Below are 54673 nucleotides of genomic sequence, written 5' to 3'. Positions count from 1 at the left end.
TTGCGCTCATCGGCGTCTTTACATAAGTGCAATGTTTCCTCGAATTGGTCAACCAGCAATAACAATTTCGTTTCCCCCAACGCCTTTTTCACGTACAACCGCAGACTGCGTGTGCCTCTGTTCATATCATCCATCAACGTGGAGGTTGCCGTGACCGATCCTGATTCACGGGTCAGACTTCGCAGCGAGACCTCCAACGGGTGCGCAGGGTGTGGTGACGTAGACTACCCACGGCCTGTTTTCCTTTGTCCACGCGGGAATGAGTCCCGCCCGCGCCACGGACGATTTTCCGCTGCCCGATGCGCCCACGATGGCAGGGAAGCGATTCTTTTGCACGCGCCAACAGTTCACGGGTCAATGCCCTTAAGCGCCCGTAAAAACAAGTCCGCGTCTTGGGTATCGAAATAGTGTAGCCCCATATGGGCGGCTCGCCTTCCGCAGGTTTTTCACTTGTAGTTTCAGGCTTGATCAGATCCAATGCTTCCTGACGTAAGTTCAACTTTGTTTCCACTCCCAATGATGACCACCGAACGGTTCACGTCTCCACCTATGGAAATTTCCCCGCTAGCAAGCGCCTGCTTGAGTAGCTCGATTTCTTTCTTCGTAGCTTTGCCTTGCAATAGGTTTTGAAGCGCTTGGTCTTGTCCATGGGATGCTCCGGGGGAGTGACAATTTCCGTGCCGCTGATCTTCCAACTTTGCTTATCTAACCCATTCTGTGGATAGTGTATTCCAAATTGAAGCGCGTTACAAGATAAGAGCTACCTCAATATCTCCACTCGTTCTGCCCTCAAATAAAACTCACGACGGGAAGAGTTCATTTTGCCGCGATTTGACTTGCCGCCAATTCGCTGGGAAAAGAAAAGGCCTCAGAGTTTTCTCCGAGACCTTTGTTGATTTTGTGGCTGCTGTTGGCTTTGGTTCAATCTGCAATTGGGACTACGCTACAGGGTGAGATAAGTGTATTACTTTTTGGTTCCTTTCTTTTCTTGATACAACTGTGCAGCCTGAAGAAATTCCCGTGCCTGGTTGATAAGACTTGCAGCAAGCTGAGCGCTGATATCAGCATCCACATCGTAGTCGCTCAAGATGCGAGTATCGAAGGCGCCCCTCAGCCAATGATGGAATTTTGGGTCGAGTTCTTTTGTCTTGGCAAAATTTTTCCCATATGCAGCAATAACCTGACCATGCTGGCTGAATTCCAAATCAATTTCGTATAGCAGAGCTTCGGCAACATAAAACATCGCATAATAAGCGCGCCCTGCCGCAATCTCTGGCTTGTCCATGTTGAGCAAACCTTCCGCGCCTTCAATGGTATCCACCGCTTTCGCAAATAGTTTGCGGGAATGTTCTTTCATGCAGGCAGCCCTTCCCGGCGGATGCTGTGTAGAACGGGCTTATCGGCTTCTTTCCATTGGATTTCTTTGATTAGGATACAACTCACTGTAACATCGTACTCAGGGAAATATCACTCACGTACGCGCTGGAACGCTGCCATTCCTTCCAATAATCTTTGAAGTCCTTTAGCAAAATCATTTACATCCACATCCGAACCCGCGCGGTAATCGCCGCGCGCGTATGAGCCATAGAGGTATACGCCCTTTAACTTGTCGCCATAAATGCGAACAAGCGCTGCCTTCAACTCTTTCATCAATTTCCTGATACGCAGAGGAACTTTACGATTCATGAATATATTTTACATCAAATACAAACCGATGTGTCTGAGTAATGAAACTGTCACTGGCATGTTACAAGACGCAATTTACCTCAACATCTCCACCCGTTCGGCCCTCAAATAAAACTCACCGCGGGAAGAGTCCATTTCCATGATCCCTGTTACCAGGATCGGGGAGGTGGAGTTCAGTAGATCCTTTGCGGTGCGATATACATTGGGGAAGGCAATCACATCCAGGATGCCGGTCAAGTCTTCCAGAGTCAGAAATAGCATGGGCTCTCCTTTTGCGGTGCGGCTGTGGTGTGATGTTTGACGAATGCCTGCGACCGTCACACGTCGTCCCAGTTTCCCGATTGCGTCCACCATCGGGATGGATCCGCTTTTTGAAACTCGATCAGCCAGCAGTTCGAGCGGATGCGCTTCCAAACTCGCGCCTAACAATTCCAGTTGCGCATCCACTTTTTGTTCCAGGGGCCAGTCCTTTTCGTTGTCATCCCATCCAAACAAACTCATCTGCCCGGCCTGCCAGCCACCTTCCAATCGTTGCAGCATGGCGGGGATGGATCCAAACCCTTCCAGACCACCAACGCGTACCAAGTTAATTGCCTCCTGCCTGCGCGGATCGACACGTGAGAGAAAATCATCCAGGGATTCAAAAGGCGCGAATTGCATGATGCGCTGGATGGTGCGCCTCGTCAACTCCTTGACTTGTTCCAGCCCCATGTACAACGTTTCATTTCGGACCTGAAAACTGGTGCCGGAAAAATTGACATGCGGCGGGCGGACGACGAGACCCATCCTTCGGGCTTCGCTGAGGTAGACACGCTGGCTGTAATACCCGCCCCAATTGGCCAGCACCGCCGCCATGAATTCAGCGGGGAAATGTTCCTTGCACCATGCAGAACGCCATCCAATCTGTGCATAAGATGCAGCATGAGCTTTTGGAAAACCATAGCCTGCGAATGCCGCCATCATCTCCCAGACTCGTTCTCCTGTTTCAATAGGGACACCACTCTTTTCCTGTGCTTGTGTTACAAACTTGCGCTGCAATTCCTGCATCTTCCTGCCAGGATCAAAGTGACTCATTGCGCGACGCAGCAAATCTGCTTCGGACAAATCGAAGCCAGCCAGTTCATGCGCAATGCGCAGCACCTGCTCCTGATAAAGGATCACACCAAAGGTTTCATCCAGCAATGGCGCAAGTGCGGGATGCAAATGCCTGACCTGTTCCTCACCTTTGAATCGGCGCACAAAAGCATCTTTCAGCCCGCCGCTGAGCGGACCGGGACGATATAACGCCAGTGCGGCCATAATGTCATCTTCGCTTTTGGCGTGGATCTCGCGCAGGGTCGCCCGCATCCCCGGGCTTTCGATCTGAAAACAGCCAATCGTGTCACCGCTCTCCACCCGTTTGGAGGTGGCAGGGTCATCGGATGGAGTGGAATCAAGCACTGCCAGTCGATTGGCAAATTGTTCGGGTTGACTCTCTTGAATGAATTCTGCTACGTCGCCGAGAACGGTCAGCCCACGGATGCCGAGCAGGTCGATCTTGACCAGTCCCAACGCCTCGACGGATTCCAAATCCAATTGGGTGATGATCACACCCTTGCTGCCTGAGCGCATGACGGGCACGAGATCGGTCAAGGCGGCGGGCGCGACGATCACGCCGCCAGGGTGGACCGACAAATGGCGCGGTATTTTCAAAATGGCTTCGGCTTCATCGAAGATGACTCCCTTCGATGGATATGCAGCACGCAACTCCTCAAAGGGCGAGGGCGAGTCTTTTCCTTCTTCAGTTTCCTCGAAACGTGCCCACCACGAATGCGGAAGCTGGTTCGCCAGTTCGCGGATTTGGTTCGGGGAGCAGACCGTGGGCTTTTGCCACATCCGCCAGCGCCGAGCGGGGTCGGTAGCGGTTGATTGTTCCCACCATCGCAACGCGCTCTGCGCCATAGGCGTCGAAGACATGTTCGATGACTGAATCCCTGCGGCGCGAGCAAAGGTCGGTATCAATATCGGGCGGGGTGGTTCGTGCGGGATTGAGGAAGCGTTCGAAATACAAATTCAGTCGCAGCGGATCGGGACTGGTGATGCCGAGGCAATGCGCCACAAGCGAGGACGCCGCCGATCCACGCGAAGAAAAGGGCACGCCCGTTTCCCTGGCGAAGTTCAGGATGTCTTCGACGATCAGGAAGATCGGTTCGAAGCCCATACGGGCAATGGTGTCCAGTTCATGATTCAGACGTTCTTGAATAATGGGTGTGACCTCACCATACAAAGCCCGCGCACCAGAAAATGCCTTCTCGCGCAGATGTTCTGCGGCGGTGACGCCCTTCGGCAATGAGACGGTGGGCATGCGTGGGACGTTGAGTGGAAAATCGAAACGGCAGCGCTCCGCGATTTCATGTGTGGCAGACAGCGCCTCAGGGAAGTTTACGAAGCGGTGTTCCATTTCTTGCGGACTGGGAAAGTGCATACCCGAATGGACGGGTATTTTTTCCACTGTTTGGTTCAAGCGGATGGCGGTAAGTGTGCGCTGCAAAACGGCTTGTTCGGGATGGAGATAGTAGATGGGATGAACAGCGACGGGATTCGCAAATCTAGGGATGACTTGGGCAGGGTCGCTCAAAGCAAAATACAGGCGATCCCCGAAAATATCAATCAACGGTTTGGGATTCCCCGATAATGCAATCAGGTCTTTGGAATGGGAGGCGAGTAATTCAAGAGAGCAGGGAGTATTCAGCGCAATGGCACTGCTCAAGCGGCAGAGATTTGACCAACCCTCAAAACTCGTTGCCAGCAGTTGAAGTGGACGTTCCTCGAAGTCAATCTCCAGACCGAGAATGGGTTGAATGCCCGCATCCCTGCAAGCTGTAACGAACTCTATCGAACCTGTGAGCAGGTTGTGGTCGGTGAGTCCCAGCGCAGACATGCCATATGATTGTGCCGCTTGGATGAGTTCGACAGGTGTGGCAAGTCCCTCCTGCAAGGAATAGGAGGAGTGGCAGGTGAGGTGGAGGACCATCAGGATGAATTGTAGTCGGTTTGGCGGGATGTCCTCAGTTTTGCAGGCGAGTTGATTGTCTGATGTAAATGTCAATCTTCAGAACGCATCTATATCAATACTGATTTATAAATCAGGTATAATGGAGGATATGATGAACACAGTCTTACCCCGCAAGGTGATTGAGATTGTCCTCCATGACGCCATGCAGCGCGATATGACCACTGCGCGCCGAGTCGTTCTTCTGCAAATCCTGTGGAATGAACGTTATCTGACCCGTGCTCAGTTAATTGCCAGAGTAGAGTACAGATTGGGCAAGGGCTGTTTTGGCATATCTGCCTGGGAGGATACCTTTTATCGCGATATACGGATGGTCAAGCAGGCGTTCCATGCGGAAAACCATGTGCTGGAATACAGCCGAAACAAGGAAAGCCTTGGATATTATCTAAAAGGACAGCCCACTTTATCTCCTACATTCAAGCAAATGATAAAGTCCAGCGCTGGAGAAGTGGATCCGCGCCAGATGGATATTTATCAACTTCTGTCACCTGCGGATCGTTTTCGACAAGGCTGCGCCATTAGTGACATGGCTCGGAAAGTGGTGGCGTACCGCATCCAACAGGAAAACGCCAACCTTACCTTACAAGAAGCCAATCGAATGGCACTTCAGAGAGCGTATCATGAAAAGTGAAAACAGACCGTTGGATATCACCGAATTTCTCAAGTTACTCCTGGACTGTCTAAAAACCACCCAGGTTGAATATATGATAGGCGGCGCGGTTGCGGAATGGGCGTGGGGTGAACCGCGTGCCACACAGGATCTTGATATTGTGATTGACCTTCCAGTTAAATCCACCGGCAAGTTTTCAAAGGAACTTGAGAAGAGAGACATGCTGGTACCCGCTGATATTATTCTTGACGCCATGATTGAGGATCGGGCGGATATTCCCCTGAATGCCATCCACATGTACAGTGGCTTGAAGGCGGATCTGTACTTGATGAGAGAAGGCGATGTACTTAGGCAGAGCGCATTCAAGCGCCGTGTCCTGGTGGATTATGGTCCACCGATTGGAGAAGTGTATGTTCATTCCCCCGAAGACTTGATCTTGTATAAACTGCTTCATTTTGAATTGAATGGAAAACCAAAGCATGCGCGGGATATAGCAGCGATCTTGTACGCAAGAAAAAGCAAGATGAAGAATATATTGATGAATGGGTTGTTAGGTTGGGGTTGGGTTCGATTTGGAATGAGTTGCTGAATGACGCAGGATGATGAGAGGCTAATGCGTTCCAAGTTGTGAAGTCATGACAGGATTTATTAACCGTCTCATAGCATTGGCGTGGACTCTGACTCAATTGGCAGGTTGGGAAAAGTCGTCTAATATGGCGGTAGGCAATGCATCGCCACTGTAAGATGGATAACTTTTACATCTTGAAAAGTTGAATGGCTGGAAAATTTGTTCACCGGCAATGGAGTGCACCGCAAGTACCAACGTTATTAAATTGGTTGGCTGCGTTTGATAAAACATAAAATAAACTTTGGTAATTCTATTACCTTCTTACTTGATCGACCAAAGAACAGGAGACTGAAATGGACGCCCCGAAATCACAAATTCAGTTCGATAGTCCCCGGGACCTGAGATCGTATCAATTGACACAGACTTACATGCCCTCGACTGTATTGAAGAAGGAGACTGAACATCTTCATAAGAGAAAACGGCCTTGTTCGACTTGTCATATATCACAATGGCAAGACTGTCATATTGTTTTCTGCCAACCTCCACCCATGCAACACAAATGTCATTATCCTCCCCTGCCGAATAGAATGTAACAGTATCCGCAGAACACATCTGGGTCTCAAAGCTTTTGCAAGACACCATTTTTACATCCTCAAGGTGATAAGTCGGCTCAAGTCTGAGTTGAAAAATATAAGTGGCTAAAAAGCTGACCACAATACACAACAAACAAAAGATGAATATTGCGATTATCCATACCAGCCTGTTCTTTTTAGGTTTATACATGTCAGGTCCTTTTGGTGTAAGGGCATGATCTCTAAGAGAGTGTCTGAAAACTCAACCATAAAGTCTTAAAGACACGAAAACAAGAAGTTCTTTTTCTCTGTGAGTCTTGGCGCCTTTGTATCTTCGTGGTGAAAAGCGGGCTTTTCAGACACTTTTCAAGATCATGGGGAGTAGTTTCTTTCCAATTTCCACTTTATCGTCTCACTATACTGTCCGGAGCGAAACTCGGTGGAATAATCTCCAGCAGGCAAAGACTCATCAACAACAACGTACTTGCATTCACTTACTTCGCTGGCACCTCCCTCCTCGACGATCTTATCCACATAAGAAAAAACCTTTTTTTGATTTTGATCATATATAAATATGTTCAAATCTTCAGACGCAGGGCGATTCACCTCGGTCCATACAATACACACATTCTGTTCGTTGGAAGGCGAAAGAGAAGTTTTTTGGGAAAGCGAACAAATCTGCGAATCTGGCTTGCAGAGCGTCATGCGTGGTTCTTCTATCTGATAGATTGCCGACAGGTTACAAGCCAGCACACCAAAGAGTAACGGAATCGCAAGAATAAGCAGGTTGACAGTTTGATTTTTAGTTTTCATTTTACACACCTAAACCCCAGATCGTTTGAAACATTCCCAAGGTCATAGTATGTCCGATAGGTGGAACGGGCATCTATCGAACTATTGGCAAACGACCCACCACGCAATACCTTGTAGTTCCCACTCTCTGGACCAGTGGGGTTCCGAGCAGGAGAGGCGGTATAGTAGTCGGCTTTGTACCAGTCTGATACCCATTCCCATACATTTCCAGACATATCTGCAACACCATATTCGCCATCAGACAATGGGGAAAAACTGCCAACCTTCATCACGCTTCCATTGTTGCCAATATCGGCGTTGGCTCTTGTAGCGTCCCATGTATCGCCCCATGGATATGTAAGTCCCGCAGATGGCTCAATACTGCTTCCACGCGCAGCCTTTTCCCATTGCGCTTCGCTGGGAAGGCTTCCACCATTCCATTCACAGAACGCAAGACCATCTTTCCAGGCCACGTGTGTGACGGGATATGACGCAAATTCATCAGTGGCATAAAGGTTATTAGCAGGGCGATTACATAATCCCGCCTTTACACACTGGTTATATTGCTGATTAGTGATTTCATACTTGCCAATCGAATATGCATCCAAATAAACCTTATGGACGGGCTGTTCATTGCGGACATCACAACTTGGGCAAGCCTGTTGTACGGCCAGTATTTCCTTGTCGCTGCTGCCCATCAGAAAATCACCGGCGGGAATTTCAACCCACACGATATCCAATGGGCGATAGATCAAACGTGAAAGCTGGCCGGTTAGTCCCATCGTGGTTATCACTGAAATTGAGATCAGCGCCAAAATGATAATGGAGGCTACCACAGCCCGTCGAAGATATTTCTCCTTTTGCTCTTTTACTCGCAAAAATTCACAGGCGTTCAAGTAATTTTGCTCTGAGGTGTTCAAGCGGCTGGACGCTTTTTTATTTATTGCTAATGCCATTTCCAAACGTGCGCCACGATGGTTGAGAAGTGATGCATCCCTGCCTGAGTTCTCCCATTCACGCGCATCTTCACTTACACCTTCACGCAGGCGTAAATAATCACGGTCTTCGTTAAGCCAAACAATCAATCTGCTCCAGTGGCGGATAAGCGCTTCGTGCGCGATTTCGATTTCGGTTTTGTCGTCATAGACCGTCTTCACAATCAGCCGTGCGTTAGCCAATTTATCGAGAAGCAATGTGATCGAAGCTATATCGTGTTCCGAGGGGATTAGGCCGCTCAGCGGGATGCGTCGGCGCGTGTCGCGTCTTTCATCGCTGTCGTCAAGACGGGTAAGGCGCAAGAAAATATCACGCAGTTGTTCCTGTTCTGCTTTGATGCATTCCCCATAGACTTTCTCGGCGGTGTTGGTAATCGCCTGCTTGACTCCGCCAAAGGCGCGGTATTCTGACGCACGCAGGTTGCGTCCATGACGGCGATTCCACAATTCCCACAACGCATGTTGGAGCAGGGGCATCGCACCAGGCTCACCTGCCACATCGTCGAGGATCTGCTGGCTGAGGTCTGCTTCAAAGCATAAGCCCACTACACCCGCCTGCCCCTCCATCGCGCGGCGCAGTTCGTCCAAGTCCATAGGCGGGACGTTTTCAAGATGATTCTGTACCTCGTCATTCAAAGTGCGATATTTTGCCACTTCACCTAAAAAGTCAGAACGCAGGGTGATAATTACTTTGTTATGTCCGATGGTTTCAAATAACCTGGCTATGAACTCCTTACGCAAAACATCATCTCTTGTGAGCGTGAACAACTCCTCGAATTGATCCACCACCACGAGGGTATTTTCTTTCATCGTTTCCAATGCTTCCAGCGGATTTGTCCCTGGGCGAAAGATAACATGGTCTGAACCGAGTGCGGGGATCAAACCAGCCATCACCAAAGATGACTTGCCGCTTCCCGATGCGCCAAGTACGGCAAGGAAAGGATGGGAGTTTATCTTGCCAACGAGTTTCTTGGTTAATGCCTCACGTCCAAAGAAGAACTCGCTGTCTTCGGGGCGGAAGGATTCCAGTCCGCGGAACGGGGAGCGTGGGTCGTATTCGGGTGGTTCTTCGCCGAGACACAATGCATTGAACGAAATGTCCAGCGCTTCCATGCACAGGCTGTTCACCTGAGCCAGTGCTTCGACGCGTTCCCTGTGGGCATGGTCACTTAGGGATTTGGGGTTGGTTTTGAGCGAGGGGCGCAGACGGCGAGTCTGTTCTTGGAATTGGGTTAACAGGATGGGGGCGCGGATTGGGAGTTCGGCTTCGAGGCGGTTTAGTCCCGCAGCGATTTCGTCCCCTGTCAGGTCACGATCCAAATCTCCAAGCAGCGAGCGCCCGCCTAGTCTATCCAAGGCGGCAGGCGAAAGCTCCACCGTGTTGCCGCTGCCGATGATGATGACCGACTGGTTGACATTCCCGCCGATGGAAATCTCCCCGCTGGCAAGTCCGCCTTTTAGCAGGTTGATTTCCTCTTCTGTTGCCGTCCCATTGAGAAGGTTTTGAAGCGCCTGGGTTTTGTCCATTATTATGGCTCCGCTGATTACCCAATTCTGTTTTATACCAGTGTATGCCAATTTAAGGGGGTGGGCAAGGGATGAAATCATTGCGACAAATAACATCCTGTCACCCCAGCCACCTCATGATTGATGCGCCGAACAACATGGGTTTCGTCAGGTGTAATCTCCCGTCCGCACTTCTTGCGCTAGTAGGGTGACGATATTCCGTCTATTGGATGCCCACTGCGCCAGCCCAACGGATCAGGCGTGTCGACAACCGAGTCGCAATGAAGATTTGGGAAACGATCAAATACAACGGCCACCAGGAAATAAATTCTGACAATAAAAGGGGACGAAAGATGATGTGTGTCAATAATAAAGTCAACAGAGAGAGGACATATAAACCCATTAAAGCCAGCGGACGATGAAAGACCAGTCCGATGGCTTTCCATAGCGTTTGAAAAGTATTACGTGTATTGCCTGAGACTGCGAGTAAGCGCGTATATTCAAGGATTGCCAGCCAGGGGACCATGATAAAAACAAAGATGGGGATGGTGATCCAATTGGCCCAGCTTCCAATTGACGAGAAGGCAAATCCGATTCCGATGAGCAGTAATATCACCAGCACTTGTGTAACGATCCCCAACAGCATGTTGATCAGCAGAAATGTCCCGAACCAATGCCAGCAGCCCCACAGGAATCGTCGCCACGAAAACTCCTGCGGCGCCTCAACATAGGTGAGCAAAGTCCCACCAGCGAGGAAGCTGGATGGAAGCCAGGATAACAAGGGGATGACAAATAATGTGCCAACGATTACCAGCACACTTTGTCCCAGCCAGTCAGGCGGAAGCGTTTCCGACAAACCTTGCAAGGCAGGGTTTGTTGTTGTGGACATGATCAGTTCCGTGACCAGCCACGTGTCAATACCATCGGCGGCTGTCTGGATCGTGGTGTATTGGGCAGGCTTGAGCAGAAAGAACGCGGGAATCAGCAAGAGAAGCAGTGCGCTTAACAAGTTGAATACATAAGCACTGAACAGGAGTTGCGGGTAACGTGCGAAGCGTGCCAACCCCGTTAGGAAGGCTTGCAGTCCATTTACTCTTGTATTTTCTTCCATGATCACAACCCTCCTTGTCCGAGCATCAAGTTTTGAATCTGATACAGGATGCGCACGTTAACTGCCAGCCAGGAGAGAACATCCATGCGGCGTGACATGCCATTATCAGACCATTGCAAGTCAACGAGTATTTCCCGATTCGGGTCGATGACTGCCTGACGAATGGACGGGCGATCTGGATATTCAAAGGTGGCATTTGCTTCGACACCATCCCACTGTTCGAGCACAGTACTACCGTCGTCAAATGTGACTTGGATTTCGGTCGGGATGACCAGCTGTCCCTGGCGTTGAACCGTGATGCTGTGTTCATCCACTTTTGTAACGGCGTAGTTCAAAACCTTATCACCATAGACCATGTCCTCGAAGAACCAGTCGAGTTTTTGACCCGCAACTTCCTCGGCAACAGCGCGGAAGTCTTCAGTCGTCGGATGTGCGAACTTATATCGCTCAAAGAACGTGCTCATGATCTTGAGCATGGTTTCTTCGCCAAGTACGTTTTCGAGTGTGCCCAGCGAAAGCATTGGCTTTGAGTAGGTGGCAATACCATATTCAAGCTCGCCAAAGTCCCACGCTTTGCCATACATGGAGACACTTGGACTGCTTAGGTAGTCCATGCGGCGCAGCTCCGTGTAATCCATCCTGATCCCGCCAAGTTGAATGGCGTTGTTGGGTCCGTAGACTTCGTTCATCAGCCGCATGGTGGAATAATCTGTGAAGCCTTCATCGAGCCAGGGCTCTTCTGCCTCATTGAAGGCGACCACGGCATACCACCATTCATGTCCAATTTCGTGAACCGTGACCACTTCAAGCAGGCGGTCAAACTGCCCATTCATAATTCCCAGCCCGGTAAAGTCTTCCAATCCAGCGGCGATCAGCATGGGATATTCCATCCCTCCCGCGCCGCCAGCGCCATCTGGAACGTCAACAATTGTCAGCCGCGGATAGGGATATGCTCCATACCAATCCCCAAAGTTGGTGATTGACGCTTCCGCTGCGTACAAAACCCGATCAACGGTGAATTCATGTTCGGGCAGGTAAACGTAAACAACCTCGATCCCGTCCACGTTGCGGGTGACCTGTTTGAAGTTGGGCGAGGCAGACCAGGCGAAATCGATCACGCCTTTTGCCTGATACTGCACGGTTTGTGTGCCATCGCCGTTGGCTTCGGTTGAGATGGGCAGTCCAGTCGCGGCAGTGACGTATTTTTCGGGCAGGGTGATGCGAACATCGTAATTTCCAAAGTCAGCAAAGAACTCCGAGTTGGCATGGAAGGGATAGGCATTCCAGCCGTCCTCCTGCCAGACGCCCAATTTAGGGAACCACTGACCCACCATGAAGAAATCTTCGTAGAAGCCAGTACGGGCAAAGACTTGCGGCAGTTGCGATTCGAATTCGATATCCAGGGTGAACGTCTCGCCGGGAGCAATTGGGGTGGGGAGTTGTGCGTGGGCAAGTGTCTCATCTTCGATCAGTTCAAGGGAAAGCGGTGTTCCATCCGCGAGGTGAATGTCTGTGATCTTGATCGAGCCGGGATATTCTGCACTCAAAGAAAAACCACGATGATTGGGACCAGCTTCCTGCATGAATACGCTGCTGTGGTCGTCTCGAAAAGCGTTCAGGTATAAATGGAGGACCGCATCCGTAATGGGGGTTTTACTGGTGTTGACGTAGGTGATGCGCTCCTGCCCGGTCAGGGTTTTGTTTTCATCGTCCAGTGTGACTTGGATATCATACGAGGCGACAGGCGCCACATCCGGCCATTTTGGCGCAGGCTGCGTGGCAGATTCTGGTTGCCGCACAGGTGCGCCACATGCAGAGAGACATAAGGTCAGCAGGGAAATGATGATGATCGAGCGGAGCATAGTGTATCCTCCATATTCCATAACTTGATTATATGTGATTTGAAATGTTTGGGTATCGGTGTATTTCACAAACTGTCTGGTGGCGCGATTTGCATCATCCCCGTGCATGTGCAACATCGCGGCAGGCTCTTTTTACCGTTTGTTGATAATAACCCCGGGACAAAGGTGATTTTGCTTGTTGTGATAACCAGATCAAGGATCCAACTATTTGGGAATAGATCTTGTAATATAACAAACCAGCCGCCTTGCGGCGGCTGGGGCAGGGTGAGGGGGGCACCCTGCAATTCGAATTATAGCCATCTGAACTAATAAGTCAAGTGCTTGTTTTTGTAGTTTCTGTAACAAAGGCGGTAGGCGAAATTAGGGAAAGGGAAAGACAAAAAGGTTTATAGGCGGGGATTAAATTTAGCAATTGTAGGTACCAGCCAACATCAGACCAGATTGCGTGCTTTGCCAGGATTTGTGACCTCGCCTGGTTCTGGCACGCATTTTCATTCGCCCAATGGCGTGTTCAGCAGCATGATTTGTCCAAGGCGCTTGGAGTTCAGATTGAAAAGTGCAGTATATACACCAATCGCAGCTCAAGCGCACAAGCAAATCGCGAAATTGTTCCATAGCCGAACGTGCCTGGTCGGGTCTTTAATTGCGGCCCGACAATTGTTTCCAGAGCACTTGCAAGCGCTGACTACCTTATGGATGCAGGACATCGAGGAGTTGTCGAACTTCCTACACAACTCAATAGATTATCGGTGACGATGACACTGATCCCGTTTTCTTGCACCAAAGGTCTTAGCCCGCGAATAATTGCTTGTGGATCATACTCATTGATATATCCAACCGTGATTGGTTCGCCTGCTTCCAAATCTATAGCCACCTACACAGGTTGTTTCTCGCCCTCAGCCGAGGACATAAGCACCGTCCAACCCTGGAACGCGCACAGATTTCCATTGTTTTCTTCTCTTGACCTTCTCTGCTTGCACATCCCGCCAGATCGTCATGAAACTGACCATTCTGGATAATATCGAAACGTTTGCTTGCAGCGACAACAGTGATAGCGATACACTTTTACATTCCGTACTTGTACATCTTTGACTGGTTTGCTCACTTGTTCCCACCGCTGAAATGTATTCCGCATGAGTTCCTTGTAGACTGGCTTCGACATCCATATCTTGCAAGAAGCTCATCTCTCTTTTCAAGTCAATACCCACCACTTTTGTTACGAAAACATAGGCGTAAAATCATGTGCATATTATTGAGAATACATCGTAGGTTCTATACAACCTGACCAATTTATGAAACAGCAAATTCAATTAAGTAGCTAAATAAAGAAGGGCGTTTCTGAGTTTCTCAGAAACGCCCTTCAATACAATTACCATTACTATGGCAGGCTGAAAGCCCTAACCAGGAAGACTGCCATTTCGGCACGTGTCACGTTTGAATTCGGACAGTAATTACCACCGCCACACCCACTTGTAATCCCTTCCGCAGCAAGTTGTTCAATCCAATCAACTGCGAAGGATCCCAGTGGAACATCACTAAAAATGGTTCCAGTTGCCGCCGGGGGAATATAAGCACTTCCATGTTCGCCACGCAGAAGGAAGATTGCCATTTGCGCACGAGTGATGGTTGCATCAGGGCAATAATTTCCATTGCCACAGCCCGCTGTTACACCTTCAAGAGCCAGTTGTTCGATCCAATCCGCCGCAAAAGAGCCGAGCGGAACGTCAGCAAAAACTGTTCCAGTGGCAGGTGGAGGGGTATAGGCACTACCATGAATACCACGCAAAATGAAGATAGCCATCTGTGCGCGTGTCACTGTGTCTTCCGGGCAATAGGTTAATGGAGAAGAGCCACACCCACCAGTAATACTGGCATTGTATAAGCTTTCAATATATGGCCATGCCCAATAACTGGATGGGACATCGTAAAAAGTATAGGTGCCGGTCAGATGGAACGGCACAATTGTATAATCTTGAATAAAGTTGGACGCCGTATCATATACCAGCACCTGAATATCATACGTGCCGGTCGGCCCCTCGTAAGGCATATTGAAATTCACCGTAACCGGAGCACTGGCATTCCCCGCTACTTCTTTGGAGACCAAGGACTGATCAATAACCACGCCATCCAGAATTACGCCCTTTGGATCACGAAGGTTAACTTCAATCTGGACATTTTGGCTGGACAGGATGGTATCAACAGCAATATCAACCTGCAGGGGGGCGCCAGATTGATATTCCACCTGGTCCAGGGTTGTGGCAGTTATGTTTGCAGTACCGCCAGTTTCTCCATTGAGTAAGAGCTGTCCCCAATCTGTCTGAACCGCCCATACATCAACATTAAGGACATCGATATTAATCTTTACAAGATTATCGCCAGCTTTGACCCAACTGGGGTCAAGTGTAAGAAATGTTGTAGACCAGATGCCGTTTGCGCCGGTAAGCGAACCTGCATAGTTTCCGTTGAAATAAACCTCGTCCACTTCACCATCGGTTTCATCAACATCCCATTGTTTGAGTAGTAATCCTGCGCTTGCAACACTGGTACCACTCGGCACATTTATAGTAAATTCGATGGGCTGTATTGACGATGTATTAAAAAGATATGTATCCATATCGCAATCGCCAACGCCGCTTCCCGCGTTATCTTGATTATCTTGGGTGGTAAATAGCGGGCTATTGGAATCGCCAGAGCATGAACCTGTGCCAGTCTCCAAAGGAGGATTATTTTCCGCGAAGTATTCGTGGTTGTCTGCGTTCATGACCGCCTGGGCAGGGTTGCTGATCGCCAAAGCTTTGGCCGCAGACTGACCGTAGGCATAGTCATCGGTGTCAGCTACTATTGTGAAATGGGTGACTTCATGAATAAGTGTCCCGGCTTGCGAGTCTGTACCAGTGGTGGGAGCAGTCCAAAACGCATCACAAAGGTGAATAGTATAAGGTTGATCAGGATAGACATAAGCAAACCAACCACTCTGGCAAGCGTCAAGGCTGCAATCAAAAGTCATGGGGTTTGCGTTATCAATCGCATTCTGTACATTTGCAAAATGGCCCGCCACCGAACTGTAACGCCCACTGTCATAGACACCAAACCAGGTTGTATAACGCGCGCCTTGTTTGTTTGCGTTGAAATATGCCACTGCATTGGCGGCATACGTGCTGGCCTCATTTCGAGCATTAATGAGGTCCGTTTGTTGGGAAGCGGAACAGGAAACAAACCCCGTTGTCCCGGTGACAACCAATGGACTCATCTCTGGAAGCACCTGACTGGCGCGACCTTCAACAAACAAATTCAACGCGTTCGATGCCAGAAAGTCAGTGCTCTTCAATTGCTGCTTATCCCCGTTTGAATACAATTCAGCCGATACAACGCTGTAATTCACATCATAATTACCCGAGCTTGAGAGGTCATAATAGTCGGAAAGGTTTACGTCGCCAGAGAGGCTTTCCCCGGGCTGTAAAGTGATGTAATCACTCTCTGTGGGAGCCGCGCGTTTCACCAGTTTACCGAGATAGGCTACATCTTTTCCATCCAGGCTGACTTTAAATAATGACTGTTCAACACCTGCCGTAGGGGTGAGCCATTTCAATATTCGGGCTTGAGAATCAGTTGGATTTTTAATATTCACGTGAACAACTACATCGTCCCCGCTGCGAAAGGAAGAGTTGTCAACACTTATGCTAACCGCCATCCCGTTTAACGATCCTATTGATGGAAGCTCCTGTGCATGAGCGCCTGACGCACCCAACATGCCAAAAGCAACAAGAATTACCGCAAACATCATGAACCGAAAAAGGTTTTTTCCTGTCAAAGAAATCCTGTTCTTTATTTGCATATTTTCCTCCAAGCTACAATGATGGTTTATGAATAATCCCCGATTGGGGCTGCTGTAATGCTGAACCTTCAGGTCGTTCTTTCGTTTTACATATTTCCTCCAAATTCCAGAAAATCTTGAGTATTTTCTAGCGAGCAGGGGCTTCGCGCCCTGTGATAAACATTTTTATCGGGGCCGAACTCAAACGGCCGTTATTCAATTCGCCGATCTCCTTCTCCACATACAGTTGAAGCGAGGTGACATCGTATATCACTTCATAATCATCTGAACTTGAAAGCTCATAATATTCTGAGAGGTTGACATCGGCAGTGACACTTCCACCTGCCTCCAGCGTGATGTAATCGGCTTCAGTCGGCTCGGCGCGTTTGATCATCCTGCCAATGTAAGGAACGGATTCGCCGTTGCGGGTAACGGTGAACAGCGAGCGTTCAATCCCATTCAGCGGCGTGAACCATTTGAGAATGCGGATCGGGTAATTGTTCGGGTTTGTGATGGTGACGTGTACCAGGACATCGTCGCTGCCGTCGAAGGATTCTTTGTCAACGCTTAAACTGACTGTTGCGCTCATCGGTGCTCTCGCAGAGGCTCCCAGGGTGCTGAAATTCCTGAAGGCAAAAGCGGCTGCGACAATCACAAGGACAGCAGCCCCGATCAGGGCCATACGTTTCATGTTTTGATCTTTTCCGTTCATTTCTTTCTCTCCCACAAAATGCTCCACCCTGACTTTGTTTATATAAGTACCATTGAGACAACGTAAGTTCAGTATAAGTCAAACCAATAAAAAAACAAGAGACGAAAATAACTGTTTCTGTAACAAAGGCGGTAGGCGAAATTAGAGAAAGAAAAAGACCAAAGGGTTTGTAGGTGGGGATGGAATTTAGCGATTGCGGGTGACAGCCAACATCAGACCAGATTGTATGCCTAGTCAGGATTTGTAACCTCGTACGGTTCTGGCACGCATTTTCATGCATCCAATGGCGCGTTCCAAAACGACACTTCCCCCATACCTCTTTATTTTCTCTAATATCATGAGCAACCAATGACCTGGTTGCTTTTGTATCTGCTAATCGTAAGCCTGTATGATCTTCGCACCCATCGCATCCCGAACTGGTGTACTTTGCCCCTGATCCTTGCGGGTTTCCTGGCGCACTTTCCCGGAAGCATGGATCTGTGGCTTGCCTGTTTTCTGCTGACTCTGGCGTGGTCTGGCGGTTGGATCGGGGCAGGGGATGTCAAACTTTGGATGGCAGTGCTTTGGTCACTGCCAGAATCGAACTTTCCACCCATAACCCTGTTGATCCTCCTTTCCTTCCTTCTCACAGGGATCGTCCAGATCATCTGGCGACTCATTCAGACGAAACCCATTACGGGAATAAAATCCCCTGCTGCCTGGCGGGCCATCCCCTTTCTGCTGGCTTTTTGGTATGTACACTGATCTCTTCCTTGCCCTGCTCAATCGCAAGAATGCGCGCGAACACCACATCCTCTCTGCCATGTTGTATGCCTTTTGCCCCGCAGCCGCTCGTTGGTGGCTTGTGGGAGCCGATCCGATTCCTCCCTTTGACCCGGTCTGGAAAGCGCTTCAAGATCTGGTTTCCGGCGAAACTCTGCATGATGTTCTTGTTAAATACGGGTTTGATGGATTGAAGGAAGAAATCAAGGCCTATATTCGAGAAGTGGAGGAATATCGCAGGCAGCATCCCGTCCGATCCCCTGAGTTGATGCCGCTCTTTCGCGGAGGAAAAATCCCTGCAGGTCGACGCTTTGGTGCGCAAAATGCGATCAACAACCTGGGCGGCGATTGGCGCAACCTCTTCATTTATGTCCGTACCTGGGCTTTTCTATCCCAGGATTGGCGCATCGGAATGCAGATTGAACGGGCCTCCGGTTACAAACTGGCCGGTGAAAAGGTATGCCTCACCCTGCCCATCACCCGAATGCCAATTCAGTTCGATACCTGGATCTGGAAGATTCCCAAGGGACATGTTATGGAAACCAGGATCGGGTTGCTGGTCTCCAATCAGGAACAGGATCAATTGCGTTTTTCCCTGATGAGACGTTGCACCTCAATGGGAAAACAACCCTGGCCAAACACTCCAACCATCTTTGGTCTGGATCGTGAAACTGGTGAGGCCACACACTTCGATCAAATACTTTCCGACGAGGACCTCGAGCAAGTGGTTCAGTCACTTTCCAATCAGGCAAGGAAGGGTCCTCATCCACCACTGAACGCCCTGAGTCAGCCTTCCATATGCAAACAATGCGGATTCCAACATTTGTGTTTCGATAAAAATTTCATCTCCTCACACGCCCTATCCACCCTATGAAAAAAGCCCGCTCCTTCATCGTACTTGTCCTGTTCATTTCAGTGATGTCATTAGGCAGTCTGGCAATGGCGATTCCGCCTGCCCAAAGTTTCAACGTAATTCGTGATCTCACCTCAACACCCACCCCCACGCCCACTCCGGATCCTCCAGATGATGGAGGTGGAACCACCATCATCTCCGACATCTTTCATCACCTCGTATTTCCCGCTGAAACGATCTCAGAAGCACTGGCTGGCATCTTCGATAAGGCCGCTGACGAGGAAATCAGCGCCATGGGGGAGGAAGTGGCGCGTTGGACTCTTGTCATTGGCGATATCGTCCAGGCTCCCAACAATGGCGATTACAGCAAGGTGGCACAATCGAGTCTGCCTGTTGCTGCCGCACTGGCCCCAGCTTTGTTCATCCTGCGTCTGGCGTTATATCATTGGGGAAGGCTGTTGGGAGATGAAGACAGCGGGTTGCGTGTCATCGGCGATTGGGTCGGCGCTGGAGCATTGGCGGTTGTCTCCGGTCCATTCCTTGACATGATCGTCCGCCTGGGCTGGTGGATGGTTGGCCGGGTGATCGGTGAAACCAGCAGCCTCGCAATGGATTTCGTCAGTTCCACCACGGCGACCTCGGTTGTATTGGGTCTTGCCAATCTCACTTTTCTCGGCAGCCTGATCGCCATTGGACTTTCCGTTGGATCCCTGCTCGCGATTGGCGGAATGCTTTTTGCATTTGCCGCCGCGAATGCAGTTCTCTTTATTCTGGCTGTGCTTGCTCCGCCTCTTGCGATTGCAAGTGTCCTGCCGCAGGCGGGATGGCTGCGCTCTCTATGGATCAAGGCAGTCGTCCTGATCGCCCTGTTACCCATTGTAGCGGGTGGTGTGTTCAAGGCTGGGCTGGCGGCAAGTTACGTTTTTGGTGAACAGGGACTTTTCTCCGCCGTTATCCGGGTCATATGGCTATGGGGCGCTACAGGGTTGTTACTGTCTTTGGCTGGCATTCTCGGCAAAATGACAATCTCTACAACCGCAGATGCCTTTGGGAAGATGGTCAAAACAGCCCAGCAAATTGTCTCGATTGGAGCCCTGGCAGCCAGTGGCATTGGAGCGGCAGGCGCTGGCGCAAGTGCAGCAGGAACTGGCGCGGGTGCAATGGGTGCGACAGGAACTGCTGCCACAAGTGGATTAAGCGGTCCGCAAGCCGCAATGAGCCATTTAAACGCAGCACAGGAATATACCCAACGCGCAGGAACACTGGATGCGATGGGGCTTCATGCTCCTGCGGCCTACAACCGCTCCCTTGCACATGGGCATGAACTGGCTGCAAGACAGGCGGAACTCGGCGAACGCATGGAACGCTTTGGCGGGAAACAACCCCAAACGCAGGATTTCGGATTTTCCTCCTCTGTAAACACAGCCATCCGATCCAGCTTCACCGGGTCAGCCGACGAATTCCACCGCGGCTTTCAAGCCTTATCCCAACATGTCTCACAACATGGTCTTGATCCAAACGTACTTGCCGCACAATATCCCGAAGATACCGCCCACATGGTAAAGGCTTATCTCGATCATGCGGATGAAATAAGCCAATCCCCAGATCCGCTCTATCGGGCTTCCGAGCTCGGCCAGGCCAACCAGATTAAAGGCATGCTCACTTTTTCGCCAACCCAGCAAACGGGGGAAAGAGACGAAGCATGACTCTGGTTGAATCCTTTGCTCTGGCATCCTTCGCCCTGTTTAGCTATGCTGACCTGCGCTATCGCCTGGTTCCAGGGGTCGAAATTTTCCTGATCGGGGCTATTCTGTTGAAGTTTCCCACCGCACCATTTCAAATTGGAATGATCGTTTTGGCCTGCTCCTGGGGCGTCTTCCGAAATATCCCAGGATTGTTTTCCCTGCCTTTGTTGTTTTACCCTCCCACCTGGCCCGTGTTACTCACTGGATATGGGTACCGCAAGAGCATGATGGGCAGGGCAGACCTGCTTGCGATCAGCGGGCTTGCCTGTCTGTTTCCACTCCCTGCTGTTTTATTGTCCCTTTTTGGATTGGAACTATGGCGCAGGCTTTGGATTCGGCGACATGCTGGGAACATCCCCGCCTTGCCTGGACTTCTGTCGGGTTTGATCATCTATCTGATATTGCGTTCCCTTCTTCGAATTTCATAACGACACGATTGCCACTCCCCAGTCCACAATTGCATATCATGACCCCATGCCGCGCTCTGGAACCCTGGGCAACCCCCAACCCTACACTTCCTTTGGTGTCTTTGCTGGCCTGCCCTTCTGGGGCGGCGGCCTGACTCTCCTCGCCGCAGCGCCAGGAATAGGCAAGACTTCCTGGCTGCTGCGGATGTTATTTGAGGCTGCCTCCGCTCACATCCCATCGGTAATTGGATGTTACGAACATACCCCCGAAGAGTTGCGTTATAGATTGTTCCTGCAGACCGAGGCGAAACTCAATGGTCCCCATGCGCGAGTCTCGCAGGAAAAGGTGGAGACGGCCCTTGTGCGTGCCAGTGAAGCGGTTCTGCTTTCCCTTAATGCTCAGGAAGATACGGTACGGGCATTGGAGGATACGCTGATCCATGAATACGCCTTTCCCGTCATGGGTGCCGCATTGGTCGCTGTGGATTATCTCAATCGCGTTCCGGTAATTGGGCTGACCGGCATGATGCAAGAGGATGGCCGCAGCGGCGAAGCCGCGGCCTCGCTGCGAGAGATGGCACGCCGCCGCGGCTGGGCCATTATTGCCGCCGCTGCATTGAAGTCTGAGCATTTCAACGAAGGCGACGATCTGTCCGCCCTTTTGGGGGATGAACGTGTTCCCTATGAAGCAGACCGCATCCTGATCATTCGAAGAAGCGGCGAAGTCCGTGGATGCGGATGCGCCTCTCTGGAAGTCATCACCCTCAAGGATCGCACCGGGCCCGCACGCCGTTGGGCAATGCAATTCTGGGGTAAGCGCTTCTACCCGGCACTCGAAGTCGAAATGCACAAATACGATTCCTCCCATGCTTGATGCTTCCTCCCTGTTATTGACCTTTCTCCGTGAAGCCTGGATGGCACTTGCAGGTGCTTTCCTTGGCTTTGCACTTTTGGCGGGCATCTCCCAATTCTTGCGCGCAAGTTCGGCAAGCGTGATGGGAGCCAGTCACTGGGTCTGGTCCTCTGTGTCCACATTGTTGTCCATTCTGGTTTTGGGGCTGTTTGCCTTTTTGGGAATTCCCAGCCTTGTCAGTGCCCTGCAATCCTCATTGCCAGGCACAGGTGGATGTGGACCGATCACCGAGTTGGGAACGCTTGCTTCGGGCTTGATCGGAGGATTGGCTGCCCTGCGAATGTTGAAAGCGGCGTTTGCTTCCATGGTATCCGCTTCACTGGGTGGATCCTCCTCATTGGCAAATGCATTGCTCGAATGTGGTGAAACCATTTTTGGAATGATCCTTGCAAGCATGGCCATTCCATTGACCGCATGGTTCCTTGGAACCTGTTGAATTTTGAAAGGAGAAATACCCCATGTTTGAACCCATCCTGGAACAAATCCTTGCCATTGCCCGTGACGCCTGGGCGTTCATGGCAGGACTCTTGATCGTTGTCGCCTTACTGGGCGGTTTGTATTTTGTTCTACAAGGCACGGCAGGCGTGGCCTTCGGCGGCAGCCGCATGACATCCATGGCCATCATTGGCGTGGTTGGGCTGGTGATCATCGTTTTGTTCGCATTTTTATTTTTGCCGCAAATTGGTGAGATGCTGAAAAGTTTCGAGCCGCAGGCGCCTTTCTAGACCCCATGTTCAACGACCGCGATCTTGGCATCCTGGGCGCTGGTGCGCTGCTGGCCGTCCTATGTTTATTTCTACCCATTCCCTTTGCAGGGAAAATGGTGGTTGGATTTTTGGTGTTGGTTGGGTTTATGGCGCTGGCCCTGCTCAGGTTGGGACCGGACCGTGTTCCTCCTGAAGTCTGGCTTGCGCGGCGTTTTCGTTATTCGATGCAGGCCCGACGGTATGTCAACCAGCAGTCCGCGACTGGCAAAACGGAAAACATACACCCGCCGCAACAACAGCAAAAACCGAAGCGTCCGACCTTTGATCAGGAACCGCATGAACCGTCATTTGTTTCGCAAACTTCAAACCGTCTCATCCGTCCCATTGGTCTGGCATGGGAGGAAATAGGCGCCTACTCGTTATTGACCACGCTCCTTGGTGTCATAGGAGTGTACTTTGTGGTCTGGCTGGCAAATGGCGGTGCCAGGGAACTTTCAACATGGTTCAGGTAGGAGAACATTTATGATCACCTTGATTTCATTGATCGCTGCGTTGGCTTTGGCAGCCATCCCCATCACCATTGGCTGGCGACGGACCGTGGATGAAGCAGGCATGGCACGCGCCATGGGCATTGCGCAGCCAAAGAAAAAATTCGACTCTGAAAAGTTCGCGCGTCAGACAGGAACCGGATTGGCTTTCAATCAGATTGCCTATGGGTTTCTGGCATGGACCGGAGGCGGGCTGATAAGCGGAATGTTCCTCGGAGTCTTTCCAGCGATCTTGTTCGCAATTGCGGGAGGTTTGCTTTATGCAGGCACGTTGTCTGATAAGAGGCAGGAATTTCGCTTGAAACAGGCCAAGGACATTTTGCGCGGCCTTGGCGTAGTGGAGACTTTGCTATCACAAGGCAGGCCGTTGGGTGATGCTCTGGACGATGCGGCACAAGCTGTTGGACCGGATGGCAGGCTGGTCCTGAGTGATCTGGTCGTGCGCCTGCGTACTGCGCCTGCCGATGAAGCGGCGCTTGCCGTGCGGGAGTGGACAACTGCCTGGGATAATCCCGCGGTCGATATCGTAGCCACTTCACTGCTGGCCTCCCTGGAGGGGCGTATCGAGATCAGTCCCCTGGTTGCCTCACTACGCAAGACATTGGGAACGGTGGTGGAGGTGCTTTCGCGGGCTCGTGCCGCGGCAAAAGGCGTGGAGTGGCAGGCTAGATTCCTGGCACTATTCCCCCCTGCAGTTTTGGTGGTGATCGCCATCACCACACCCGAAACCGGCAGGCTATATTCGGCAAATCCGTTTTTGTTATCTCCGGTGATCATCGGCTCAAGTCTTTCATATTGGCTCTCAATGAGGATGATCCGCAATGGCCTCTCCATCGAGGCCTCGATGGGGCTGCAGGCTGGCGGTCAGGGTGAGATTCACCTGGATCGTTTAGGCCGTGTTTTGTAATGAAAGGTTACTTTCGCTTTTCGATCATGATGATGACCGCCCCGCTGCTCTGCGGGGTGGCATTGGTCATTGGGTATGTCCTGTTGATCGTACTGACCATTCCACAATTGCCCGCCTGGGCACAGACGGGAGTGATATTGTGGCTTTTCGATGTCCCTCAATATGCAGAGACAGTTGACAACGGTTCGGATGACGGCTCCACCCCGGCTGAAATGAGTGCGGTTCCATGGGATGGCTACATTGGACCGGAAGCGGATATTCATGGCCTGCCGCTTGTGGGACCGGTCCAACTTTGGAGCACCTGGTATGACAAGCCATTGCTGGGGTGTGTTTTTCAGGATCCAAATTATCAAACCCATACAGGTAGTGACTTTCCTGTAAACGAAGGAACGCCAGTCCACGCCACGATGGGTGGGAAAGTGGTCTGGGCTGCGGAGAACGGTCCATGGGGCAATCTCGTCGTGGTGGAAAACAACGGGTACCAGATCTGGCTGGCGCATTTGAGCAGCATTCAGGTATCCGAAGGTGATATTTTGAATTACGGAGATGTGGTTGGTTTGAGTGGGAACACCGGTAACAGCACGGGCGCCCATCTGCATTATGGCATCAAGCAGCAAACGGGGGAGGGCACCTACGTTTGGCTTAATCCTCAATCCTTCTTTACGGAAGAGGAATATATCTATATCGGCTGCTCGGACTGATCCATGAGCGTTCGCATTGGCAAAATGACCTTCTCCGATTGGGTCAGCCTGAAGTTTGACGATGGCTGGACAGATACTTTTATTTTCCACATTGGCGCTTTGAACGGCCTTCCACCTTTTGTTTATCACCCCCTTTTGCAAAGATTGACAGCCCATTTGAAAACCAAAAGACCCGGTGCCTCGCTCTGGGTTCAGGTGGATGGACCTGGGAGTGGTATCTGGCAGAGGTCAAGCATTCCCTGCTATTTGGGCTAAATGCCCCTTGTGCGATTACACCCCTGGGAAAACAACCAGACTGGACGGCTTTTTCCCGTCCGCCCCGGTTATGGCACGATGCCCCCAAACGGCCACCCGCTGTGGAGGATAAATATCTTTCCCTGGCTCCTGAGGAGTTGAGTTGCCTGCGAGTGCTGGCGAGAACCATAACAGGGGATGCGCAAGAGATCGCTTCTTTATCTGACCTGTCAGAGGAGAAAACACACCAATATCTTGCGGCCCTGAAAGACAAACATCTGGTAAACCATGTAATCCCTGTTGAAGAACCAAGCGGGGAAATTAATTCGCCATCAAAACAAGACAAAGAACCTTTCTGGAGTTTGGAAGACCGCGGGCTGTCACTTGCCCTGCGGAGTTGGGGAGCACCCTCTGGTGTGGAGTTTACGGCTCGTAAAGAAGAACAACCACATCATGCCCAAACGCCGCACAGACATATTTCGCGCCGATGGCCAGCATGGTTACGCTCTGCCTGGCCCCATGCGGAAATCTGGACCGGCTGGAGTGAAGTACGTATGCCGGAGATGTCTGTCATTCCAGACTGTCTGGCATGGGGCAGAATACACGGGTTCGAGACTTTGTTCTGGCTGGAGGTGGGGGATGAGCATAAAAAGAAGGTACATATAGAAAAAATTACGAGGACAAGACTGTACGAAGCTGTGCGATTCTGTCAGAAAACAGGCGTGCGGCTTGTGTATGCACAGTTGAGTATGGATTGGGTGGAAGAGGCCGCTCGATGGGGAATTACCAATTTGCCCGCAAATGCAGCTGTGGTAATGGGGAGTATGCATAGGTTTGGTGAATTGCCTATGGTTGAGTGGGGGGCGATTTCAACGCTTTGAAATGAATCCGCGAAAGACTGGGGCTGTAAGCGAAAAAGAGGTCGTATAATATAGCGAATAGCGGGGATAACCGCAAAGGGGAAACGGGCGGGCCGGTAAAAAACATCTCCATCAGCGGAGATGTGAGAGGGATAGCAACGTCTTTATCGGGGATAACAACACCTTTATCCAAAAGATTCTTCAACATCTTCAAAAGCGACTCTGAAACCCTCGAGCACCGCAACCGCCGCATCCTGCTGGGACACGTCGAAAACGCGTGGATCAAAGGCGTACTGGACGCCTCCCTGCATGGCGCGGCGTTATTGGACTTGGGCAAAAAACAAAACCCCGAAGCAGTGACCCAATATCCGTGGACGATTAAAAAAGAATCCACAGATGAAACCCTCCCCGCTGGGATATCCATACTGGAGATATTCGACTCGATCGGCATGGGACGTTCTCTGCTGATCCTCGGCGCGCCGGGCTCAGGCAAGACGACTGTGCTATTGGAGCTCGCTCGCGGGTTGATTGCACGCGCCAGAGAAGACGTGACCCAGCCCATCCCAATGGTGCTCAACCTCGCCTCGTGGACAGAAAAATTCTCCCTCGCCGATTGGCTGGCACAGGAGTTGAACAACCTGTACAGCGTCCCGCGCAAAACCGCGCCCGACTGGGTGAAGGGAGATAAACTACTCCTGCTCTTGGACGGCTTGGACGAAGTGCGGCAGGAAAGCCGCGCCAAGTGTGTAGAAGCGATCAACGCCTTTAGAAAAGAACACGGCTTGACCTCGCTTGCCGTGTGCAGCCGCAGTCAGGATTATGCCGACCTCAAGGCGAAATTATCCTTTGAAGGCGCAATCGAAGTCCAGCCGCTGACGCAGGGACAGATTACTGAATTCTTCAACCGCTTCGGGAATGAGTTGGCGGGCATTAAGCAGGTGCTTGAAAAAGACAGCGCCCTGCGTGAAATGGCAGAGACACCCTTGTTTTTGAGCATTATGGTCCTGGCTTATCGGGATAAGCAGGATGAGGAAATATTGGTATCAGGGGATCAGAAGACAAGGCGTAAACATCTTTTTAATGCCTATATTGAACGGATGTTCAAACGCCTGCGCAAAATAAATGTGCCTTCTCGAAAACAGGATGTATTACGTTGGCTCTCGTGGCTTGCGGGAAAAATGATTGTACACAATCAGGTTCCGTATGTACTTGAGACAATGCAGCCCATATGGCTCGATAAAAAAAAGCAGGTTCTTCGATACAGACTTATATATATATTGCTCATTGGAATAGTCATCGGACTTATCTTTGGGCTGACCAGTGGGTTGTATCCTGATCCATATTTTGCGCTTGTTTTTGGAGAATGGTTCGGGCTAAGTGTCTGGCTGAGTATCATACTAACTAGCATCAAACGCCAAGAAGTTTCTTCTTTTGAACCCGTATCTTGGGATTGGAACAATGCAAGAAAAGGCTTTTTGGGTGCGCTGCTTGGCGGGCTGCTTGGTGGACTGCTTATGGGGCTGTATTACGTGTATGAAGTGCTGACCGGCGGCAGTCCGCTTGAAGATCTGCTTTGGGGTTTTAGTGCGCTGCCTCTCGGGCTGATCTACGGGCTGCCTGCCGGGCTGCTTGGCGGGCTGCTTGCCGGATTGAACAGCAAGAAGCAAGAAATATCTACTGTTGATGCTATATCATGGAATTGGAATAATGCAAGAAATGCCTTTATTGGTGGGTTCATGGGAGGGGCAATCCTGTCGATACTTTCCATGATACTTTCTGTGATACTTTCCTTATTGACGGATGAAATATTTGGGGAACAGTTTCTCGTCATGATTCTCGGCATAATCTGTGGCGGACTGGTTGTGAGTACGACGGCCTTCGGGCTGTTCTTCGGACTTATTGCCTGGCTGCTTGGCGGGTTGAGTGCACAGCAGATAAATCAAATTACATATCCTGGGCAAATGCTTGTTTTTTCAGCAAAAAGTTTCCTTTATACCTTTCTAGGTTCTGGGTTGATTAGTGGGTTGATCAGCGGGTTGATTGTCGGGTTGTTCACCGCATTTATTTCGTGGGCAAGTGATGAGCCGAGTAACGGGCTGGTTGCTGGGTTCGTTGCTGGGCTTTCTGTTGGTCCGATTGTTGGGCTGTTTGTCGGACTATATTATGGAGGCTTCGCTATAATCCAACACTACTCCCTCCGCTTCATCCTTGCCCGCAACAACCTCCTCCCGTGGAGACTCGTCCCCTTCCTCAACCACTGCGTTGACCTGATCTTCCTGCGCCGCGTCGGTGGCGGATATATCTTCGTCCACCGCCTGTTGATGGAACACTTCGCTGAAATGTACGCGGAAACCCCAACGTCAAAGGGAAACTAAAAATCATGGTTCATCACAACTTAAAGCTTACCAGCAGAAAAGGAAATCGAAGCAGCCCTTGAAATCGGCATCGAACAAGAAATGTCCATTCATTATCGTGAAAACGGCACCCATGGACTGAGTTGCCGACAGTCATTCAGTTAGAAGAGCTCCCGCACATTTGAGCGCACAAATTGCATCGGTCTGCTGGCAATCAAAGTTTACAGTCTCAAGAGGCTAACCCAAATCTATTGGGTCAGCTTGCTGAGTTGCAATCATGGTAACCATCTCGACATCCTTCAATCAAGTAAATCAAGTTCCAGACCGCTATACACTTCGTGAATTTACAATCCCTTACCTTTCTAAAAACCAACTTATGAATTGCCAGAAACGAAATTGAAATCTTAATAAGCCAATATTGGATTTATCGGCAAGCCAAACTTAGAAGTTGACGACAATTGCAAACTCGCAAATTCAAATCAACTGACCAAATCGTAATTGCTCAACTTACCCAATTGGAATCAATTTATCAGATTTACCAGAATGGCTTGGACTCATCCAATTGAAATCACTAGATTTCAAATTAGACAGACTGAACTTGAGTGGTTTGGCAACCTCAGATTATCACGAAACTTCATCAACATTGATTGGATCAAGATTAAAAGAGTGACTCTCTAGAATAATTAACAACGACTGACAATTATTGTCGATTGACAACCTCTTGATTGATATTGAGCAAAAACAAACCCCCCCCCGCCCCCTTCCAACAGATTACATAAGGTTTTACCCCGATGACGGACATTGGTTATCCAAAATGAAGCTCAACTTAGAAACTTATGTCTCGAACAACAACCCCTCAACCCCGAACTTGCCGAAGCCTATAAACAAGGTCTTGACGCTGTCAAAGCCTACTTGCGCGCCAAAGCCGAAGGGCAAATCACTCTCAACGAAGCCAAACTCATCATCATCGGCGAAGGCGAAGTAGGCAAATCCTGTTTACTTGACGCATTACTCGACAAACCCTTCCAACCCCACGACTCCACTCACGGCATAGAAATCCAATCCTTCAACGTCACCACCGAATCCCAAACCACCATCACCCTCAACGCCTGGGACTTTGGCGGACAGCGGGTGTACCGCCCCACGCACCAGTTATTCTTCAGCGCGCCCGCCGTCTATCTCGTCGTGTGGAAACCGCGCGAAGGTTCGCAGGCGGGACAGGTCAAGGAATGGATTCAACTCGTCAAGCGCCGCGAGCCGAGCGCGAAGATTCTCGTCGTCGCCACGCACGGCGGACCGCAGCAGCGTCAGCCCGATATTGACCGTCAGGAACTGTGGGACTTGTTCGGCAAGGAAACCGTCGTGGACTTTTTCTTCGTCGAAAGCAAACCCGACGAGCACGGCAACCGCAAAGGCATTGATGAACTCAAACGCGCCATTGCCCAGGTCGCCGCGAGCCTGCCCGAAGTCGGTCGCTCCGTGCCGAAGAGTTTTGCCGATGTCCGTCAAGCCCTGCAAGACAAGGGCGCGCCGTATCTGCCTTTGCGTGAAGTCCTCGACATCTGCCGCGCCCACAACATGGATGATGAGATCGCGCGGCTCTTCATCACCATCTCGCACCGCCTCGGTCATCTCACGCATTACGAAAACGACCCGACCCTGCGCGACATCGTCATCCTCCGTCCCGACTGGCTCGCCACCGCCATGAGTTACGTGCTCGACGATGAAGCGACGCGCGCCGCGCACGGCTTGGTGAAATTCTCGCGCCTCGCTCAATTATGGGATGACAAAAACCGCGCGGACGACGCCTCGCTATCCTGCGACTCTCCACCCGATCTTTCTCCGCCTGATGGAACGCTTCGATCTTTCCTACCGTGTGGCTGATCTGACATCCCGAAGCGACTCTGACCCGATCAGTCTCATCGGTCAACTCGTCCCCGATATCCGCCCGCAGAATATTTCCGACGCGTGGAAATCCTCTCCCGCGTCTGGCGACATCCAACAGACGCAGATCTGTCACATCGTGGACGCAAGCAACGGTCAATCTGCCAGCGCGGAAGGATTGTTCTACCAGTTGATCGTCCGCCTGCATAAATATTCCCTCGGTCGCGCCGATTACAACGCCAGCGTCCACTGGCAGCGCGGGCTGGTGCTGGAGGATGAATACAAAAGCCGCGCGTTTCTTGAACACGTGGGCAACGACGTCCGCATTACCGTCCGCTCGCCGTACCCCGAAGGACTGCTCGGCATGTTGACCCGCGAAGTGAAATTCCTCGTCGAAAGTTTTTGGGAAGGCTTGCGCTGTGACGTGATGGTTCCGTGCATTGAACCCTGCGGAAAACACGCGCCTGGCACGGGTCTGTTTGAAGTTGAAAAATTGATAGACAGCAAACGCAAGAACAGGAATGAGTTTCCATGTCCTGTTTGCAATGAATGGCAGAACATTGATTCGCTTCTTCGCAACGCGCCCGCCGCCGCGCAGCAAATCTCGCTGGTTGATTTGCAATCTGAATTCGCCGCCATCAAAGACAAACTGGATGAAGTCAACGTCACCTCGCGCCGCATTCTCTCCCAAGTGGACAAAACCTACACCGACCTCCTGCAAGTCCTCACCGACGAAGCCAAAGAAGGTCCGCGCCTGTTCAGTTTCTTCCCCGTTGACCGCAGCGCGTTCAATCCCAAAACCTGGATTCGTGAAAAGTTCCGCCTCGTCTTATGGTGTGAACATTCGCGCCTGCCGCTCCCCGTTTTGAACAACGGCGACATGAAGAAAGGCGTCTACGACCTCGAACTGGAGCGTGAATGGTTCAAGAAAGCCAGCCCCTATTTGAAATTCCTGACAGGCACGCTGGGCATGGTGCTCCCCGTCGCCTCCTCCGCCGTCAAACTCGCGCTGGATGAAACCGCCTACAAACTCATCGAAGAACAACTCGACTTCGGCAAATCCATCATTGACGCAACCCTCGGCGAAACCGCCAAGATCGGCGACTTCCTCGGCACAGCGGATTCCACCAATCTCGAACATGGCGTCGCCCTCCGCTCTGACGGCTCCACCCTGCGCGAACTCCACGCCCTGCTCAAAGCCAAAGACCCTGGCTTCGGCGGTCTCGTCCGCGTGATGAACAAACGCCAGGAATTCCTCTGGGTCCACGAGAAGTTTGCGGGTGAGTATTAGAATATGGATTCAAGGCATATTGCAACCTCGATTGGCAGTCCAGGAGCCCCCCCTTGACTCCCCCCCCCGAGAAATTTGAATTGCAAGCAATACTAACATTTTGGATCTAAGAACAGAAATTCAAGAGGCCACAACATTGGCGATTTTCTGAGTTGAAATAGATAACTTCGCAAATCAAGTCACTTCCGTTTGAATTAACTTCAACTTGAACATTTTTAAACAACCGATTTAATTTTCAATTATAAGACACTAACTAAAACTAAATTGCTAGAATTAACGATGTACAAAGTTTTAAAACAGAAAGTGAATCAACTAGCACAAATAAGTTGGTCCTGAAATTGATAGAATTCCGAAGAATTTGGTTCAATTCTTGCAACTGAAATTGTAGAATGATTTGCCAAATTACAAATCTTACGAACTTAAGAACTTAATTTCTTCAAATGAAATTTAAGTCATACCAGACAAATTGAAAATTTCAAAAGCCTAATCAACCTGTTATGATACAAGAATTGAATCTTACCAAACAATCATGGAAAACTGAAAAGCTTTGAGGTAAAGCTTTCGGAAATGACAAAATTTCCCAAAAGCCTCGGTAATTTCTTAGCAACCTATTTTCAGGTTTCACTGAAAAACTCAAAAGAGCCAATCAAATTTAAAACTAGGGAACTCTTAAGTTGGATTTAAATTCGCAAAAGATAACTTCCTCCAGAAATTCTAAAACAGTGACGCAAAATTTAATTTGGGAGGAGGTTATATCCGTTCGGTAAAACATCCACAAATTCCCCTCAACCATTTTGTTACAGGTTCAAGGCAAAACGCCTTTGAAGAAAATCAACCAAAACTGAGGGTATCTCAATTAGCCAATGGAAGGTCAATAAGTCAGTTTAAAACGAAATTCAAATCTAAATCTTCAATCAACATCTGGGATTTCGGCGGACAAGAAATCATGCACGCCACCCACCAGTTCTTCCTCACCAAACGCAGTCTTTATATGTTGGTTCTTGATTCCCGATTAACTCAGGAAGAAAACCGTGTCGAATACTGGCTCAAGATCATCCAATCCTTTGGCGGCGAGTCGCCTGTCCTGATCGTTGGCAACAAAATTGACCAGCACCCGCTCGACATTGACCGCACAGGCTTGCAAAAGAAATATCCCAACATCGTCGGTATCCTCGAAACCTCCGCCGCCACAGGCGCAGGCATTGAAGAACTCAAAGCCGCCATCACCGAGCAGGTCAACAACCTGCCGCATGTCCGCGATCTGCTGCCTGAAACCTGGTTCACCGTCAAAACCAAACTGGAAGAACTGGGGCGCCAGTCCAATTTCATCACCCACGATAAATATCTCGAACTGTGCGCCGAAAACGAAGTCAGCGATGAGACCAGTCAACGCACGCTGATCGGCTTCCTGCACGACCTCGGCGTTGTCCTGCACTTTCAGGATGATCCCCGCCTCGAAGCGCTCGGCATTCTCAATCCGCAGTGGGTCACGAATGGCGTGTACAAAATTCTCAACTCGCATACCTTGTTCCAAAACAAAGGCGTGCTCACCACGTCCATGCTCGATGAGATTCTCAACCTGCCCGAATATCCGCGCGGCAAACGTCTCTTCATCGTGGACATGATGAAAAAGTTCGAACTGTGCTACGACATTGAAGCCGATAAAACCTTCCTCGTCCCTGACCTGCTCCCCAAAGACGAACCCGCCGAACTGAAATTCAACGGCGTCCCTGCCTTTGAGTATGCCTATCCCGTTTTGCCCTCCAGCGTCATCACCCGCTTCATTGTCCGCATGAACCAGAAGATTGAAAATGGTTTCGTCTGGCGCACGGGCGTTGTGCTCAAAATTGGCGAGAACAAAGCCCTGGTCAAAGCCGATATTGAAGACCGCAAGATCACCATCGCCATTGATGGTCAAGAACACACGCGGCGAGACGCCCTGTCCGCGATACGGTATCAGTTGGATGAGATTCATGCGTCAATCAAAGGATTGAATCCCGAAAAAACGAGTCCCTGCCTGAAGCCCTCGCAGAACCATTGAAATATGAATACCTGCTTCAAGTTGGAAAGCAAGAGGTCAAGAGACTAATGTGACCACTATTTACAATGTCAACACTGGCGGTGGCGACTTCACTGGCAGAGACAAAAACATTAAAGCTGAGAATGGTGGTATTGCAATTGGTGGAGATTTATCTGGCAACCTGATTTCTGGCAATTACAACAAAATCAACTCCGCCGAGATTGCCCCCGAACTCAAAGACACTCTGCTGCAACTGGGCGAAGCGGTAGACGCCATGATTCAAAAACTCCCTGCCGAACAAGCCGCCGAAGTCGCCGAAGATTTTGGCAAACTGGCAGATGAAGCCGTCAAACCCAAGCCGAATCAAAAATGGTACTCGGTCAGCATTGAAGGTCTCATCAAAGCAGCGGAAAATCTCGATAAGTTGGGCACGCCCGTGATCAGTTTGTCACGGAAGGTCTTGTCCCTGCTGACGGGCGGAGCGAACAAACATGCTCGATAAATATAAGTTCAAAGATGGCGCAATCATTGCTGGCGATGGTAACGAAATAAATGTGTAGAGGCGTTTGTTCAGCTTGCATTAACGATTAAAAACCAGCCTCCCTTTTCGGGGAGGCTGGTTTGCAGGAAGATGAGATGCTATCCAACAGGCTGTTTCTGTTTCAGCGTATGTCTGTCATCAACTGGGGGCTGAATGATGTCATTGACCAACCACGCTTTGGCGGCGTCCAGGTCGTCAAAGCGTTTGGGAACACGCTTGATAATCATGTTAAATGAATCGAGAACGATGCTCCGCGCATTATTTGATTCGATGACCAGCGCGCTTTTGCAAAAGTAGGGAGCCGCCAAAGACGCATTTCGCATCAGCACCATCAGCGCATTATTGTTTAGGTTTGTGTTGCGCAAATCCGCAACCGCTAAAACCGAGTCTTTGGGCTCTGTCTTTAGTAGGGCGATCAGTGTTTCCAAATGCGCGTTTAATGTGACGTGGTCATTCTCCAGGTTGGAGACATCGATGAGGAGGATTTTTGCTCCCTTATGTTCAATCCACTGTATGGGCATGGGGGTATTATACATGATAGGAACGGACGATGCGGGGCGCAAAGCTAACTCGCAGGGCCTCCGACGGGCGGGTAATCAAGTAGCGCAGTATAATAACAACATACTGTCATGATGACATAAATCTCCTTCATTCATCCCTTATTAGCGCAACATCCAATATAAAAGAAGCCTGGCCACAGGATTTCTTTGTATTGGCAAATCCCCGTTGCGCGAAATAGGAGATTGAAATGGATACCATCAAATTCGTTATCGAGCAGTACGTGGATGAAGAGGGCGGGTATCGTTTTCCTGTGATCAATATCTACATCAACAACAGCAACCTGATCGACCTGGTTACAAAAATCGAAAAGAAGGATTGGGATGGGGATATCAAGACCCGTTCCAGTTACATCGGTTTTGAAGTGCCGCGCTTTGGGCAATTCCGCAACGAAATGCTGGGCAGGAAAATATACGCAAGAAGCGTCCTTCTGACCTGCACCTGCACCATCGAGCTTTGTGGCAGCATTACCGCAGATATCGCCTTCAATGAACGCACCATCACATGGAGCGACCTGCGCAGTCCCTACCTCAGCAGTAACACCTACAGTCCTTTCGTGGACGAAGCGGATGCGCTCAAAGAAGGCTGGAAGCCGCTCGACTATAGCGGGCTGGGTCCGTTCGTGTTTGAGCGCGGGCAATATCTTTCCGCGCTGGATGCCGTGACACAGGAATGGCATCAGCAAAAACTTTAAACATTTCCATATCAATTCACGAGACGGAATATACTTGTCCATCATGAAGAATATAAAATGGTATTTCCGTCTCGTCCTGTTTGTTTTCCCATTAGCCATCCTCCTGCTTCTCGCAGCCCGGGTTAGCGATGGCAGGAGGCTCCCCGAATCTCTGCCAAATGCTACTTTAACGGTCTCCCCTTACGGTGATTTCACCGTCCATATCCCACAAAAAGCGTTGCTGAAAAATTACCTCACCGTTTCGGCGGAGGCAGCCCCGGGAACGGTTTGTAGATTGATCTATGTCCCCCCATCAGGTGAGTCTTTGCAAATGGAAGCAACCGCCGACTCAAATGGGCTGTGCGAATGGCGCTGGAAGATCGAAGAATCTCACAGGGCAGGCGATGCGCGTTTGATCTTCACCATCAACGGCTTGAGCGATACGCACTTCATCCAGATATTCAAGGAATTTTGAACCGACTTTGAGAAAGTCGACATAAAAGGGGAAAACACACCTTGACGCTGTAGAACGTTTATTCTACAATCAACGCCCTACCCCATTCATTGGAAAAAAACATGAGCCTTATTCACGTCAACAATCTTGCCAAGCACTTTAAAGTGCTCAACCGCCGCGAAGGACTGGGCGGCGCATTTCGCGACCTGTTCTCGGGAGATTATCGCACCGTCAAAGCGGTAGACGGCATCTCGTTCGATATCGAAGCGGGCGAGATCGTCGGGTATATCGGGCCGAATGGCGCGGGCAAATCCACCACCATCAAAATGATGACGGGCATCCTCAAGCCGTCGGGCGGCGAGATCCGCATCAACGACCATGTGCCGTTCGAGAATCGCATCCGTCAGGCACAGATCATGGGCGTGGTCTTTGGTCAACGCACACAATTATGGTGGGATCTGCCCGTCATCGAGTCGTTCAAGATCCTGAAAGAGATCTACAAGGTCTCACAAAAGACCTTCGATGAGCACATGGGCATGTTCAATGAATTGGTCGGGCTGAAAGCACTGTACTCACAGCAGGTGCGCACGCTCTCGCTCGGTCAGCGCATGTTGTGCGATATCACCGCCTCGTTCCTGCACAACCCGCAGATCGTCTTTTTGGATGAACCCACCATCGGGCTGGATATTTCCATCAAGGCCAAGATCCGCACCATCATCAAGGAATTGAACACGGCCCGCAAAACGACCATCATCCTGACCACGCACGACCTCGGCGATGTCGAAGCCCTGTCGCACCGCGTCATCATCATCGACAAAGGCAAAAAACTGTACGATGGCGATACGAAGAAGGTCAATGCCTTGTTCGGCGCATATCGCACATTGAAGGTTCAGGTCAACGATTTCGACGAAGGCACGCTCGATGCGCTCAAGAAAAAACTTGCCGAGCAATTCGGCGCGACGAACAAGATCACCGTTGCGCAAACCGAAGAATTCTGGACGGATATCACCATCGACCAGGCTTTGACGCCGCTGTCGGAAGTATTGAACTGTGTGATGACCAACTTCTCCATTCTGGATGTCCGCATCGTGGAGATCGCCATGGAGGATGTCGTTCAGCGCATTTACGATGGAGCGTTGGCATGAGAAAGTATCTGGCATTCACTCGCGGCTCTTTCATGGTTGGGCTGGTCTATCGCTTCGGTCCGCTGCTTTCGCTGATCGGCAATTTCATCTATCTCGGTGTAGCCTATTATCTGTGGCACAGCATCTACAAAAATTCAGATACCTTGCGCAGCATGACCTTCAACGAAACATTTTTGTATGTCGCCATCGGTTCCGCTGTTTTCATCCTGCTCAAAACCTATGTGGATTGGGAAGTCTCATACGAGATCCGCGAAGGCATCATCTCCACTTACATGACCAAGCCGCTGGATTATCAGACCTACATCCTCTTTACCAGCCTCGGTCAAACGCTGATGAGTTTGATGGTCATCACCATTCCGACGCTTCTCATCATTACATTGGTCTTCAAAGTGGCCATTCCTCTGGGAATCGGAACGCTTCTCTTTCCCCTCAGCCTGCTCCTCGCATTCGTCATCAGTTTCTGCTTCGACTATTTCATCGGCATCCTCGCGTTCTACACTGAATCGGTCTGGGGCCTGAGCACCACCAAGGAGATCATCATCCTTGCGCTTTCAGGCGCATTGATTCCCTTGCAGTTCTTCCCCGCAAAACTGCAAAGCATTTTGCTGCTGCTGCCTTTTCAAACCATTTATCACACCCCGCTGATGATGCTGACCAAGCCCGATCAGGATCCGCAGATATTCGTCAGCATGCTGATTGTTCAGGTTGTCTGGGCAGTCGTCCTGTACGCCCTGACCCGTCTCTTCTTCGAGCAGGCGGTCAAAGTCTTGCGGATCGCGGGAGGCTAGTCATGCGCAGCATCGGCGAATACATTCGACTGTACTTCATTATCGAGGCGCAATACATCAAGGCGCGCCTGCAATATCGCGTGGACTTTATCATCAGTTCGATCGGAATGTTCTTTTCGAGCCTCATCACACTGGGTGTGTTTTGGGTCATCTTCGATACTGTGCCCGACCTCGCGGGCTGGTCGCTGATGGAAATGGCTTTCATCTACGCCTTTTACATGATCGCCATCTCACCCATGCAGATCATCTTCGATCATTTCTGGCAGTTACGCTTCAACCTGCAGCAGGGAAATTTCCTGAAGTACTACTTCCGCCCGTTGAACATGATGTTCTACTACACCTCCGAAATGTTCGACCTGAAGGGCTTGACCCAGCTTTTTGTGGGGACCGCCTTGTTGATCTATACCGCCAGTCAACTTCATGTGGCATGGACGTTTGGCCGCGTGGGTCTGCTGTTCATTACCTTGTTCAGCGCCGCGCTCGTGCAAATTTCCATTGTGGTGCTGGCTGCCTGCGCCGCCTTCTGGGTGCTGGACTCATACCCCGTGCTGGGGCTGGCATGGAGATTGCGTGAGTTTGCCCCCTACCCCATGTCCATCTTCGACGGCGCTTTTCGTTTCACCTTCACATACGTCCTGCCGATCGGTTTCATCGCCTTCTATCCATCGCAGATATTTTTACGGCCCGAGGATGTTTCGCACCTCACTTACTTCTCCCCCGTCATCGGCATTGGCTTGTTTGCCCTCACCTATTGGGTGTGGACAAAAGGTGTAAATAGCTACACAGGAACTGGGTCATAGCAATGAAAATTCTTTACACAGCGTTCATCATTCTGCTCCTCACAAGCTGCACATCGGCACCCGCGCAAACTCCCGCCAAACTGGAGGCGGGCTATCGCTATTCACCTTATGGGCCAACCTTCAACCCAGGCAACGAGTATTGGCCCGATGTCGGCAAGCAGATCGCCGCGAAATTCGAAGGCGCAAGGCCAGCCGTGATCTGGATCGTCGGTATTATTTCTGGAGAAGGAACCTATCTCAACTTCAACTGCGAAACCGCTGACCCCAACATCACCTGCGGATACGTGGACATGAACGAAGAATTGCTCACCGCCTTTGACGAACAGGGATACGATGTCTGGCTTCAAGTGGAGGCAGGCAACGCCAGCATGGACGAATTGATCGACATCGTGCTAAACCAGTACAGCCATCATCCCAGCGTCGTCGGTTTCGGCGTGGATGTGGAATGGTATCAGTCAACGAAAGGCCCGCAGGGAGAACCGATCACAGACGAGGTTGCGCAGGATTGGGTGAGCGCGATCCGAAAACACAACTCGAATTATCGTCTGTTCCTCAAACACTGGGATTCCGCCTGGATGCCGCCCACTGTCCGCGATGGAATCGTATTCATAAATGACAGCCAGGGATTTGAATCTTTTGACCAAATGGTGGGTGAATTCACAGAATGGGGCAAAACCTTCGCGCCTGCGCCTGTTGGCTTTCAATATGGGTACCTCGCCGATAAGCCCTGGTGGAAGGATTTGCAGGATCCCTCGAAAGAGATCGGTCAGGCGCTCATTGATAACATTCCCAACACACAGTCACTGTTCTGGGTCGATTTCACCATCGTTGAAATGTTTCCCCCAAAATAGAACACCAGCCTTCTAACAAGTACCATCTCCCGCCCTCGATTACAAGGTTTACTTATTCATGAGACAAGCGATAAAATACACGCCATGCGACCATCTGACATTAGATATCTAAGTTTTGGGCTTGGCATCGGCGCGCTGATCGCAAGTCTTTTTTTTATCGGTTTTCTATTCGTCCCACAACCCACCGCCCCCAGCGGAAGTCTTATCGCGGGGATAAAGAGTACGCTGATTCCTGCCACTGCACTCCCAACGGGTACAAACACAGCCAGCCCCACAGCCACCGAAGCAGGCACGTCCGCGCCGACATTTACATCGACGCCGACCGCTTTGCCAACCTCCACGCCGCTTCCATCGGCGACCGCCACACTCTCCACCGCACAGGTCATGATCGGCACGGGAGAGATCGTCCCCGCGGGTCCGCTCACGCTCGAACAACAGATCAAATTATATGAAGCGTCCCTGTTCTTTATTGCTCCGACCTATGAACAAAGCAAACAAATGTCGGTGCTTATCAATCACGTCCGCTTTTCAGACCCAAGCAACACCTGCGGGCCGCTCGCCATCGCCATCCTGCAAAAAGCAGGCATCCTGAGCGAAAGCACACTTGAAGCACACGACTTCTTCCTCATCAATCCCGATCTTGGCAAAGACCAGATCACCATCAAAACCGCGTTCCCAAAAGAACTCTACACAAACACAAGATATAAAGTAAAGATCAATCAGTTCGATTGGCGCGCCAACCCGCTCCTGCCAGGGGATTTTGTTTATATCTACTCGGGCACGGAAGGCAATTTCGAACACATGCTCGTCGTCAATCGCGTCGACTCACAAGGGCGCGTGTACTCCGTCACCAATTACAATACCGAGCAGGGCTTCATCATCGACGAAGTCATGTTGTACGACCCATCAGACCCAACGCTCGGCATGTTCGCACAATGGACGGCAAAACCCCGCGCAAAACTCGGCTCCACTGGGTTTGCGGGTTTTGAAGTCTGGAGATTAATACAATAAATGGATTCCGCCATCACAACCATCATCTTTGACTTTGGCAATGTCTTCGTTAAGTGGGATGCTCACGCCGTATACGATCGCTTCTTCCCCGACCCGCAAGCTGTTGACTCTTTCCTCCAGGAAATTCGCTTCCACGAATGGAATGCGCATCAAGACGCAGGCCGTCCATTCAAGGAGGGCATCGCGCTTCTTTCAGAGCAATACCCGCATTACGCTGACCTCATCCAAGCCTATGACACGTATTGGGAAGACAGCATCACCGACGTCTATCATGGCACAGTGGACATTGTCCGCAGGTTGAAGCGCGAAGGCTGGCCGATTTATCTACTCAGCAATTTCTCCGCCGAAAAATTCCCGCTCATGCAAAAACGCTATGATTTCCTCGACCTCTTCGATGACATGATCATCTCAGGCGAGCACAAGCTCATCAAGCCAGACCCTGCCATCTTCCAACTCACATTGGATAGGATTGGCCGAAAAGCCAGTGAGTGCTTATTCGTTGATGACTCGTTTCCAAATATCGAAGTCGCCCGCAAAATGGGCTTCCATACCATTCACTTCCAGTCACCAGAACAGCTGGAAAGGGATTTGAAAATCTGGTAAAGTCGTGCGACGCACGCTCAATCCTGCAAAACGGAAATCATCATGACAAATATTCAGAAAACCATGCTCAAGGCTGTTGAAGAGGAATTACAACGCCAGGTCGCCCGCCTCGATCAGCCCCGCACCCAACCCTTCCACGAGATGCTCACCTACCACATGGGTTGGACAGGTGACGGTGCCGGCCCGGAAGCCACAGGCAAACGCATACGCCCCTTACTTGTTTTACTATCCACTGCTTCATGTAATGAAAATGAAGTAGAAACAACAACCTCAGACACGCACACATCTTACTGGCTACGCGCAAAATCCGCAGCCGCCGCGGTTGAACTGGTTCACAACTTCTCTTTGGTACATGATGATATTCAAGACAATTCAGATAAAAGGCGCGGTAGGAATACGGTTTGGGTCAAATGGGGTGCGCCAATGGCGATCAATGCTGGCGATGCCCTGTTTGTCATCGCCAACCAAGCCGTCGTTGATCTGATCGAATATTATCCAGCGGAGATTGTGGTCAAAGCCGCAAAAATATTGAATGACATCTGCCTCGACCTGACACGTGGTCAATTTTTGGATATGTCCTACGAAGAACACAGCGATCTCGGCATCGATGACTACTGGCCCATGGTCAGCGGGAAAACCTCCGCCCTGCTCTCAGCCTGCACCCATATCGGCGCGCTGCTCGGCGGTGCCGACGAATCCAAGCAGGAAGCTTATCGCTTGTTTGGTCACCATCTCGGGCTGGCGTTTCAGGTACAGGATGATATTCTCGGAATATGGGGTGACGAAGCCGTTACGGGAAAATCTGCGGCAAGTGACTTGGTGGAAGGAAAAAATTCCCTGCCCATTCTATATGGTCTAGGCAAGCAGGGCAATTTCGCCAAACGCTGGATGCAGGGACCCATCGCCCCCAATGAGGTTAAAGAAGTCGCCGCCCAACTCGAAGACGAAGGTGGAAAAAGCTACGCAAAGGAAGTTGCCGAAAAAGAGACCCAAAAAGCCCTCGAATTCCTAAACAAAGCTGATCCAAAAGGTGAGGCAGGCAAATCCATGCTTGAACTGGCAAACCTGCTGCTTAAACGGAACCAGTAAACAGGTCAGCAATAAAGCGTAGATTTTCCTCTGCTTGACATGCCTTTTCCATGTCGCTTATAATCCAATTCATTCAACCAAGCGGGTGTAGTTCAGTGGTAGAACGCTTGCTTCCCAAGCAAGATATCGTGGGTTCGAGTCCCATCACCCGCTCTAACCAAATCGAGGATTTGCCTGCCTCGATTTTTTATTCCATCTGTAAGGTTGCTGTTATGTAGGTAGGCATGACTTACAGTAAAATTCAGGTTGGAGGCAGCCGTATGTTACCGGAAACAAAAAAAGGTACTATACTTTATGTGGAAGATAATCCCGACAACAGAAGTTTGATTCGCAGAGTTCTTGAATCTGAGGATTATGTTGTTATCGAAGCCGTTAATGCAGGCCAGGCGCTGGAAAATCTGGAAAATGGCAATATTGACCTTGTCCTGATGGATATCAACATGCCGGACATGGATGGCTACACCCTAACCGCAAAAATCAAAGCAGTTCAAAAATTTACAAAAATCCCCATCGTGGCAGTTACTGCAAATGTGATGCGCGGCGATCGCGAAAAATCACTGGAAGCGGGATGTGATGGATATATCCAAAAGCCCATTGATATTGATACGCTTTCCCAGCAGATCGAACGCTATATAACAAGGAGTCCTAATGTCTGACCAAATTCCTGCCATATCAGATACACAGCCAATTCGCAAACCGAATATCCCAAAGGATGCGGCTGTCCTGGTTGTCGAGGACAATGTTTCCAACTTTGTGCTGATCGCGCGCATGTTGGGCTATTTGGGAATCCATTGCGAGTGGAAGACATCCGGCTACGAAGTAGTGGAATATGCCGACACATTGCCACGCCTTGACCTTATTCTTATGGATATCCGCCTGCCCTATGAGGACGGCTACGGGGCGTTGAAGAAGATCCGCGCATCCGAGCGTTTCAAAGCGGTGCCGATCATTGCCGTGACAGCAGAAGCCAGCATGGAGCAAATGACAAAGGCAAAAGATTCGGGGTTCGATGGCTTTTTGGGCAAACCGCTTGACCCAGACCGTTTTCCTGATCAAATTCGTCGTATCTTAAGCGGAGAGCCGGTTTGGGAGTATAGTTAACCCGTCAATGACAGCAACTCAAACGACGCCCGTATTGGACCCAAATCAAAAAAGATATAAGGGCAGTCTGGCAGGTACTCTTGTAAGAACGCTCTTAATCTTTACTTTTCTCCCTCTCGCTTTGATGGCGGGAACGGCTTATTTTCGTACGCGTGCGTTGTTACGTGAGCAGGCGGGCATCCAATCACAAAATTTGCTCACTTCCCAATTAAGGGTTATTGACCAGGAAGTTGGCGAGAAGGAAATCCAGTTTGAGAAATTGCTCAAAAGCAGCGATTTTCAGATCCTGCTTGAGCTTGCACTTCATTCAGACCCAAAAAGTGATGAGTTCCTGGCCATTCGGGAAGGCATCCTGCAAGAGTTTAATAACCTGAATCAGCAGGAGAGTATGCCTGCATTCGATCAATTCCTGCTTCTGGACACGGAGGGGCAAATAAAAATTGCCACCGATGAAACCTGGCAGGGAAAAACACTCGACCCATTGATCTTTGATCAAAAATTTGACAAGCACCCTTCCATGGCCCTTTATGGGCTTTCACCTTTATATGAGGAAGAGCTCATTCTTGTCACAGCACTAAAATACGAGACAGAACAAGGCACTGCGCTTGGATCCATTGTGGGGATTACCGAGAAGAAAAACCTTCAAGACTTGATGCAACCGTTAAGCGGTTTGAGTTCAACATATCTTGTCCTGTCAGATCAGCAATATTTACAAGGTTCGCCCGACTCCAACAAGTTTTCAATTCTTAAGTCAGCCATTGAATCACAAGACAAGATCAGTTCCACGCTTTTTGATTTAAAAACGCAAGAAGGGATTCAGCCCGAGGTTGTCGAAGTTGAAAGTACAAACAACGCCTCTGAATTGTTCCAGATTCAATGGATGCCAAGAATACAGGCCGGGGCAGTCCTAAAAGTAGACTTAAGCCATACATATCAAAACCTCGGAAGCCTTGCCCCGTTTACGATCCTGCTGTTTATGGGGGCATTGATTGCAACCGGTCTCGTGCTTGTCTTTTGGACCGTTCGCATCATTAAACCGCTGCGATCCCTCTCTCAAATCGCCCACGGTTTTGCTGATGGAGACTGGAGTCAGCGCGCGGAAGTTAAAGGAGATGATGAAGTTGGGCTATTGGCCAATTCCTTCAACCGAATGGCTGATGAGGTGGGAAGCTTGTATCGTTCCCTTGAGCAAACTGTTGACGAGCGCAGCCGCCAGATCCGCACTGCGGCGGAAGTGGCGCAAAACGTCACTTCACTTTCAAGTCTTGATGAAGTGCTCAATAAGACCGTTGAACTTCTTGTTCAGCAGTTCGGTTTTTATCAGGCAAGTGTATTTCTGATGGATCAAAACGGAAAGACTCTTGAATTCAAGACCGGGTTTGGCTCGGCGACCAGCGGGTTGATAAAAAGAAAGTATCGCCTGGAAGTAAATTCAGATTCAATCATTGGCTGGGTCAGCGCAAATAATCAACCGCGCATTGCATCAGATGTATCCGAAGATCCGATCCACTTAAAAAACGAATTACTGCCTGAAACCCGCTCTGAAGCAAGCCTGCCAATTTCCATCGGACATCTGGTGCTCGGCGTTCTTGATGTGCAAAGTACACAAGTTGGAGCATTTGATGACTCTGAAACAGTTGCCATGCTGCAAACGTTGGCCAGCCAAACAGCTACAGCCATTCAAACAGCCGGTCTGACCGAAACCAGCCAGGTCAATTTTGAAGAGTTGTCACATCTTTATCGCTCAAGCAGATTGATCGCAGAAGCGAATACTGAAAGCGAAATATTTGAGATCGGCAGCAAAATTCTGAAGGATGCGCCCTATTCTGTCAGCATTTTCCGTACGATAAACAAAAAACTGGAATTATTCTCTCATTCCAACGGAATTAAAGGGAACATCAAACTGCCGAGTCACAACGAGGCAAGCTTAGCCGAAATCGAAAACTATCTGTTTGGCGGACCGGTGATCGCTTCAGCCACAGAGAATGGTGTACCCGCCATTCTCGTGAGCATTATGCAAATGCTCAAACTCGACTCTGCCGCCTTTTTGCCCCTCAGAAAAAGCGGAGAATTGATCGCTTTCGTCACCATGGGCGGGAATCAACGATCTCTATCCAACGCGACCATGCAGCCTTACGCCAATCTGGCTGATCTCATGGCAGTAACGATGGAAAAAGTGGATGCAATCCAGCAAACAGAAAAGCATTTGCGAGAGGTGGAAGCTCTTGTATCCATCAACGAAGTTGTTGCGACATCTTCCGACTTGCAGAGCTTCTTCATGAATTTGCTCGCTAAAATACAGCAAGTCATCGGCGATTACAGCATGATCGTCGCGCTTTACAATGAAAAAGACAATACCATCAGAATTCCATTTGCATATGAGGATGGAAAAATCACCTCGATCGAATCCTTCCCCCTCGGAGAAGGCCTCACATCGATTTTGATCCGTACGCGTCAGCCACTAATGATCGTGGAAAATACGGAAAAAAGAATGATCGAAATGGGCGCGAAGTTTTCGGGCAAGCCCGGCCGCTCCTGGATGGGCGCCCCGATGCTTGTGCAGAATAACCCCATTGGCGCGCTGATTATTCAAGATTTGGAAGAGGAACATGCGTTTGATGATGACGACTTAAAGTTCTTCAATACCATCGCTGGACAGGTGGCGGGCGTGATCCACAACGTCCACCTTTTGGATGAAAGCCAGCACAGGGCGCTCCAACTGGAAACCGCAGCGGAAATCGCACGCGACATCAGCGGATCCCTCAATCTTGATGAACTGCTGATCAAAGCTGTGAATTTCATCCGCGAACGCTTTGACTTTTACCATGCATCCGTCTTTTTGCATGACCTGCCAGGCGAATTCGCTGTGATCCGCGAAGCCACTGGTGAGGCGGGCACCCAGATGAAGCGTTCCGGGTATAAGATCGGCATTGGATCAAAATCCATTGTCGGTTATGTAAGCAGCCGCGGTGAGATGCTCGTCGTCGGCGACACAACCAAAGATGCCACCTATTATGCCAATCCACTCTTCCCTGATACACGCTCGGAAGCAGCCGTACCTTTGAAGGTCGGTGAGCGAATTCTAGGCGTGCTGGATGTTCAAAGCGTTCATCCATATGCTTTTACAGAGGATAAATTGCGCAGTCTGCAAATCCTTGCAGACCAGGTTGCCATTGCCGTGGTCAACACTGAATTATTTGCAGAAACCCAGGAACATCTATCTCAACACCGCCTGTTGCACCACATCACTACGACTGCCGCATCCGGCACGACCCTTGAAGAGGCACTCGAAAACGCGGTCAACGGCCTCCAGGTCACTCTTGGCGGCGACCGTGTCACAATCCTGCTTGCAAATCGAGAGAAAAGCATGCTTGAAGTCAAGGCATCCATGGGATACGCTGAAGATGTTGCCAAAGTACAAATACCCATTGGAAGCGGCATCACTGGCTGGGCTGCTGCCCACAAACGCCCATTGCGCATAAAAGATGTCACCGACGATCCGCGATATATACGCGTCAGCTCGAACACGCGCTCGGAACTGGCAATTCCACTTGTCTACCGTAATGAATTGCTCGGCGTTTTGAATGTTGAGAGTGAACAAGCTGACGCCTATACTGAAAATGACGAGGAAATGCTCGGCACATTAGGCGGAAGCCTTGCAGCCATCATTGCCAATGCCCGATTGTTGGAACAGATCCGTGTACAAGCCGAGCGTGAACGTCTCATCTATGAAGTGACAAGTAAGATACGCAGATCAACGGATATTCAATCCATTCTAAACACGACCGCAAGCGAACTCTCAAGGCTTACCGGCGCGCATTACACAAAAATCCGCATCAAACCTGATGACACGAAACAGGAAAATAACCAATGATGGAAAGCAATTCCACCAACCCAGAATATAGTCCTGAAGAGGCCACACGCCAGTTGTACAAAACCTGGCGTGAACAATTTACGATGCCTCTACTAATCGGGTCGCTGGTGTTGGGCGTGCTTGCCTTAATTCCGGCACTGAGCGGTGCTGGCAACACGATCATTAAAGTGTTGTTCGTATCGGTTTATGTATTGACTGGGATCGTTACCGTTATTCGCTTTCCGTATTCAATACGCATGGGCGTTTTCCTTCTTAGTATTTTCGCACTGGCACTGGGTGAGCTATTTACACATGGCATCTTGGGCGACAGTCTTTTCTTCTTCCTCGGTCTGATCGTTTTCGCCACACTCATGCTTTCCCCCAGAGCCGGTATTGCGGCAATCGTTTTGGACATCTTGACGTTTGTGGTGATCGGCTTGCTCATGCAAAATGGGCAGCTCATTCCAATCAACCCAAACGCATCACCGGCAAAACCAAGCGACTGGATCAGTGCAGGCGCCGCCATTACCATGTTTGGTGTGATCATCATTTTGGGATTCCAGCGTTTGGAAGCCGCAATTTTCGAAACGCAGAAACAGATACAGAGTACGTTAAGCGTTCTCAAACACGAACGTGACAACCTCGAGAATAGCGTCACCGAACGCACACAACTCCTTCAAAAGGTCAATCGTGTCGGGCGATCCATTACCGCCATTCTTGACCCCAATGAATTACTCAATCATGCAGTATTCTTGATCAGCGATGAATTGGAATGTTATTACACGGCGATATTCATCATCGATGCCACTAATCAATGGGCCGAGCTAAGAGCAGCCACCGGAGATGCAGGCAGGGTGTTGATCGAAAACAAGCACCACTTGAACATCAATGGGAAAAGTGCTGTCGGCACCGCCATCCGCGTAAAGCAGGTGCGGTTCACTCTTGACGGGGGAACGGATTCCGTCCGATCTGATAATCCCCTGCTCCCATACACACGCTCACAGATTGCGTTGCCGCTAGCCATTGGCGACCGTGTTATTGGCGCCCTGGAACTGCACTCTACAAAAGAGAATGCATTCCTACAGCAGGACGCCGATGCATATCAAAACATGGCGAATCAGATCTCGATCGCGATCGAAAACTCCCGACTTTTCACAGAATCGCAACAAAGTCTCGCCGAAATGAGTGCAACCCAACAACAATATCTTAAGGGTGCCTGGTTATCGCTTGCAGCGGACCAAAAACTTGAATATGCAGTTGGCGATAGTGAAACGATTGAAAAACAAGAAATCGAGATTCCGCTTACCCTGCGCGATCAAATCATCGGCCAGATCAACATGTCGAGTGCAAACGATTGGACGCCCGAGCAGAAGAACCTGATCGAATCCGTGGCTATTCAGGCGGCCCTGGCTCTCGAAAACGCACGTCTTGTGGAAGAAAGTCAGTCCATCGCCACACGCGAACGGCTGGTAAATGAAATCACCTCAAAGGTTTGGGCATCCACGACCATTGATAGTATTCTCCAAACCACTGTCAGGGAATTGGGTCGTGCACTCGAAGCCGCAGAAGTAAACATTGAAGTATCCATGAGTGACAATAATGAATAGCAGCAATCCATTTTTCAAGTCACCTGCCGTGGACAGTTCGAATCCAGCCGCCTTTGATTATATTGGGTGGCGCGAGCAGTTCATTTCTGCCGTTTTACGTATTGCCTGTGTCCTGGGTGCAGCCTTAATAGCAGTTTCATTTCCCACCGCTTCAGTCACCGACCGTGTGTTGTTCCCAGTTCTGTATATTGTTCTACTCTCGATCACAGTTCTAAAGACTCCGTACTCGGTACGAGCAGCCACGTTGCTTTTTATGGTTTATATAATTGCAACGAATTCGATCCTCTCATGGGGGCCGTGGATCGACGGAAGCGTATTTTTTATCGCATTTATCATTCTTTCATCATTATTGTTCGATAAGCGTATTGATCTTATCGCGCTCCTTGTGAGTATTTTGACCTTTGCTTCGATCGCCACTTTACAACAACTTGGCATTTACAAGTTTGCGGCCGCTGGCGTACCCGTCACCACAATTGTGGACTGGGCAACATATGTGATCGACTTCTCCATTATTAGTGCGATTCTGCTCGTTGCCATCAACCAATTCAAGAAAGCGCTTACACGTGTTATTCAAGAGATGCAAAATGCATTCAGCGCGCTCACAATTGAACGTGAACGATTGGAAGACAGGGTCCGCGAACGAACCGAGGAACTTGAAGCACGCGCCTCCCAACTTCGCTCATCAACAAGCGTCACCAGAACGATCGCGGAGATCCAAAACATTTCCGAGTTGATGGAAGAATCAACCCGGCTGATATCTGATCAATTTGGTTATTATCACGCGGGTCTATACCTGCTTGATGAACGTAAAAAAACAGCCTTCCTGCAAGCTGCATCGTCCGTTTCCGGAAAACAGCTGATTGGACAGGGCTTCCGCATTGAGCCAAACAGATTAAATATGACCAACCTTGTCATCGAACAAAGGCGTCCGCAAATCTCCCTTGACATTGGCGAGACGAATTTTGTTCGTGACCCGAACTTCCCGCTCACACGATCACGGATCATGCTGCCTCTCACCGTCCGCAGTCAGGTGATCGGCATTCTGGATATTCACTCCGATCAACTCAAAGCCTTCGATTCACAGGATGCTGAAGTCCTGCAAACACTTGCTGACCTGATCGCCATTTCCATCGATAACGTTCGTCTGTTGGATGAAACAAAAAGCCTCGTCTACGAATTGGAAGCCAACACAACCCTGCAAGCGCGCGAAACATGGTCAAAGTTTACGAGTCGTCACAAACCTGCCTATCAATACACCCCCGCCGGAGTTCGTCCACTTTTCTCGAACCTGAAGGCCGACAAAGGCGATGGCATGCATATCCCCATGATTTTGCATGGGCAGAATATCGGAAACATCCTCTTGAAGCGGAAGGGAATTTCGGCCTCATGGTCTGAACGCGAACGCATTCTTGTGGAAAAAGTGGCCGCACAGGTTGCCCTTGCTCTTGAAAACAGCCGCCTTGTGGATGAAACGCAGAAAAACGCCATGCGCAATCAAGTCATTGCAAACATTTCATCGCGCGTTCGCGAAACTTTGGATGTTGAATCGGTAGTGCGCACAGCAACCACCGAACTACGCAGAGTATTCGACCTCAAGGAGGCAGAGATCAGCATCGGCGCACCGCAAACCGAAGTCCTGCCAGCAAGAAAAAACACCAGTTCACTTAAATTAAAGTAACAAAACCATAACTTCTAGTTCACTACAACAGCCATCCAAAGGAAAGTTACATGCTCACTCGCAGCGCCAAGACATCAGCCAGATCATTGACAATGCCTCCAAAGAGAGGCTTATTTGGCCGTCGGGTGAGTCTGCGAATCAAACTTCCAATGGTGGTGATTTTCCTGCTGTTATTTGCCTTGTTCGCCTCCAGCTACTTGAGCATCCAGGCGGCCAAAACAGCTTTGACTGATACCCTCAAGAACGAGTTGATCGCTCAAACGGCGTCCAAGGCAGAATTGATTCGATCGAATCTGATCTGGACAAAAACGTCAGCGGTGGATCTGGCTGCATCTGCCGAGGTTGGAAACTATGACGAAGAAAGTATTAAAAAAGCCATTCGCAATACCTTGAGCCACAACGAGCAAATATTCGGCTCCACCATTGCTTATGAACCGTTCGAATTCCAGGCAAATGCCTATTACTGGTCACCTTATTACAGCCGCACACCTGGCGGTGAGTTGCAGTTCACCCAACTTGGGAACCCGGAGTACAACTATTTTGGCTGGGAATGGTATACCCTGCCAAAAGAGAAAAATACTCCTGTTTTATCACCGCCGTATTTCGACGCGGGAGGCGGTGAAATTTGGATGGTCACCTGGAGCGCCCCATTCTATGATGATGCAGGCAAGTTTAGAGGTGTGGCAACAGCCGATATTGCCTTCTCGCAAACACAGAACATCGTAAACCAGATAACCGTTGGAAAGAGCGGTTACGCCTTTTTATTGAGTCCCGAAGGTGTAATCCTTGGGATCGGCGAGAATGGCGGAGAATATCAAACTATGGTGGACTCCATGATTGCCGCTGCGCAATCGCCGAAATCTTCAGGTTGGGCAAGTATGGTTTCCTCGATGATCAAAGGAAATTCAGGGTTCGCGGAAACAATCGACCCACAAGGACGCTCCATGTTCGTTGCCTACTCACCCATCGGATTGGAAACCGGTTGGTCGCTTGGGCTCGCTTTTCCACAGGCTGAACTTTTTCAGTCTGCACTGCAGCTGCAAAACACGCTTGGAATTTATACTGCCATCGTGGCTGTCATCATTGGCGCATTTTTGTTTGTATACACTTTATCGATCACTGAACCGCTGCGCCGACTCACCTTCTATGTAAACCGTTTTTCTTCCGACAAAATAACTCGGAACATAGAGCCGGTCCAAATTCACACACGTGATGAATTGGAAGATCTTTCGAATGCATTCCACAACATCACTTCCGACCTGCAGAATACATTCTCCAACTTCGAAGAGCGTATTGCCGAACGCACACGGGAAACCGAAAGACGCAGCATTCTTTTAAAGGCTGTGGCAGATGTTGGTAAAGCCATCACATCCTTCCGTGACCTGTCCGAGTTGTTGCAGCAAACGACCTATCTTATCAACGACAACTTTGGCTATTATCATATTGGCATCTTCCTGCTGGATGAGCATAAGGAATACGCAGTTCTGAGTGCGGCGAACAGCGAAGGCGGACGTCGAATGCTTGAGAGAGGGCATCAGCTCAAAGTCGGCGAGACCGGCATTGTCGGTTATGTCACCCAAAACGCAAAAGCCCGCATCGCTTTGGATGTGGGTAAGGACGCTGTTTACTTTGACAATCCAGACCTGCCCGAAACACGCTCAGAAATGGCGCTCCCTCTTATCGTCAGCGGACAAATCCTCGGCGCGTTGGATGTGCAAAGCACGGAGCCACAGGCCTTCTCAGATGAAGACAGCGCCACTTTGCAGATCCTTGCAGAACAACTCGCCGTTGCAATTCAAAATGCGAATCTGTTCAATGAAACCGAAAAAGCATTGGAAGCATCCAGGGCTGCCTACAGCGAATTAAGCCGTGAAGCCTGGAGCAAGATCCTGCGCAACCAGCCTCGTATCGGCTTCATTGCAACTCCCCCCACCACCACACGAACACATTCCGAGGTCGTGGAGCCGAGTATTGCAAAAGCGTTTGACACGGGCGACATCATCATTGGAAATGATAATCTTACGATCAGCATTCCTGTCAAAGTGCGTGGACAAACCATCGGTGCGATCCGTCTGAAAAAAGCCGAGATCGCCGAAGCTTGGACGCAGGAAGAGATCAATCTCGCGATCGCATTATCAGACCAAGTCAGCGGTGCTTTGGAAAGTGCTCGTCTCTATCGAGAATCGCAACAGACAGGTGCTCGTGAAGCGCTCGTTTCAGATATCTCGTCTCGCATCAGTGCAATCTCCAATACAGATGCCATCCTGCGTGAAACCGTACAGGAATTGGGGCAGGCGCTTGGCGATGCGTCGGTCACTTTCCAGTTGTTGAATCAATTCAATGGGCAAAAACAGGCCGAGATCCAAATTAAAGGAAGCGAGCCTCCTGGCGAAATCAGAAAGGCGAGAGAATAATCATGACAACATCCAGACCGCCTTTTAACAGCCAAAACGCATCCCGTTTTGAGCGCATTCGCGAAATGGCACAAAGACTGATCACTCCCGACTCCTCGATCAAAGAGGTGAGTGAGTTTCGCCGCGCACAATTACTATCCAGTCTCGCGCTTGTGCTAAGCCTGCTCTTTTTCATTGTGCTGCTTTATGGACCAAGCAGTTACGGCGTATTTATTTTCCTGACCCTTATCTCGCTTATATCCTATGCCTTGAGCAGAACCAAATACTACAAACTGGGAACTTACCTATTTTCCTACGCATTTACAGCGATCGGTTTTTTCAGGATTTACCAGGGCGAAGTTACCAGCATTGAAGCGTCTATTGCTTCGACTGTACACATTTCGCTCGTGATCTCGAGTGCATTACTTTCACAACGAGGGTTCCTCGGCCTGGTGATTCTTTCAACGATCGCGACCTTTACCGCTCCCTTTTATTCAGATATCTCCCTGATCGCAAATTCATCGGAGCAGCTTTCAGCCAACATCGGCCGCACCGGCGGAATCGTATTTTCGATCGGCATGATCCTTTACAGCATTCAGGTATTCCGCGCATATCTAGACAGGGAAAAATTAAAAGAGTTAACCGATATCAACCGTGAACTCGAAGATGTGAAAGAAAGCCTTGAACAACGAATCGATTTACGAACGGCCGAACTTGAAAAAGCAAATCAACAGGTACAGGAAAGAGCCGCCCGCTTTCAGGTCATTTCTGAGATCTCACAGGAAATTTCTGCAAATGTGGATCAAAAGCCCAAGGAATTGCTCAACCTGATCACAAGGTCGATCAGCGAAAAACTCGGCTTTTATCATATTGGAATTTTCCTGCTCGACAAAAATCGCGAATTTGCCGTGTTGCGAGCCGCAAACAGTCAAGGCGGTCAGCATATGGTTGAACGACATCATCAGCTAAAAGTTGGCGGTACAGGCATCGTGGGATACGTTGCACAGGCAGCCCGTCCGCGCATCGCGCTCGACACGGGAACTGATGCCGTCTTTTTCAACAACCCCGACCTTCCAAAAACCCGTTCGGAAATCGCCCTGCCGCTCAAATACGGGTCCAAGGTGATCGGCGTATTGGATGTGCAGAGCACCCAGCAATCCGCATTCAAGGATGAAGATGCAAATCTGTTAAGCACACTCGCCAATCAAATCGCAATCGTCATCAACAACATTATTATCGCCGAGCAAGGCGACTCTGGATTTGCTGCACAACAATTTTTCCAAGCTAATAAACAGCAAAGAAAACAAGGTACAGAATCTGGATTTTCCTACCTATCAGATGGGACAATCGCAACTGCACGCCAGTTAAATGATCCAGCCACGGAACAAGCCCTCGCATCTGGCGAGACCGTTGTACTGGCCCAGCCTTCGAGGAACATCCCCCCCACCCTGGCAATCCCAGTCAAATTCCGCGACCAGGTGATCGGCATCATTCACGTTCAGGCAACTGAAAAGAACAGGCGCTGGACCGAAGACGAAGTCGCCATGGTTCAATCCATTTCAGATCGGGCGGCGCTTGCGCTTGAAAATGCCCGCCTGTTCGAAGAAACCGTCCGCCGTGCAGATCAGGAAGAAACGATCGCGAAAGTCACCACCCAGATCGGCGCATCCACAGATTTCAAGCATATCCTGCAAACCACCATTCAGGAACTTGGACAGGTGCTGGGCGTATCGCGCTCCTTTATTCAGATGGGCCCGCTCAATAACGACGAGAATCAATAACGAGACCACTTTAATTTCAAACCGATCAAACCAAAGGTTGATATGAGTCAGAGCACAACAACACAAAACGCTTCAGCAAGAAGAAACACCACCCTTTCGCTTCAAACGCGTCTGGTGCTCTTTGTGTTGCTGATCGCCCTTGTGCCGCTGATCATCATAGCCGTCCGCGATACCATTCAAACTCAGGAAGCATTAACGAACAGCGCCAAGACCTCCCTAAGATCCAGCGCAGAGCAGACCGCCAACAGCCTCGATACCTTCCTCCTGACTACGTTGAATTC

The 54673-nt window shown here is 50.1% G+C and carries 48 protein-coding genes and 1 tRNA gene (1 of these 49 only partly in view); 37 read left to right on the top strand and 12 right to left on the bottom strand.

Annotated features, from left to right (window positions below; all coding sequences use genetic code 11):
• Positions 1–172: 172 nt before the first annotated feature.
• From IPI86_RS20740 to IPI86_RS20720, 5 genes are all read right to left on the bottom strand, one after another.
• Positions 173–499, bottom strand: coding sequence for a hypothetical protein (locus IPI86_RS20740; RefSeq protein WP_345299922.1), 327 nt, complete (start codon positions 497–499; stop codon positions 173–175).
• Between the two features lie 465 nt (positions 500–964).
• Positions 965–1357 carry a HEPN domain-containing protein gene (locus IPI86_RS20735; protein ID WP_345299921.1) on the bottom strand — a complete coding sequence of 131 codons (393 nt, stop codon included), beginning with the start codon at positions 1355–1357 and terminating at the stop codon, positions 965–967.
• 110 nt (positions 1358–1467) lie between these two features.
• The gene (locus IPI86_RS20730; RefSeq protein WP_345299920.1) at positions 1468–1686 is read right to left on the bottom strand and encodes a nucleotidyltransferase domain-containing protein; all 219 of its coding nucleotides are present in this window, start codon (positions 1684–1686) and stop codon (positions 1468–1470) included.
• A gap of 75 nt (positions 1687–1761) precedes the next feature.
• The gene (locus IPI86_RS20725; RefSeq protein WP_345299919.1) at positions 1762–3561 is read right to left on the bottom strand and encodes an OB-fold nucleic acid binding domain-containing protein; all 1800 of its coding nucleotides are present in this window, start codon (positions 3559–3561) and stop codon (positions 1762–1764) included.
• Positions 3467–4774, bottom strand: coding sequence for a PHP domain-containing protein (locus IPI86_RS20720; protein ID WP_345299918.1), 1308 nt, complete (start codon positions 4772–4774; stop codon positions 3467–3469). The genes IPI86_RS20725 and IPI86_RS20720 overlap by 95 nt, the downstream gene beginning before the upstream one ends.
• Between IPI86_RS20720 and IPI86_RS20715 the strand changes: the two genes are divergently transcribed.
• The gene (locus IPI86_RS20715) at positions 4755–5369 is read left to right on the top strand and encodes a hypothetical protein (protein WP_345299917.1); all 615 of its coding nucleotides are present in this window, start codon (positions 4755–4757) and stop codon (positions 5367–5369) included. The two genes, IPI86_RS20720 and IPI86_RS20715, sit on opposite strands and share 20 nt — an antisense overlap.
• A complete protein-coding gene (locus IPI86_RS20710) occupies positions 5359–5937 on the top strand; it encodes a hypothetical protein (protein ID WP_345299916.1) in 579 nt (192 codons plus the stop codon). Before IPI86_RS20715 ends, IPI86_RS20710 begins: the two co-directional genes overlap by 11 nt.
• A gap of 923 nt (positions 5938–6860) precedes the next feature.
• On the opposite strand, the gene IPI86_RS20705 is transcribed toward IPI86_RS20710, so the two are convergent.
• From IPI86_RS20705 to IPI86_RS20680, 6 genes are all read right to left on the bottom strand, one after another.
• Positions 6861–7301 carry a hypothetical protein gene (locus IPI86_RS20705; RefSeq protein ID WP_345299915.1) on the bottom strand — a complete coding sequence of 147 codons (441 nt, stop codon included), beginning with the start codon at positions 7299–7301 and terminating at the stop codon, positions 6861–6863.
• A complete protein-coding gene (locus IPI86_RS20700) occupies positions 7298–9802 on the bottom strand; it encodes an SUMF1/EgtB/PvdO family nonheme iron enzyme (protein ID WP_345299914.1) in 2505 nt (834 codons plus the stop codon). Before IPI86_RS20700 ends, IPI86_RS20705 begins: the two co-directional genes overlap by 4 nt.
• 202 nt (positions 9803–10004) lie before the next feature.
• The gene (locus tag IPI86_RS20695) at positions 10005–10892 is read right to left on the bottom strand and encodes a hypothetical protein (protein ID WP_345299913.1); all 888 of its coding nucleotides are present in this window, start codon (positions 10890–10892) and stop codon (positions 10005–10007) included.
• 2 nt (positions 10893–10894) lie between these two features.
• Entirely contained in the window at positions 10895–12754 is a 1860-nt protein-coding gene (locus IPI86_RS20690) for a M1 family metallopeptidase (RefSeq protein WP_345299912.1), read from the bottom strand.
• A 1378-nt stretch (positions 12755–14132) separates the two neighbouring features.
• Positions 14133–16589 (bottom strand): M35 family metallo-endopeptidase, encoded by a 2457-nt coding sequence (locus IPI86_RS20685; protein WP_345299911.1) that lies wholly within the window; start codon positions 16587–16589, stop codon positions 14133–14135.
• A 127-nt stretch (positions 16590–16716) separates the two neighbouring features.
• On the bottom strand, positions 16717–17280 hold the full coding sequence (locus IPI86_RS20680; RefSeq protein ID WP_345299910.1) for a hypothetical protein: 564 nt from the start codon (positions 17278–17280) through the stop codon (positions 16717–16719).
• Between the two features lie 348 nt (positions 17281–17628).
• Here IPI86_RS20680 and IPI86_RS20675 point away from each other — a divergent pair, with 348 nt between their 5' ends.
• The 17 genes from IPI86_RS20675 (at position 17629) to IPI86_RS20595 (ending at position 33968) form a co-directional block, all read left to right on the top strand.
• Positions 17629–18024 carry an A24 family peptidase gene (locus tag IPI86_RS20675; protein ID WP_345299909.1) on the top strand — a complete coding sequence of 132 codons (396 nt, stop codon included), beginning with the start codon at positions 17629–17631 and terminating at the stop codon, positions 18022–18024.
• On the top strand, positions 18014–18916 hold the full coding sequence (locus tag IPI86_RS20670) for a hypothetical protein (protein ID WP_345299908.1): 903 nt from the start codon (positions 18014–18016) through the stop codon (positions 18914–18916). The genes IPI86_RS20675 and IPI86_RS20670 overlap by 11 nt, the downstream gene beginning before the upstream one ends.
• On the top strand, positions 18913–20601 hold the full coding sequence (locus tag IPI86_RS20665; protein ID WP_345299907.1) for a hypothetical protein: 1689 nt from the start codon (positions 18913–18915) through the stop codon (positions 20599–20601). The genes IPI86_RS20670 and IPI86_RS20665 overlap by 4 nt, the downstream gene beginning before the upstream one ends.
• A complete protein-coding gene (locus IPI86_RS20660) occupies positions 20598–21068 on the top strand; it encodes a hypothetical protein (RefSeq protein WP_345299906.1) in 471 nt (156 codons plus the stop codon). Before IPI86_RS20665 ends, IPI86_RS20660 begins: the two co-directional genes overlap by 4 nt.
• A gap of 46 nt (positions 21069–21114) precedes the next feature.
• Entirely contained in the window at positions 21115–21921 is an 807-nt protein-coding gene (locus tag IPI86_RS20655; RefSeq protein ID WP_345299905.1) for a DnaB-like helicase C-terminal domain-containing protein, read from the top strand.
• Entirely contained in the window at positions 21914–22396 is a 483-nt protein-coding gene (locus tag IPI86_RS20650) for a hypothetical protein (protein WP_345299904.1), read from the top strand. The genes IPI86_RS20655 and IPI86_RS20650 overlap by 8 nt, the downstream gene beginning before the upstream one ends.
• 22 nt (positions 22397–22418) lie before the next feature.
• Positions 22419–22685: a hypothetical protein gene (locus tag IPI86_RS20645; RefSeq protein WP_345299903.1), complete on the top strand. Its 267-nt coding sequence runs from the start codon at positions 22419–22421 to the stop codon at positions 22683–22685.
• Positions 22686–22690: 5 nt separating this feature from the next.
• Positions 22691–23179, top strand: a complete 489-nt coding sequence (locus IPI86_RS20640) for a hypothetical protein (RefSeq protein ID WP_345299902.1) — start codon at positions 22691–22693, stop codon at positions 23177–23179.
• 10 nt (positions 23180–23189) lie between these two features.
• Positions 23190–24122 (top strand): hypothetical protein, encoded by a 933-nt coding sequence (locus tag IPI86_RS20635; RefSeq protein WP_345299901.1) that lies wholly within the window; start codon positions 23190–23192, stop codon positions 24120–24122.
• Entirely contained in the window at positions 24122–24823 is a 702-nt protein-coding gene (locus IPI86_RS20630; RefSeq protein WP_345299900.1) for a M23 family metallopeptidase, read from the top strand. The genes IPI86_RS20635 and IPI86_RS20630 overlap by 1 nt, the downstream gene beginning before the upstream one ends.
• 3 nt (positions 24824–24826) lie before the next feature.
• The gene (locus IPI86_RS20625) at positions 24827–25078 is read left to right on the top strand and encodes a hypothetical protein (protein ID WP_345299899.1); all 252 of its coding nucleotides are present in this window, start codon (positions 24827–24829) and stop codon (positions 25076–25078) included.
• Positions 25079–25230: 152 nt separating this feature from the next.
• Entirely contained in the window at positions 25231–25938 is a 708-nt protein-coding gene (locus tag IPI86_RS20620; protein WP_345299898.1) for a hypothetical protein, read from the top strand.
• Positions 25939–26060: 122 nt separating this feature from the next.
• Positions 26061–28292 carry an NACHT domain-containing protein gene (locus IPI86_RS20615; RefSeq protein ID WP_345299897.1) on the top strand — a complete coding sequence of 744 codons (2232 nt, stop codon included), beginning with the start codon at positions 26061–26063 and terminating at the stop codon, positions 28290–28292.
• Between the two features lie 780 nt (positions 28293–29072).
• Positions 29073–30155: a COR domain-containing protein gene (locus IPI86_RS20610; RefSeq protein ID WP_345299896.1), complete on the top strand. Its 1083-nt coding sequence runs from the start codon at positions 29073–29075 to the stop codon at positions 30153–30155.
• A complete protein-coding gene (locus IPI86_RS20605; RefSeq protein ID WP_345299895.1) occupies positions 30055–31446 on the top strand; it encodes a COR domain-containing protein in 1392 nt (463 codons plus the stop codon). The genes IPI86_RS20610 and IPI86_RS20605 overlap by 101 nt, the downstream gene beginning before the upstream one ends.
• 739 nt (positions 31447–32185) lie before the next feature.
• The gene (locus IPI86_RS20600) at positions 32186–33487 is read left to right on the top strand and encodes a COR domain-containing protein (protein ID WP_345299894.1); all 1302 of its coding nucleotides are present in this window, start codon (positions 32186–32188) and stop codon (positions 33485–33487) included.
• A gap of 49 nt (positions 33488–33536) precedes the next feature.
• The gene (locus IPI86_RS20595) at positions 33537–33968 is read left to right on the top strand and encodes a hypothetical protein (RefSeq protein WP_345299893.1); all 432 of its coding nucleotides are present in this window, start codon (positions 33537–33539) and stop codon (positions 33966–33968) included.
• Positions 33969–34105: 137 nt separating this feature from the next.
• Here the strand turns inward: IPI86_RS20595 and IPI86_RS20590 are convergent, their stop codons facing one another.
• Positions 34106–34528, bottom strand: coding sequence for a hypothetical protein (locus IPI86_RS20590; protein ID WP_345299892.1), 423 nt, complete (start codon positions 34526–34528; stop codon positions 34106–34108).
• Positions 34529–34755: 227 nt separating this feature from the next.
• On the opposite strand from IPI86_RS20590, the gene IPI86_RS20585 reads away from it, so the two are divergent.
• The 18 genes from IPI86_RS20585 to IPI86_RS20500 form a co-directional block, all read left to right on the top strand.
• Positions 34756–35259, top strand: a complete 504-nt coding sequence (locus IPI86_RS20585; protein ID WP_345299891.1) for a hypothetical protein — start codon at positions 34756–34758, stop codon at positions 35257–35259.
• A 43-nt stretch (positions 35260–35302) separates the two neighbouring features.
• Positions 35303–35713, top strand: coding sequence for a hypothetical protein (locus tag IPI86_RS20580; protein WP_345299890.1), 411 nt, complete (start codon positions 35303–35305; stop codon positions 35711–35713).
• A gap of 101 nt (positions 35714–35814) precedes the next feature.
• The gene (locus IPI86_RS20575; RefSeq protein ID WP_345299889.1) at positions 35815–36837 is read left to right on the top strand and encodes an ATP-binding cassette domain-containing protein; all 1023 of its coding nucleotides are present in this window, start codon (positions 35815–35817) and stop codon (positions 36835–36837) included.
• Positions 36834–37625 carry an ABC-2 family transporter protein gene (locus IPI86_RS20570; RefSeq protein WP_345299888.1) on the top strand — a complete coding sequence of 264 codons (792 nt, stop codon included), beginning with the start codon at positions 36834–36836 and terminating at the stop codon, positions 37623–37625. The genes IPI86_RS20575 and IPI86_RS20570 overlap by 4 nt, the downstream gene beginning before the upstream one ends.
• A gap of 2 nt (positions 37626–37627) precedes the next feature.
• Positions 37628–38425, top strand: a complete 798-nt coding sequence (locus IPI86_RS20565) for an ABC-2 family transporter protein (protein WP_345299887.1) — start codon at positions 37628–37630, stop codon at positions 38423–38425.
• 2 nt (positions 38426–38427) lie between these two features.
• The gene (locus IPI86_RS20560) at positions 38428–39276 is read left to right on the top strand and encodes a hypothetical protein (RefSeq protein WP_345299886.1); all 849 of its coding nucleotides are present in this window, start codon (positions 38428–38430) and stop codon (positions 39274–39276) included.
• Positions 39277–39360: 84 nt separating this feature from the next.
• Complete coding sequence (locus IPI86_RS20555) at positions 39361–40287, top strand: hypothetical protein (RefSeq protein ID WP_345299885.1); 927 nt, start codon at positions 39361–39363, stop codon at positions 40285–40287.
• The gene (locus IPI86_RS20550) at positions 40288–40890 is read left to right on the top strand and encodes an HAD family phosphatase (protein ID WP_345299884.1); all 603 of its coding nucleotides are present in this window, start codon (positions 40288–40290) and stop codon (positions 40888–40890) included.
• Positions 40891–40932: 42 nt separating this feature from the next.
• On the top strand, positions 40933–41979 hold the full coding sequence (locus IPI86_RS20545; RefSeq protein WP_345299883.1) for a polyprenyl synthetase family protein: 1047 nt from the start codon (positions 40933–40935) through the stop codon (positions 41977–41979).
• 81 nt (positions 41980–42060) lie between these two features.
• Positions 42061–42132: transfer RNA gene (locus IPI86_RS20540), tRNA-Gly, on the top strand.
• 71 nt (positions 42133–42203) lie between these two features.
• Positions 42204–42635, top strand: a complete 432-nt coding sequence (locus IPI86_RS20535) for a response regulator (RefSeq protein ID WP_345299882.1) — start codon at positions 42204–42206, stop codon at positions 42633–42635.
• Positions 42628–43080 (top strand): response regulator, encoded by a 453-nt coding sequence (locus IPI86_RS20530; protein WP_345299881.1) that lies wholly within the window; start codon positions 42628–42630, stop codon positions 43078–43080. The genes IPI86_RS20535 and IPI86_RS20530 overlap by 8 nt, the downstream gene beginning before the upstream one ends.
• A gap of 7 nt (positions 43081–43087) precedes the next feature.
• Entirely contained in the window at positions 43088–46954 is a 3867-nt protein-coding gene (locus IPI86_RS20525; RefSeq protein ID WP_345299880.1) for a GAF domain-containing protein, read from the top strand.
• The gene (locus IPI86_RS20520) at positions 46951–48540 is read left to right on the top strand and encodes a GAF domain-containing protein (RefSeq protein WP_345299879.1); all 1590 of its coding nucleotides are present in this window, start codon (positions 46951–46953) and stop codon (positions 48538–48540) included. The genes IPI86_RS20525 and IPI86_RS20520 overlap by 4 nt, the downstream gene beginning before the upstream one ends.
• The gene (locus tag IPI86_RS20515; RefSeq protein WP_345299878.1) at positions 48533–50218 is read left to right on the top strand and encodes a GAF domain-containing protein; all 1686 of its coding nucleotides are present in this window, start codon (positions 48533–48535) and stop codon (positions 50216–50218) included. Before IPI86_RS20520 ends, IPI86_RS20515 begins: the two co-directional genes overlap by 8 nt.
• Before the next feature lie 50 nt (positions 50219–50268).
• A complete protein-coding gene (locus tag IPI86_RS20510) occupies positions 50269–52632 on the top strand; it encodes a GAF domain-containing protein (protein ID WP_345299877.1) in 2364 nt (787 codons plus the stop codon).
• Between the two features lie 2 nt (positions 52633–52634).
• Entirely contained in the window at positions 52635–54392 is a 1758-nt protein-coding gene (locus IPI86_RS20505) for a GAF domain-containing protein (RefSeq protein ID WP_345299876.1), read from the top strand.
• Between the two features lie 42 nt (positions 54393–54434).
• Positions 54435–54673: the beginning of a GAF domain-containing protein gene (locus IPI86_RS20500; protein WP_345299875.1), read on the top strand. Its footprint extends 2089 nt past the window's final position; 239 of the gene's 2328 nt are visible here — the first part of the coding sequence; it begins with the start codon at positions 54435–54437; its stop codon lies beyond the right edge, outside the window.

Source organism: Candidatus Villigracilis affinis (assembly GCF_016705895.1).
Taxonomy (GTDB): domain Bacteria; phylum Chloroflexota; class Anaerolineae; order Anaerolineales; family Villigracilaceae; genus Villigracilis; species Villigracilis affinis.
This window is presented reverse-complemented; position numbering and strand designations above follow the sequence as displayed.

Coding starts and splice junctions, on each gene's coding strand:
- IPI86_RS20735 (WP_345299921.1), bottom strand. CDS start 1,357: ATGAAAGAACATTCCCGCAAACTATTTGCGAAAGCGGTGGATACCATT.
- IPI86_RS20730 (WP_345299920.1), bottom strand. CDS start 1,686: ATGAATCGTAAAGTTCCTCTGCGTATCAGGAAATTGATGAAAGAGTTG.
- IPI86_RS20725 (WP_345299919.1), bottom strand. CDS start 3,561: ATGTGGCAAAAGCCCACGGTCTGCTCCCCGAACCAAATCCGCGAACTG.
- IPI86_RS20710 (WP_345299916.1), top strand. CDS start 5,359: ATGAAAAGTGAAAACAGACCGTTGGATATCACCGAATTTCTCAAGTTA.
- IPI86_RS20705 (WP_345299915.1), bottom strand. CDS start 7,301: ATGAAAACTAAAAATCAAACTGTCAACCTGCTTATTCTTGCGATTCCG.
- IPI86_RS20700 (WP_345299914.1), bottom strand. CDS start 9,802: ATGGACAAAACCCAGGCGCTTCAAAACCTTCTCAATGGGACGGCAACA.
- IPI86_RS20695 (WP_345299913.1), bottom strand. CDS start 10,892: ATGGAAGAAAATACAAGAGTAAATGGACTGCAAGCCTTCCTAACGGGG.
- IPI86_RS20690 (WP_345299912.1), bottom strand. CDS start 12,754: ATGCTCCGCTCGATCATCATCATTTCCCTGCTGACCTTATGTCTCTCT.
- IPI86_RS20685 (WP_345299911.1), bottom strand. CDS start 16,589: ATGCAAATAAAGAACAGGATTTCTTTGACAGGAAAAAACCTTTTTCGG.
- IPI86_RS20680 (WP_345299910.1), bottom strand. CDS start 17,280: ATGAACGGAAAAGATCAAAACATGAAACGTATGGCCCTGATCGGGGCT.
- IPI86_RS20675 (WP_345299909.1), top strand. CDS start 17,629: ATGACCTGGTTGCTTTTGTATCTGCTAATCGTAAGCCTGTATGATCTT.
- IPI86_RS20670 (WP_345299908.1), top strand. CDS start 18,014: ATGTACACTGATCTCTTCCTTGCCCTGCTCAATCGCAAGAATGCGCGC.
- IPI86_RS20665 (WP_345299907.1), top strand. CDS start 18,913: ATGAAAAAAGCCCGCTCCTTCATCGTACTTGTCCTGTTCATTTCAGTG.
- IPI86_RS20660 (WP_345299906.1), top strand. CDS start 20,598: ATGACTCTGGTTGAATCCTTTGCTCTGGCATCCTTCGCCCTGTTTAGC.
- IPI86_RS20655 (WP_345299905.1), top strand. CDS start 21,115: ATGCCGCGCTCTGGAACCCTGGGCAACCCCCAACCCTACACTTCCTTT.
- IPI86_RS20650 (WP_345299904.1), top strand. CDS start 21,914: ATGCTTGATGCTTCCTCCCTGTTATTGACCTTTCTCCGTGAAGCCTGG.
- IPI86_RS20645 (WP_345299903.1), top strand. CDS start 22,419: ATGTTTGAACCCATCCTGGAACAAATCCTTGCCATTGCCCGTGACGCC.
- IPI86_RS20640 (WP_345299902.1), top strand. CDS start 22,691: ATGTTCAACGACCGCGATCTTGGCATCCTGGGCGCTGGTGCGCTGCTG.
- IPI86_RS20635 (WP_345299901.1), top strand. CDS start 23,190: ATGATCACCTTGATTTCATTGATCGCTGCGTTGGCTTTGGCAGCCATC.
- IPI86_RS20630 (WP_345299900.1), top strand. CDS start 24,122: ATGAAAGGTTACTTTCGCTTTTCGATCATGATGATGACCGCCCCGCTG.
- IPI86_RS20625 (WP_345299899.1), top strand. CDS start 24,827: ATGAGCGTTCGCATTGGCAAAATGACCTTCTCCGATTGGGTCAGCCTG.
- IPI86_RS20605 (WP_345299895.1), top strand. CDS start 30,055: ATGACAAAAACCGCGCGGACGACGCCTCGCTATCCTGCGACTCTCCAC.
- IPI86_RS20590 (WP_345299892.1), bottom strand. CDS start 34,528: ATGCCCATACAGTGGATTGAACATAAGGGAGCAAAAATCCTCCTCATC.
- IPI86_RS20585 (WP_345299891.1), top strand. CDS start 34,756: ATGGATACCATCAAATTCGTTATCGAGCAGTACGTGGATGAAGAGGGC.
- IPI86_RS20580 (WP_345299890.1), top strand. CDS start 35,303: ATGAAGAATATAAAATGGTATTTCCGTCTCGTCCTGTTTGTTTTCCCA.
- IPI86_RS20575 (WP_345299889.1), top strand. CDS start 35,815: ATGAGCCTTATTCACGTCAACAATCTTGCCAAGCACTTTAAAGTGCTC.
- IPI86_RS20570 (WP_345299888.1), top strand. CDS start 36,834: ATGAGAAAGTATCTGGCATTCACTCGCGGCTCTTTCATGGTTGGGCTG.
- IPI86_RS20565 (WP_345299887.1), top strand. CDS start 37,628: ATGCGCAGCATCGGCGAATACATTCGACTGTACTTCATTATCGAGGCG.
- IPI86_RS20560 (WP_345299886.1), top strand. CDS start 38,428: ATGAAAATTCTTTACACAGCGTTCATCATTCTGCTCCTCACAAGCTGC.
- IPI86_RS20555 (WP_345299885.1), top strand. CDS start 39,361: ATGCGACCATCTGACATTAGATATCTAAGTTTTGGGCTTGGCATCGGC.
- IPI86_RS20550 (WP_345299884.1), top strand. CDS start 40,288: ATGGATTCCGCCATCACAACCATCATCTTTGACTTTGGCAATGTCTTC.
- IPI86_RS20545 (WP_345299883.1), top strand. CDS start 40,933: ATGACAAATATTCAGAAAACCATGCTCAAGGCTGTTGAAGAGGAATTA.
- IPI86_RS20535 (WP_345299882.1), top strand. CDS start 42,204: ATGACTTACAGTAAAATTCAGGTTGGAGGCAGCCGTATGTTACCGGAA.
- IPI86_RS20530 (WP_345299881.1), top strand. CDS start 42,628: ATGTCTGACCAAATTCCTGCCATATCAGATACACAGCCAATTCGCAAA.
- IPI86_RS20525 (WP_345299880.1), top strand. CDS start 43,088: ATGACAGCAACTCAAACGACGCCCGTATTGGACCCAAATCAAAAAAGA.
- IPI86_RS20520 (WP_345299879.1), top strand. CDS start 46,951: ATGATGGAAAGCAATTCCACCAACCCAGAATATAGTCCTGAAGAGGCC.
- IPI86_RS20515 (WP_345299878.1), top strand. CDS start 48,533: ATGAATAGCAGCAATCCATTTTTCAAGTCACCTGCCGTGGACAGTTCG.
- IPI86_RS20510 (WP_345299877.1), top strand. CDS start 50,269: ATGCTCACTCGCAGCGCCAAGACATCAGCCAGATCATTGACAATGCCT.
- IPI86_RS20505 (WP_345299876.1), top strand. CDS start 52,635: ATGACAACATCCAGACCGCCTTTTAACAGCCAAAACGCATCCCGTTTT.